This window comes from Streptomyces sp. NPDC002602, from assembly GCF_042889445.1.
Taxonomy (GTDB): Bacteria; Actinomycetota; Actinomycetes; order Streptomycetales; family Streptomycetaceae; genus Streptomyces.
This window is the reverse complement of sequence record NZ_JBIAQX010000002.1, coordinates 637,757-695,427: the sequence shown is the minus strand read 5'-3', so window position 1 is coordinate 695,427 and position 57,671 is coordinate 637,757. Positions and strand designations below refer to the sequence as shown.

Below are 57,671 nucleotides of genomic sequence, written 5' to 3'. Positions count from 1 at the left end.
GGCGGTTCCCCGCGCATCCGCGAGACACCCGCGATGACCGAGTTCGAACGCGACATCGAGTGCGGGATCGACCGGGACGTCGAGCGGGACATCGAGCGCGACATCGACCGGGACATCGAGATCGAGGCGGAGATCGACTCGGAGCCCGTCAACGCCAAGCGCCGGGTCGCCGGTGGGATCACCCCCGAACTCTGGCAGCGCCAGGACGACGCCAAGGCGGCGGCCGGACCCGCCGCGGGCACGGGCCTGCGGGCCCCCGGAGCCGGGCATTCCATGGCCGGCGCGGTCGCCGGGATGCCCGCGACCCCCGAGTTGCTCGCGCAGGTGGCCGCGCTGCCGCCCGCCGACGACCTGCCCGCCGTGGACGAGACCCGGGCCGCGTCCGCCGAGGAGAGCTACGGTCTGCGCCGACTGCTCCGCGGTTTCTGGGCGCCGCTCGCCATCAGCCTGGGCCTGGTCGCGCTCGACGCGGGCGCGGGCCTGCTGCTGCCGATCCTGATCCGGCACGGCATCGACCAGGGCGTCGAGCAGGCCGCCCTGGGCGCGGTGTGGGTGGCCTCCGGGCTGGCCCTCCTGGTGGTCATCGGGCAGTGGGCCGCGCAGTTCGCCGAGACCCGGATGACGGGGCGCACCGGCGAGCGCGTGCTGTACGCCCTGCGCGTCAAGATCTTCGCCCAGCTCCAGCGCCTCGGTCTCGACTACTACGAGCGCGAGCTGACCGGCAAGATCATGACGCGGATGACCACCGACGTCGACGCCCTGTCCACGTTCCTCCAGACCGGGCTCGTCACCGCCGTCGTGTCCGTCTTCACCTTCCTCGGCATCCTGGTGGCCCTCCTCGTCCTCGACGTCGAGCTGGCCCTGATCGTCTTCGCCACCCTGCCCGTGCTGGTCGTCGGCACGATCGTGTTCCGCCGCAAGTCGGTCGCCGCGTACGAGCTGGCCCGCGACCGGGTCAGCAGCGTCAACGCCGACCTCCAGGAGTCCGTGGCGGGGCTCCGCATCGTCCAGGCGTTCCGGCGCGAGCACGACGGCGCGGCCCGGTTCGCGGAGCGCAGCGACGCGTACCGCCAGGCCCGGGTGCGCGGCCAGTGGCTGATATCGGTCTACTTCCCGTTCGTGCAGTTGCTGTCCTCGGGTGCCGCCGCGGCCGTGCTGATCGCCGGCGCGGGCCGGGTGGAGGCGGCCACGCTCACCACCGGCGCGCTCGTCGCGTACCTGCTCTACATCGACCTGTTCTTCGCCCCCGTCCAGCAGCTCTCCCAGGTGTTCGACGGGTACCAGCAGGCCACCGTCTCCCTGGGCCGGATCCAGGACCTGCTGCGCGAGCCCACCACCACCCCGCGCCCGGCCGATCCGCGCGCGCTGCCCCGGCTGCGCGGCGAGGTCGCCTTCGAGGACGTCCACTTCGGCTACGGGACCGCCGAGGAGCGGGGCGCGAAGGGCGACGCGTTGGCCGGGATCACCCTGCGGATACCCGCCGGGCAGACCGTCGCCTTCGTCGGCGAGACCGGGGCGGGCAAGTCCACGCTGGTCAAGCTCGTGGCCCGGTTCTACGACCCGACCGGCGGCCGGGTCACCGCCGACGGCGTCGACCTGCGGGAACTCGATCTCACGGAGTACCGCCACCGGCTCGGGGTCGTCCCCCAGGAGTCGTACCTCTTCCCGGGGACGGTCCGCGACGCCATCGCCTACGGGCGGGCCGAGGCGAGCGACGCCGACGTGGAGGCGGCGGCCCGCGCGGTCGGCGCCCACGACATGATCGCCACCCTGGACGGCGGCTACCTGCACGCCGTCGCGGAACGGGGGCGCAACCTGTCGGCCGGTCAGCGCCAGTTGATCGCGCTGGCCCGCGCCGAACTCGTCGACCCGGACGTGCTGCTGCTCGACGAGGCCACCGCCGCCCTCGACCTGGCCACCGAGGCACAGGTCAACCTGGCGACGGAACGGCTCGCCGGCAAGCGCACCACGCTCGTCGTGGCGCACCGGTTGACCACCGCCGCCCGCGCCGACCGGGTCGTCGTCATGGACCGGGGCCGCGTCGTGGAGGACGGCACGCACGGTGAACTCCTCGCACGGGGCGGTCGGTACGCCGAACTCTGGCGGACCTTCGCGGGGGAGGACGAGCGGGCCGCGGCCTGACTTTCCGTCCGCTCCCCGACACCCCGCCCGCGTCCTGTCACGGCCGCCGACACCGGGCCCCCGCCGACGCCGGCGGGGGCCCGGTGTCGCCCCTGCAGCCGCCCCCGCACGCCGTGTTCGGGCAGGAACCTGCCCCTTCGGGATGCCCTTGTGGGGTGCAACCATCCGGGGGGTCCGCGCGTCGTACGTACGTGCGTGCGCACGACGTGCGCCGGATCGGGGGACCAGCGTGAGGCAGAGGCGAAGCAGGCGCGGCCGGACACGGACCGTGACCTTCGGGGTGTTCGGGGCGGCGCTGTGGCTGGGTGTCACAGGGGTCGTCGCGGCGCCCCCGGCGCAGGCGGCGACCGGGTGCGGGGGGCGGCTGGTCAAGACGCTGCCCTTCTCGACGGGCGAGGTGCGGGTTTACAAGAGCCGCACCCAGGCCTGCGCGATCACGGTCGCCTCGCGGCCGGGCGAACGCCGCGAGATGACGGTGAGCGTCCAGCCGCGCGGCGGGGTGCCGGTGCGCGACGCCGGCCGATACACCCGGTACGCGGGCCCGGTCACCGTCGGCGCGATCAACCGCTGCGTGTTCGTCAAGGGGAGCGTGGCCACCGGATCGACCTCTTCCGGCTGGATCCTGTGCTGACCGTGGCTTGATCGCGACATTGCGGCCGATCGATCCAACCGGGTCTGTTCAGCGGCGTGTTGACCCCGCTAGGTTCACGGCGACCGAAGTGAACGCAAGGGGAGGGTGAATGCGCAAGACGCTCGGATGGCTGCTGTCGCTCGTGGTGCTCATCGGCACCATGGGCGCGGCCGGTGTCACGGCCCAGGCGGCCACCGCCGCGGGGCCGACCGCCGCCACGGACATCAAGGACCGGATCCTCGGCATCCCGGGGATGAGTCTGATCGAGGAGAAGCCGTACCCCGGGTACCGCTTCTTCGTACTCAACTACGAGCAGCCGGTCGACCACCGGAACCCGTCGAAGGGCACCTTCAAGCAGCGCCTCACCCTGCTGCACAAGGACACGTCCCGGCCCACGGTCTTCTTCACCTCCGGCTACAACGTCAACACCAACCCGCGCCGGAGCGAGCCGACGACCATCGTCGACGGCAACCAGGTGTCCCTGGAGTATCGATTCTTCACGCCCTCCCGGCCCGAGCCGGCCAACTGGGGCAACCTGGACATCTGGCAGGCCGCCAGCGACCAGCACCGCGTCTTCACCGCCTTCAAGAAGATCTACGGCAAGAACTGGATCGCCACGGGCGGCAGCAAGGGCGGCATGACGGCGACGTACTACGAGCGCTTCTACCCGCGTGACATGGACGGAGTCGTCGCCTACGTCGCGCCGAACGACGTCAACAACAAGGAGGACTCGGCCTACGACCGGTTCTTCAACAAGGTCGGCACCAAGGAGTGCCGCGACAAGCTGAACAACGTGCAGCGCGAGGCGCTGATCCGCCGTGTTCCGCTGGAGGCCAAGTACGCCGCCGCCGCCACCGAGAACGGCTGGACCTTCACCACCGTCGGGAACCTCGACAAGGCCTACGAGGCCGTCGTGCTCGACTACGGCTGGGCGTTCTGGCAGTACAGCCTGCTGGCCGACTGCGCCGCGATCCCGACCGCCGCGACCGCCTCCGACCAGGAGATCTGGGACACGATCGACGCGATCTCGGGCTTCTCGGCCTACGCCGACCAGGGACTCGAGACGTACACGCCGTACTACTACCAGGCGGGTACCCAGCTCGGTTCCCCCGACATCAAGCAGTCCCACCTCAAGGGCCTGAGCCGCTACGGCTACCAGCCGCCGCGCAACTTCGTGCCCCGCGACATCCCGATGACCTTCCAGCCGGGGGCCATGACGGACGTGGACCGCTGGGTGCGCGACAACGCGAACCAGATGCTGTTCGTGTACGGGCAGAACGACCCGTGGGGCGCCGAGCCCTTCCACCTCGGGTACAAGGTCAAGGACAGCTACGTGATGATCGCGCCGGGCGCCAACCACGGGGCGAACGTCGCGCAGCTCCAGGAGGGCGAGAAGGCCCTCGCGACCGCGCGGATCCTGAAGTGGGCCGGGGTGGCCCCGGCCGCCGCGCTCACCGACTCGGCGAAGGCGAAGCCGCTGGCCTCGCCGGACGCGCGGCTCGACCAGCGGGACCTGGAGCGCGAGCCGCAGCTGCGGCCGTAACCCTCCCGCAGGGGTTCGGGGCCGCGGGCCGGCGCACGGGGACCTACCCGTACGTCAGCCCGTGGCCCAGCGGGTAGCGGCCGGGCACCGGGACCGGGAGACGGCCCTCGGGCCGCCGCCGGCCGGTGATCACCCGGGCCGCCGCCCGCATCTCCACGTCCGTCCAGCAGTACGTCGCCACCTCCGCCGCGCAGGTCGGCAGCCGGGCCGGGTCGTACGGGTCGCGGATCGCCACCACGACCACGGGGACCCCGGTCGCGAGCAGTTCCGTCACCAGGGCGCGCTGCGGGCTCTCGCCCTCCGGGACGTTGTACGTGCACACGAGCACCGCCGCGTTGCCGGGAGCCGCCGCGACCGCGCGGCCCGGGGGTACCGCCGCCGCCCGGCAGCCCAGGGCGGTCAGCTCCCGCGCCAGTACCTCCGTGGGAGGCCCGGTGGTACCCGAGGGGGACACCGGGTCCGTCCCCGTCACCAGCAGCCGCGGCGCGAGCGCCGGGTCCAGGGGCAGCAGCCGCACGGGATTGGCCAGCAGGGTCGTCGTACCGGCCGCGATCTCGTCGGCGGCGGCCAGGTGCGCGGGCGTGCCGACGGCGGCGTCCACCGCGCGGGCCGAGGTGTACGGGTCCTCGAACAACCCCCGGCGGGCCTTCAGCTCCAGGATCCGCAGGACCGATTCCTCGATCCGCGCCTCCGTCAACTCGCCCGACTCGACGGCCGCGAGCACGCCGCGGTGCGCGAGAGCGAGGTCCGGCGGGTTCAGCAGTTGGTCGCAGCCCGCCTTGAGAGCCAGTACCGGGACCCGGTCGTCCCCGTACTTCTGACGGACCCCGGCCATGTCGAGGGCGTCGGTGACCACCACCCCCCGGAAGCCCAGGCGTTCGCGCAGGATGCCGGTCACGATCGGCCGGGAGAGGGTCGCCGGATCCTGTGAAGGGTCGAGCGCGGGGAAGACGATGTGCGCCGTCATGACGACGTCCACTCCCGCCTCGACGGCGGCCCGGAACGGGGGTTCGTCCAACTCCTCCCAGGCGGCGCGGGTGTGCCGCATCACCGGGAGCCCGACGTGGCTGTCCGTCTCGGTGTCGCCGTGGCCGGGGAAGTGCTTCGCCGTGGCGGCCACCCCCGCCCCCTGGTATCCGCGGACCTGGGCGGCGACCAGGGCCGCCACCGCGCGCGGGTCGGAGCCGAAGGACCGTACGCCGATCACCGGGTTGGCCGGGTTGACGTTCACGTCGGCCACCGGCGCGTAGTCCTGCCGGATGCCCATCGCGGCCAGTTCCACGCCGGCGATCCGCGCGGCCCGGCGGGCCCGCGCGCTCGACCCTCCCGCGCCCAGCGCCATCGCCCCCGGCAGCAGGGTCGCGGGCTTGCCGATCCGGGTGACGGCGCCGTGCTCCTGGTCGGTGGAGAGCAGCAGCGGGACGCCCGCCCCGGTGCCCGAGGCCGCCCGCTGGAGACCGTTGGACAGGTCGGCGATCTGGTGCGGGGCACGGGTGTTGTGGGCCCAGGCGAAGTAGACGATTCCGCCCAGGTGGTAGCGGGCGACCAGTTCGGCCGCGGTGCGCACCCCGAAGAGCGTCAGGTTCTGCTCGGCGTCCGCCGGGTCCGGGTCGGTCGCCGAATGCCCGTACACCCGGGACACGAAGAGTTGGCCGACCTTCTCGGCCAGGCTCATCCCGGCCGTCAACCGGCGCAGCGCGGCCCGGTCGGGCCGATGCCCCCAGGGCCCGCCCGGAGCCTGCCCCGGGGCGCGCGGGTCGTCCGGGGCGCGGCGGGCCCCCGAGGCCGCGGAGGGGGCCCCGGCGGCCGTGACGGCGGCCAGGGCGGCCGCGGCGAGCAGGGACCGGCGGGAGGCGAGGTACGACACCCGCCGGACGCTACTGCCGGGGCGCGCCGGGGGAGTCCCGGACACTCGCGGAGTCCCCCGGACGGGGTGCGGCGACGGCCGCCCCCGCCGCACCCCGTCCGGGGGACTCCGCGAGTGGGGGCGGCCGTCGCCGCCCCGCGCGTCAGGTCCCGGACCCCGGCCCCGGGGCCGCCGCGACCCAGTGCTCCCGCAGCGTGCGCACCGTCTCGGTGATGGCCGGGCGCCGGGCGGCCCCGGTCCGCCACAGGGCGTACAGCCTGCGTACCGGCCCCGGTTCGAGCCGGACGGCCACCGCCCCCGGCGGCAGCGCGCCGGTGCCCAGGCGCGGTACGACGGCCACGCCCAGTCCGGCGGCGACCAGTGCCACGATGGTGTGGTTCTCCTCGGCGACGTGCGCGATGTCCGGCTCGAACCCGGCGGTGCGCAGCGTCCGGGTCAACCAGTCGTGACAGACCCGCCCCGGCGGCTGGCACACCCACCGCTGTCCGCCCAGGTCCGCCCGCCGGATCACGGTGCGCGCGGTGAACGGGTGCCCGGCCGGCACCACCAGCTCGCAGGGGTCGTCCCCGATGACGGCCTGCTCGACGCCCTCGGGGGCCGGCAGCGGGGCGATGTCCCAGTCGTGCGCCACCGCCAGGTCGGTGACCCCGCGGGCCACCAGGTCCACCGAGAGGTGGGGGTCCACCTCCGTGAGGCGCACGTCCAGGGCCGGATGCCGGGCGGCCAGGTCGGCCAGCACCGCCGGCAGCAGGCCGCGCGCCGCCGAGGCGAAAGCGGCGACCGTCAGCAGCCCGCTCGGCTGCCCGCGCCGCTCCTCCAGCGTGGTCTCGGCGCGTTCCACGATCGCCAGCAACTCCCGCGCGGTGTCCGCGAGGTGCCGGGCCTCCTCGGTGAGGGCGACCCCGCGGCCGCGTCGTTCCAGCAGCGTGGTGCGGGTCTCCCGTTCCAGCTTGGCGATCTGCTGGGAGACGGCCGAGGGGGTGTAGCCGAGTGCGGCCGCCGCGCCCGCGACCGAACCGTGGACGGAGACGGCGTGCAGGGCGCGCAGCCGGGCCAGATCGAGCATGGGCCCAGGGTAGCCCCGGGAGCCCGATCATTCGTAAGCGATGCTTCATCCATCCCGGAAGAGATCCGCGCTGGTGCTACATGGTTCGGGGGTCGATGCTCGGATCATGCGTCCCGTACACACCGCACTCGCCGTTCTCGTCGCCGCCGTCTGGGGCTTCAACTTCGTCGTCATCGAGATCGGACTCGGCCACTTCCCGCCCCTGCTGCTCTCCGCCCTGCGCTTCCTCGCCGCCGCGCTGCCCGCCGTGTTCCTCGTCGGCCGGCCCAAGGTCGCCTGGAAGTGGGTCATCGGCGTCGGAGTGGCCCTCGGCATCGCCAAGTTCGGCCTCCTGTTCACCGGCATGGCCGCCGGGATGCCGGCCGGCCTCTCCTCCCTGGTCCTCCAGGTCCAGGCCGTCTTCACCGCCGCCCTCGCCACCGTCGTGCTGCGCGAACGGCCCGGCCGGGTACGGCTGATCGGCATGGTCGTCGCGCTCGCCGGGATCGGCGTCGCCGCCGCCGACGGGGGCGCCTCCGGGCCGGTGCTCGGCTTCGTCCTGGTCGTGGCGGCCGCCGCCTGCTGGGGCGTGTCCAACGTGCTGACCCGCAAGGCCGCCCCGACCGACGCGCTGAACTTCATGGTCTGGGTGTGCACCGTCCCGGTGCTGCCGCTGCTCGCGCTCTCGCTGCTGCTGGAGGGACCCGAACGGGACCTGGCCGCGCTGCGCGCCCTGGACTGGTCCGGGGTGGCCGTCATCGGTTACGTCGCCTGGGTGTCGACGGTGTTCGGCTTCGGCGCCTGGGGCTACCTGCTGCGCCGCTACCCGGCCTCCTCGGTGGCGCCGTTCTCGCTGCTGGTGCCCGTGTTCGGGATGTCCTCGGCCGCGCTGGTCCTCGGGGAGTCCGTCTCCGGCCCACGCTGGTTGGCCGCCGCGCTCCTCGTCGGCGGGGTGGGCCTGACCTCCCTGGCGCCCGCGCGGGCGAAGCCCCGTACGGCCGCCGCCGCGCCCCTCAGCGCGGTGGGCGCTCCCGGAGCGGCAGCCGCCAGTCCTGCCCCGTGAGCGAGACCCCGTACGAGCGGTGGGGCCGTTCGGCGACCAGGGTGAAACCGGCCCGCTGGTAGAGGGAACGGGCGGACTCCAGGACGTCGTTCGTCCACAGCACCAGCTCGCGGTAGCCGACCGAGCGGGCGAAGGAGACGACGGTGTCGACGAGGAGGGCGCCGACGCCGTGACCGCGCGACTTCGGCTCGACCAGCAACAGCCGCAGTCGCGCGGCGCCGGGCTGCCCGTCCTCGCGCACGCACATCACCGAGCCGACCGGCTCGCCGTCCAGCTCGGCGATCCAGACGCGCTCCAGGTAGGGGTCGTGGTCCTCGGCGAAACGCGCGACGACCCCGGCCACCAGACCCTCGAACTCCTGGTTCCAGCCGTACTCGGCGGCGTACAGGGCGCCGTGCCGCGACACGATCCACCCCAACTCGCCGGGGACCGGCTCCCGTAGCCGAAGCCGCGCGGAAGGAAGGTCGGCAGGGGGCTCCATGGCGCCCGAGGATAGCGCGCGGAGCGGGCCGGGGGCACCGGGCCCGCCCCGCGAGGACGGCCCGGCACACCCGACGCGCGTTGCTCCGTACGGGTGTGCCGGCCTCCGGGCCTACTTCTTGCCGCCGCCCAGGATCTGCCCCAGTACGTCACCGAGGCCACCGCCCGGCGCCGGCCCGGAACCCGTTGCCTCGGAACCCGGCGCCGCGCCGGGGGTCGGGGTGCCGGCCGCCCCCGTGCCCTTGTCCGCCGCCCGCTTGGCGAACACCGCCAACAGCACCGGGATCAGCAGCTCGATGACCCGGGCGACGGTGGGCGCGGGGATGCCGGTCTTCTTCGAGACCGCGTTGGCCACCGGCTTGCTCACCTTGGCGAGGACGCCGGCCATCAGCCCGCCGCCGAGCAGCCCGCCGCCGAGCGTGGCCACGCCCCGCAGCGGCGGTTCGGCCACTTCCGCGACGGCCTGGCGGACCTCGTCGCCGTCGTGGTCGTCGGCCTCGACCTTCTGCTGGAGGTCACCGGTCATCGCACCGACCGTGGTCGCGATCGTGTCGCGCGCCCCGGCCGCGTCGGTGCCGAGGAGGCCCGCGATCTCGGTGAGCCTGTCGTCGTCGAGCTCATTGAGCACGTCGTCCTGGAAAGAGGGTTCGCTCATGCCTGAAACGCTACGTCTGAGGTGATTGGGTGGCATCTCGGATCGCACTCGCGTACGGCTCGGGTAATGGCCGGGTAAAGACGTGGATCGCCGTGCAACCCCCGGCCCGTGTGGTGGGTCGTATGGTGCGTCGGCACTTCCGGGAGGGGATCTGGGGGGATCGGGAAGTCCGACGAGGGAGGGGTAACCGTGAGGGGGTCCGGCCGAAAGGCCGGACCCCCTTCTGGTCGCCCGGCACCCGGTTGTCCACAGGCTCGCCGCGCCGTCGGTGGCGCCCGGTAGCTTCAGGGCATGACTACCACCAACGGAGCGGTGCAGCCGGCAGTGGTCGAGGGGGTGCTGGAACGCATCACCTACGCCAACGAGGAGAGCGGCTACACCATCGCCCGCGTCGACACCGGTCGCGGTTCCGGTGACCTCCTCACCGTCGTCGGAGCGCTCCTCGGGGCGCAGCCCGGCGAATCCCTGCGCATGGAGGGCCGCTGGGGCTCACACCCCCAGTACGGCAGGCAGTTCAGCGTCGAGAACTACTCCACCATCCTCCCCGCGACCATCCAGGGCATCCGGCGCTACCTCGGCTCCGGCCTCATCAAGGGCATCGGGCCGAAGATCGCCGACCGCATCGTGGAGCACTTCGGCCTCGACACCCTGGACGTCATCGAGGAAGCGCCCAAACGGCTGATCGAGGTTCCCGGGCTCGGCCCGAAGCGGACGAAGCTGATCGGCGCCGCCTGGGAGGAGCAGAAGGCCATCAAGGAGGTCATGGTCTTCCTCCAGGGAGTCGGGGTCTCCACCTCCATCGCGGTGCGCATCTACAAGAAGTACGGCGACGCCTCCATCTCCGTGGTGCGCAACCAGCCCTACCGGCTCGCCGCCGACGTCTGGGGCATCGGCTTCCTGACCGCCGACCGCATCGCCCAGGCCGTCGGGATCCCGCACGACAGCCCCGAGCGGGTCAAGGCCGGGCTCCAGTACGCCCTGTCCCAGTCCACCGACCAGGGCCACTGCTTCCTTCCCGAGGAACGGCTGATCGCCGACGGGGTCAAACTCCTCCAGGTGGACACCGGGCTGGTCATCGACTGCCTCGCCGAACTGGCCGCCGACCCCGAGGGGGTGGTCCGCGAGCCCGTGCCCGACCCCCAGGGCGGTCCGCCCCTCACCGCGGTCTACCTGGTCCCCTTCCACCGGGCCGAACTGTCGCTGGTCGGCCAGGTCCGCCGGCTCCTGCACGCCGAGGAGGACCGGATGCCGGGCTTCCGGGACGTGGACTGGGAGAAGGCCCTGGACTGGCTGGCGGGCCGCACCGGGGCCAAGCTCGCCCCCGAACAGCGCGAGGCGGTCCAACTGGCCCTCACCCGCCGGGTCGCCGTCCTCACCGGCGGCCCCGGCTGCGGGAAGTCCTTCACCGTCCGATCAATCGTGGAACTGGCCCGCGCGAAGAAGGCCAAGGTGCTGCTGGCCGCGCCCACCGGCCGCGCCGCGAAACGCCTCTCGGAACTCACCGGGGCCGAGGCCTCCACCGTGCACCGACTGCTGGAGCTGAAACCCGGCGGGGACGCGGCGTACGACCGGGAGCGCCCGCTGGACGCCGATCTCGTCGTGGTCGACGAGGCCTCGATGCTGGACCTGCTGCTCGCCAACAAACTGGTCAAGGCCGTCGCCCCCGGCGCGCACCTGCTGCTCGTCGGAGACGTGGACCAGCTCCCCTCGGTCGGCGCCGGGGAAGTGCTCCGGGACCTGCTCGCCGAGGGCGGGCCGGTGCCCGCCGTACGGCTGACCCGGATCTTCCGGCAGGCGCAGCAGTCGGGCGTCGTCACCAACGCGCACCGGATCAACACGGGCGTGCCGCCCCTCACCGACGGCCTGCCGGACTTCTTCCTCTTCCCGGAGGAGGACACCGAGGAGGCGGGCCGGCTCACCGTGGACGTCGCCGCACGTCGAATTCCGGCCAGATTCGGCCTCGACCCGCGCCGGGACATCCAGGTCCTCGCGCCCATGCACCGGGGCCCGGCCGGCGCCGGGAACCTCAACGCCCTGCTGCAACAGGCCATCACGCCGGCCCGCCCCGACCTGCCCGAGAAGAGGTTCGGCGGCCGGGTCTTCCGGGTGGGCGACAAGGTCACCCAGATCCGGAACAACTACGAGAAGGGCGCCAACGGTGTCTTCAACGGCACGGTGGGCGTGGTCACCGCCCTCGACCTGGACGAACAGAAACTGACGGTGCGCACGGAGGAGGACGAGGAGGTCGGCTACGAGTTCTCCGAACTGGACGAGCTGGCCCATGCGTACGCCGTCACCATCCACCGTTCCCAGGGGAGCGAATATCCGGCCGTCGTGATCCCCGTCACCACCGGGGCTTGGATGATGCTCCAGCGCAATCTGCTCTACACGGCGGTGACCAGGGCGAAGAAATTGGTCGTCCTGGTCGGGTCACGGAAGGCCCTCGGCCAGGCGGTGCGTACGGTTTCCGCAGGCAGGAGGTACACGGCGGTGGCGCCCAGGCTGTCCGGCCGGATACCGGTGGGAAACATCACCTAAATGATCGATCATTTGGGGTTCCCGCCGCAGTCCGGAGCGGGCAGGATGAGCAGGTTGGCGGCACTCAGTGCCGTCAAAGCCACCAAAGGCCGACCCCGAGTGCACTCTCCTGCGCCAAATGGGGGAAGGTAGAGGCAGTCAGGGCACCTCGAAGAAGAGGCACTACGTCGGTGAGGGATGACGTGAGCGACAACTCTGTAGTACTCCGGTACGCGGACGGTGAATACACCTACCCGGTGGTCGAGAGCACCGTCGGTGACCAGGGCTTCGACATCTCGAAGCTGCGGGCCCAGACCGGGCTCGTCACCTTGGACAGTGGCTACGGCAACACCGCCGCCTACAAGTCCGCGATTACCTACCTCGACGGCGAGCAGGGAATCCTGCGTTATCGCGGCTACCCGATCGAGCAGCTGGCCGAGCGTTCGACCTTCATCGAGGTCGCGTACCTGCTGATCAACGGGGAGCTGCCGACCGTCGACCAGCTCGCGTCGTTCCGCAACGAGATCACCCAGCACACGCTGCTGCACGAGGACGTCAAGCGGTTCTACGACGGCTTCCCGCGCGACGCGCACCCGATGGCGATGCTCTCCTCCGTGGTCAGCGCGCTGTCGACGTTCTACCAGGACAGCCACAACCCGTTCGACGAGAAGCAGCGCCACCTCTCGACGATCCGGCTGCTGGCCAAGCTCCCGACGATCGCCGCGTACGCGTACAAGAAGTCGGTCGGCCACCCCGTGGTCTACCCGCGCAACGACCTCGGCTACGTCGAGAACTTCCTGCGCATGACCTTCTCCGTGCCGGCCCAGGAATACGACCTGGACCCGGTCGTGGTGTCGGCGCTCGACAAGCTGCTGATCCTGCACGCGGACCACGAGCAGAACTGTTCGACCTCCACCGTGCGTCTGGTCGGCTCCTCGCAGGCGAACATGTTCGCCTCGATCTCCGCCGGCATCTCGGCCCTGTGGGGTCCGCTGCACGGTGGCGCCAACCAGTCCGTTCTGGAGATGCTGGAAGGCATCAAGAACGACGGCGGCGACGTCGACGCCTTCATCCGCAAGGTGAAGAACAAGGAAGACGGCGTCCGCCTCATGGGCTTCGGACACCGCGTCTACAAGAGCTTCGACCCCCGGGCGAAGATCATCAAGGCTGCGGCGCACGACGTCCTCTCGGCGCTCGGCAAGAGCGACGAGCTGCTCGACATCGCGCTCAAGCTGGAAGAGCACGCGCTGGCCGACGAGTACTTCGTCGAGCGCAACCTCTACCCGAACGTGGACTTCTACACCGGCCTGATCTACCGGGCCATGGGCTTCCCGACCGAGATGTTCACCGTGCTCTTCGCGATCGGCCGCCTTCCCGGCTGGATCGCCCAGTGGCACGAGATGATCAAGGAGCCCGGCTCCCGCATCGGCCGTCCGCGCCAGATCTACACCGGCGAGGTCCTGCGCGACTTCGTTCCGGTCGAGGCCCGCTGACCCGAGGTCAAGAGCCGCGCGAACGCGTACGAAAAGCGCCCCGCCGTCGATCCCCCCACGGGTCGACGGTCGGGGCGCTTTCCTTTCCCCGGTACGGATTCCCCCCACGGGACCCGAGCCGAGGTGTCGGCGAGGAGCACCGTGTCCGGGCACTCCAATGGGGCTTTTGCCGGGACCCGTACGGGTCGGGAGGGCCGCTCAAAGCTCCCCGTTGAGCACGCGTCCCGGCCGGCTGATGCCTCGGGACGTCCCCCAAGACCCCCGCGAACGTCCCCCAAGACGTTCCTGGCATCGCCCCATTAGACCCGTGCAACCGCCCGATGGTTACGTTCGAATCACTGTGATCTGCGTCTCCCGTGAAGGAGATGTGCGCACGGTGCGAAGGAGATCCCCTATCGGAACGACCGCAACCGGAGGCTGTTGGTCACCACGAACACCGAAGAGAAGGCCATCGCCGCTCCGGCGATCATGGGGTTGAGCAGGCCGGCAGCCGCCAGCGGCAGGGCCGCCACGTTGTACCCGAAGGCCCAGAACAGGTTGCCCTTGATGGTGGCCAGGGTCCTGCGCGACAGTCGGATCGCGTCCGCCGCCACCCGCAGATCGCCCCGTACGAGCGTCAGGTCGCTCGCCTCGATGGCCGCGTCGGTGCCGGTGCCCATCGCCAGACCCAGGTCGGCCCGGGCGAGCGCGGCCGCGTCGTTGACCCCGTCGCCCACCATGGCGACCGTACGGCCCTGCTCCTGAAGGCGCCGGACCACGTCCACCTTGTCCTGCGGGAGCACCTCGGCGATCACCTCGTCGATGCCCACCTCGGCCGCCACCGCCTCGGCCACCGCCTTGTTGTCGCCGGTCAGCAGGATCGGCGTGAGACCGAGCGCGCGCAGCCGGGCCACCGCCTCGGCGCTGGTGTCCTTCACGGCGTCGGCCACGGTCAACACCCCGCGCGCCGCCCCGTCCCAGGCGACCAGCACCGCCGTGGCGCCCGCCGCCTCGGCCGCGCCCCTGGCCCCCGCCAGAGACTCCGGCAGGGTGATCCCCCGGTCGGTCAGCAGCCGCTCCCGGCCCACCAGTACGGAGTGTCCGTCCACCACGCCCCGTACGCCGAGCCCCGCCAGGTTCTCGAAACCCTCCGGGACCGGCAGGGCTCCGACCCGCCGCTCCGCGCCGTCGGCCAGGGCGCGGGCGATCGGGTGCTCGGAGGCGTGCTCCAACGAACCGGCCAGGCGCAGCAGCTCCTCCTCGGTGGTGCCCTCGGCGGCATGCACCCCGGACAGGGTCATCCGGCCGGTGGTGACCGTTCCGGTCTTGTCGAGGACGACGGTGTCCACCCGGCGGGTGGACTCCAGCACCTCGGGACCCTTGATCAGGATGCCGAGCTGGGCTCCCCGCCCGGTGCCGACCATCAGGGCGGTCGGGGTGGCCAGGCCGAGCGCGCACGGGCAGGCGATGATCAGGACGGCCACGGCGGCGCCGAAGGCGGCCGTCGGGTCGTCGGTGACGAGCAGCCAGGTCACCCAGGTGCCGAGCGCGAGCAGCAGGACGATCGGCACGAAGATCCCGGAGACCCGGTCGGCCAGCCGTTGTACCTCGGCCTTGCCGTTCTGCGCGTCCTCGACCAGCCTCGCCATGCGGGCGAGCTGCGTGTCGGAGCCGATCCGGCCGGCCTCGACGACCAGGCGCCCGGAGGCGTTGACGGTGGCGCCGGTGACGGCGTCGCCGACGCCGACGTCCACGGGCACGGATTCCCCGGTCAGCATCGACGCGTCCACGGCGGACGCGCCCTCGACGACGGTCCCGTCGGTGGCGATCTTCTCGCCGGGTCGGACGACGAACCGGTCGCCCACCGCGAGCGCGCCGACCGGGATCCGCACCTCGGTGCCCCCGCGCAGCACGGCCACGTCCTTGGCGCCGAGTTCGAGCAGGGCCCGCAGGGCGGCCCCCGCCTTCCGCTTCGAGCGGGCTTCCAGGTAGCGGCCGAGCAGGATGAAGGAGACGACCCCGGCGGCGACCTCCAGGTAGATCGCGGAGGAGCCGTCCGTGCGCGAGATGGTGACGTCGAAGCCGTGGCGCATCCCCGGCATGCCGGCGTGCCCGAAGAACAGGGCCCACAGCGACCAGGCGAAGGCGGCCAGGGTGCCGACCGAGACCAGGGTGTCCATGGTGGCCGCGCCGTGCCGGGCGTTGGTCCAGGCGGCCTTGTGGAAGGGGAAGCCGCCCCAGACGACCACGGGGGCGGCCAGGGTGAGCGAGAGCCACTGCCAGTTGTCGAACTGGAGGGCGGGAACCATGGCGAGCAGCACCACGGGCAGGGACAGGGCGACGGACACCAGGAGTCGTTGGCGCAGGGCCGACAACTCGGGGTCGGGTGCGGCCCGCTCGGCGGATTCCGTCGCCGTCGGGGCGGCCGTCGGAGCCGGCTCCGGGGGCGGGGGCTCCTCGGCGGTGTACCCGGTCCTGACCACCGTCGCGATCAGGTCGGCCACCCGTACGTCACCCGTGTACGAGACCTTCGCCTTCTCGGTGGCGTAGTTCACCGTGGCGGTGACCCCTTCCATCCGGTTCAGCTTCTTCTCGATGCGGGCCGCGCAGGAGGCGCAGGTCATGCCGCCGATGGTCAGTTCGGTCTCGGTGGTGTCGGCCGCTGTCGCGGGTCCGTCGTGCACTGTGCTGCCGCTCATGTCCGGCTCCGGGGGGAGGGCCGGGTCGTAAGGGTCCGGTATGAGTCGGCCGGTACGACCCGGCGGGTGTTGCCGAGGGGGGTGTGGGGCTCAGGCCTGGCCGGCGAGCTCGTAGCCGGCCTCGTCCACGGCGGCGCGCACGGCGTCCTCGTCGAGGGGTGCGGTCGAGATCACCGTGACCTCGCCGGTGGCGGCGACGGCCTTGACCGAGGTCACGCCCGGCAGGGAGGTGAGCTCGCCGGTCACCGCGCCCTCACAGTGCCCGCAGGTCATGCCGGTCACCCGGTAGACGGTGGTGGTCTGGGTGTCCGTCTCGGCGCTCATGTCGTTCTCCTCTTCGGGGGCGTGTGCGGTCGCCGGAAGCGGCGGCGTGTACTCCACCGTGCTCCCGTCACCTCGAGACTATACCCCTAGGGGGTATTGACGCGAGCGTTCTCCGCCTCCGTCGACCGTTTCAATCCTCGCGCCGCCCCCGGTTCCCGGGGCGTCGGGCCACCCAGGCGCGGATGGTGTCGGCGTACCAATAGGGCTTGCCGCCCTCCACGTGGTCCGGTGCCGGGAGCAGTCCGTGCTTGCGGTAGGAGCGCACGGTGTCCGGCTGGACCCGGATGTGCGCGGCGATCTCCTTGTACGACCACAGCTGCCGGTCGCTCATCGACGACACCTCCTTGTCCACGCCGCGGGGCCGGCCGGGAGGCCGTCGGGGGAGCCGGCGCGTGGACAGTGACGATCACTCGGGTTGTGCCCGAAGAACGACGCCGAGTGAGCGCCGGGGAGGGGCTGTCACGCCCCTGTGACGGAAAACCCGCGAAATGCGGATATGCGTGACACGGAGGCGACCTCTGTGACAGATGCGGCACAGGGGTCGAGTCGGATGAAATGACCGGTCGGCGGTGCGGCGGTCGGCGACACACCCCGGTCCCGACAATCCGGTCGCCGATACATCGCTCGACAGCGCATCGCTCGGCGGTGCGGCGGTCAGCGGTGCATCGCTCGGCGGTGGCGGCGGTCAGCGGTACAGCGGGGGCCGCTCCACCAGCTCCACCGGCGTCCGTACCCCGCCGCGCGCCGCGGCGAGCCCCGCCTCGGACACCGCGGCGGCCGCGTAACCGTCCCACGCGTCGGGCCCGGCCACCCCGCCCCGCGCGGCCGCGGCCACCCATCGCCGCATCTGACGGTCGTACGCGTCGGCGAACCGGGTGGTGAAGTCCTGGGTGATCTCCCCGCCCCACCGGCCGGCCGACTCCACGACCATCGCGTGGCCGTCGCCGATCCGGGCACTGCCGGATTCGCCGACCGCCTCGCACCGGACCTGGTAGCCGAAACCACAGTTGACGAAGATCTCCACGTCCACGATGGCGCCGCCGGACGTCTCCAACAGCACGAAACGCGGGTCGCTCAGCCCGGGCGGGGCGGCCGCCGACGGGGTGGGCGACAGGACGGTCACCGCCGTGACCTCCTGCCCCAGCAGCCAGCGGGCCGCGTCCACCTCGTGCACCACGGAATCGCTGATCAGCATGTCGCTGGTGAAGAAGGACGGCGAGGCGGCGTTGCGGTGCCGGCAGTGCAGGAACAGGGGTCGCCCGATCCCGCCCGCGTCCAGCAGCTCCTTCAGACGCTCGTACTCGGCGTCGTGGCGCCGCATGAAACCGACCTGGACCAGCCTGCGGCCCAACCGCTGCTCCGCCTCCATGATCCGCAGCGCGCCCGCCGGATCGGGGGTCAGCGGCTTCTCGCACAGCACCGGCAACCCCCGCCGCAGGGCGTGCAGGATCGCCTCCTCGTGCGCCGGACCGGGGGAGGCGATCAGTACGGCGTCCACACCGGGCGCGGCGATGGCGGCCTCCGCGTCGGTGTGCGCGCTCGCGCCGACCAGGCCGCCCGCGATCTCCTTGGCGCGGTCGCCGTCCGGGTCCGCCACCGCCACCACGCGGGCCCCACCGACCGTCAGGCCGATGCGACGGACGTGGTCGGCGCCCATCCTCCCGGTGCCGATCACGGCGATGCCGAGCGAGTCGGTCATGTCACGTCCTCTCAAGGGGTCAGCCTCCCAAAGGGTCAGCGCGCGCCACAGGAGCGCAGGTGGGAACGGGTCCGGCGGGCGATCGGCAGCGGCCGGTCCGGCGAACACGGGTACATGTCCTGCTCGACGATCGCGAACAGGTCCACGCCGAGGGCCTGCGCCGCCGTCAACACCGGCTCCAGCGCGGGCACCCCCGAGGGCGGCTCGCACATCACCCCGCGGGCGACGGCCGGCCCGAAGGGCAGCCCCTGCGCCACGACCTCGGCGAGGACCGCCGGATCCACCTGCTTCAGGTGCAGGTAGCCGATCCGCTCCCCGAAGGTCTCGATGGCCCGGACGCTGTCCCCGCCGCAGTACGCGTAGTGCCCCGTGTCCAGGCAGAGGGAGACCAGCGCGGGATCCGTCGCGTCGAGGAACCGGGCGACGTTCTCCGGGGTGTCGATGTGGGTGTCGGCGTGCGGGTGGACGACGATCCGCAACCCGTGGCGGTCCTGCACCTCCCGCCCCAGCCGCTCCGTCTGGGCGGCCAGATCACGCCATTGACCGGGCGTCAGCGTGCGGTCCTCCAGCACCTCGCCGGTCTTGTCGTCGCGCCAGAACGAGGGGATGACCACGAGATGGTCCGCCCCCATGTCCCGGGTGAGCGCCGCGATCCGCGACACGTGCTCCCAGGTCTCCTCCCAGACGGCGGGGCCGTGATGGAGTCCGGTGAAGACGGTGCCCGCGGACACCCGCAGGCCGCGCCGGGCGGTCTCCTCCGCGAGCCGGACGGGATCGGTGGGCAGGTAGCCGTACGGGCCCAGTTCGATCCACTCGTACCCGGCGTCCGCGACCTCGTCGAGGAAGCGGTCCCAGGGCGTCTGCCGGGGATCCTCGGGGAACCAGACACCCCAGGAGTCCGGAGCCGAACCGACACGGATACGGGTCAACGTGGGCGGGGAGGACGTCATGTCGGCCACCTTAGGGTGCGAGGCTCGACGGGACGGGAAAGAAGAGGTTCGGGGGAAAGAGGAGACGTGACGTACGTGCCGGTGAACGCCGCGGAGGGGTCCGCGTTCGACCTGATCACGATGGGCCGGATCGGGGTGGATCTCTACCCGCTGAGAACGGGGGTGCCGCTCGCCGAGGTCGACGCCTTCGGCAAGTTCCTCGGCGGCTCCCCGAGCAACGTCGCCGTGGCGGCGGCCCGGTTGGGGCGGCGGGTGGCGGTGATCACCCGCACCGGCGCGGACCCCTTCGGGGCGTACCTGCGGGCCGAGCTGCGGGGGTTCGGCGTGGACGACCGCTGGGCGACCGAGGTCGCCGCGTACCCGACGCCCGTCACCTTCTGCGAGATCTTCCCGCCCGACCACTTCCCGCTGTACTTCTACCGGCTCCCCAAGGCCCCCGACCTGGAGATCGCACCCGACGAGGTGGACCTGGCGGCCGTACGCGCGGCCCGGGTGTTCTGGATGACGGGGACGGGCCTGAGCGCGGAGCCGAGCCGGAGCGCGACCCTGGCGGCGCTGGAGGCCCGCTCGAAGTCCGGGACCACCGTCTTCGACCTGGACTGGCGGCCGATGCTGTGGGAGGGGGAACCGGGGCCCTGGTACGAACGCGCCCTGGCGTCGGCGACGGTGGCCGTCGGGAACACCGCGGAGTGCGAGATCGCCACCGGCGAGAGCGAGCCGTACGCCGCCGCCCGGGCGCTGCTGGCGGCCGGCGTGGAACTGGCCGTCGTCAAGCGCGGCCCCGCCGGCGTCCTGGCCGTCCACCGGGACGGGACGGCCGTCGAACTGCCGCCGGTCGCCGTGGAGGTGGTGAACGGCCTCGGCGCGGGCGACGCGTTCGGCGGCGCGCTGTGCCACGGGCTGCTCGCCGGGTGGAAGCTGGAGCACGTGCTGCGGTACGCGAACGCGGCCGGGGCCATCGTGGCCTCGCGGCTGGCCTGCTCCACGGCCATGCCGTACGCCGAAGAGGTCGAGGAGGTGCTGGGATCGTGGCGGTGACCGTGTCGCACGACATGACGCTGACCGCGCTGCGGGTGGTGGAACTCGCCCCGGGCGAGACGCACGCGCACGCCAGCGGTGACCACGAGTGGATCGTCCTCCCGCTGGCGGGAGGGTGCCTGGTGCGGTGCGCCGAGCCCGCCGCCCCCGGCGCCGCGACGGAACGGCCCCCTGAACGGGTCTTCGAACTGCGCGGCCGCGCGGACGTGTTCCGCGCGGTCACCGACTTCGCGTACCTGCCCCGCGACGGCCACGCCGTGATCGAATCCGCCGCCGGGGGCCGCTTCGCCCTCGTCGGGGCGCGCTGCGAGAGGACGCTGCCCGCCCGGTACGGGCCCGCCCGCGAGGTCCCGGTCGAACTCCGGGGCGCCGGCACCTGCTCCCGCCAGGTCAACAACTTCGCCGCCGCCGACGTCTTCGACTGCGACCGGCTCATCGCCGTCGAGGTCCTCACCCCCGGCGGGAACTGGTCCTCGTACCCGCCCCACAAGCACGATGAGCACCGCCCCGGCCGGGAGTCCCGGCTGGAGGAGATCTACTACTTCGAGATCGCCCCGCACCGCGGCGTCCCCGGCCTGGGCTACCAGCGTGTCTCCCCCTCGCCGGCCGGGAAGACCGACATTCTCACCGAGGTGAGGACCGGAGACGCCGTGCTCATCCCCGACGGCTGGCACGGGCCCTCCATCGCGGCGCCCGGGCACGACATGTACTACCTGAACGTGATGGCCGGACCCGACCGGACCAGGGAGTGGCTGATCAGCGACCACCCCGATCACGGCTGGATCCGGGACACCTGGGCCGGCCAGGACATCGACCCCCGGCTGCCGCTCCACCGCGCGGAGGACGCCGTATGACCGGGCCCGCCCGCCACCGAGGGGAGGACGCCCCATGACCGTCAGGCTGACCGTCGCCCAGGCCCTGCTGCGGTTCCTGTCCGCCCAGTACACCGAGCGGGACGGCCGCCGCCGCCGGCTGATCGCCGCGACCTGGGGGATCTTCGGGCACGGGAACGTCGCCGGGATCGGGCAGGCACTGCTGGAGAGCGGACCGGAGCGGATGCCGTTCCTCCAGGGCCGCAACGAGCAGGCCATGGTGCACGCCGCCGTCGGCTACGCCCGCCAGAGCGGACGCCTGTCCACCCACGCCGTGACCACCTCCATCGGGCCCGGCGCCACCAACCTCGTCACCGGGGCGGCCCTGGCCACCGTCAACCGTCTCCCGGTGCTCCTCCTGCCCGGCGACACCTTCGCCACCCGGCCCGCCGACCCCGTGCTCCAGCAACTGGAGGTCCCCTGGGCCGGGGACGTCTCCGTCAACGACACCCTGCGGCCCGTGTCCCGCCACTTCGACCGGATCAGCCGCCCGGAGGCCCTGATCCCCGCCGCCCTCCAGGCCGTACGGGTGCTCACCGACCCCGTGCAGACCGGCGCCGTGACCCTCGCCCTGCCCCAGGACGTACAGGCCGAGGCCCACGACTGGCCCGAGGAGTTCTTCGCCGAACGGGTGTGGCGGGTGCGCCGGCCCCGGCCCGACCGGGACGAACTCGCCGAGGCCGCCGAGGCCGTACGCGGCGCCGCCCGCCCCCTGCTGGTGGCCGGCGGCGGGATCCGGCACAGCGCCGCCGGGGCGGCCCTCGCGGAGTTCGCCGAGGCCACCGGGATCCCCGTCGCCGTCACCCAGGCCGGCAAGGGCTCCCTCGCGCACGACCACCCCGCCGGCGTGGGCGCCATCGGGCACACCGGGACGGCCACCGCCGACGCCCTCGCCCGGGAAGCCGACCTGGTGATCGCCGCGGGAACCCGGCTGACCGACTTCACCACCGCCTCCGCGACCCTGTTCCGCGACCCCGGGGTCCGCTTCCTCGGGCTGAACCTCGACCCGTACGACGCCCACAAACTCGCCGCGAAGGCCCTGGTCTGCGACGCCCGGACCGGCCTGGAGGAACTCCGGGACGCGGTCGCCGGCCACCGCGTGGACCCCGCCTACGAGGCCGCGTACCAGGACGGCAACCGGCGGTGGGAACGGCTCGTCGACCGGGCGTGGCAGACCCCCGACGAGGACGCCGTCCCCACCCAGGCCCAGGCGCTGGGCCTGCTCGACTCCCTCGTCGACGCCTCCGACATCCTGATCAACGCCGCCGGCTCGCTCCCCGGCGACCTGCACCGCCTGTGGCGCCCCCGCTCCGCCGACCAGTACCACGTCGAGTACGGCTACTCCTGCATGGGCTACGAGATCCCCGCCGCGATCGGCGTGGCCCTCGCGGCGCCCGGCCGCCCGGTGTGGGCGCTCGTCGGCGACGGCACGTACCTGATGAACCCGACCGAACTCGTCACGGCGGTGCAGGAGGGAATCCCGATCAAGGTGGTGATCCTCGACAACCACGGCTACGCCTCGATCGGCGGACTGTCGCACGCGGTGGGCGGCGAGGGCTTCGGGACCGCCTACCGCTTCCGGGGGCCGGACGGCGCGTACGACGGCGAACCCCTGCCGGTGGACCTCGCGCTGAACGCGGCCTCCCTCGGGATGGTGGTGATCTCCGCCCGCACCATCGGTGACCTGCGAAAAGCTCTCGCGGAGGCACGGGCGAGCGACCGCCCCACATGTGTCTACGCGCAGACCCGAACACCCGACACTGTGTCGGGCCCACCCCCGGCACAGGCATGGTGGGATGTTCCCGTGGCCGAGACCGCGACCCGATCGTCGGCGGCCCTGGCCCGTGAAGAGTACGACCGGCAAGCCGCGCAGCGACGTCGCCATCTGTGAAGGAGCAAGGCATGAAGACCGTCAACCACTGGATCGGTGGCAAGACCGTCGAGGGCGCGTCGGGCAATTACGGCCCGGTCACCGACCCGGCCACCGGCGAGGTCACCACGCAGGTCGCGCTCGCGTCGAGCGCCGAGGTCGACGCGGCGGTCGCCGTCGCGAAGGAGGCCTTCCTGTCCTGGGGCCAGTCCTCGCTGGCCGCCCGTACCAAGGTGCTGTTCGCCTACCGCGCCCTCCTGGACGCCAACCGCGACGCCATCGCCGAACTGATCACCGCCGAGCACGGCAAGGTGCACTCGGACGCGCTCGGCGAGGTGGCCCGCGGCCTGGAGATCGTCGAGCTGGCCTGCGGAATCACCACGCAGCTCAAGGGCGAGCTGTCCACGTCGGTGTCCAACCGGGTGGACGTCTCCTCGATCCGCCAGCCGATCGGCGTGGTCGCCGGCATCACCCCGTTCAACTTCCCGGCGATGGTGCCGATGTGGATGTTCCCGTTGGCCGTGGCCTGCGGCAACACCTTCATCCTCAAGCCCAGCGAGAAGGACCCCTCGGCGTCCAACAAGCTGGCCGAGCTGGCCGGCGAGGCCGGCCTGCCGGCGGGCGTGCTGAACGTGGTCCACGGAGACAAGGTCGCCGTCGACGCGCTGCTCGCCCACCCCGACATCGCGGCCGTGTCCTTCGTCGGCTCCACGCCGATCGCCCGACACATCCACACCACCGCCTCCGCCAACGGCAAGCGCGTCCAGGCCCTCGGCGGCGCCAAGAACCACATGCTGGTCCTCCCCGACGCCGACCTGGACGCCGCCGCCGACGCGGCCGTCTCCGCCGCCTACGGCTCCGCCGGCGAGCGCTGCATGGCGATCTCCGCCGTCGTCGCCGTCGGCGCGATCGCCGACACGCTGGTGGAGAAGATCCGCGAGCGCGCCGAGAAGATCAAGATCGGCCCCGGCAACGACCCCACCTCCGAGATGGGCCCGCTGATCACCGCCGCCCACCGCGACAAGGTCGCCTCCTACGTCAAGGGCGCCGCCGCGCAGGGCGCCGACGTGGTCCTGGACGGCACCGGCTACACGGTCGAGGGCAACGAGAACGGCCACTGGATCGGCCTGTCGCTGCTCGACAACGTCAAGACCGACTCCGACGCCTACCGCGACGAGATCTTCGGCCCGGTGCTGTGCGTCCTGCGCACGGAGACCTACGAGGAGGGCGTCGCCCTCATCAACGCCTCGCCGTTCGGCAACGGCACCGCGATCTTCACCCGCGACGGCGGCGCCGCCCGCCGCTTCCAACTGGAGATCCAGGCGGGCATGGTCGGCGTGAACGTCCCGATCCCCGTGCCGGTGGGCTACCACTCGTTCGGCGGTTGGAAGGACTCCCTCTTCGGGGACCACCACATCTACGGCAACGACGGCATCCACTTCTACACCCGGGGCAAGGTCGTCACCACCCGCTGGCCGGACCCCTCCGACGCCCCGGCCGGCGTCGACCTGGGCTTCCCCCGCAACCACTGACCGCCCGGCGCGAGACGACGACCCCGGCCCACCCCTCACGGGCCGGGGTCGTCGGCGTGCGCCGCCGGAGGCCCGGGTGGCCGCGGCGCCCCGGTCAGGGTCTGAGCAGGGGCCAGACCTCGTTGGGGGCCGTGGGGCTCCAGACCACGTCGGCGTGGCCGAGGCCGGGGACGGTGGTGAAGGTGACACGGGTGTTGCCGCACGCGCGGATCAGGTCGGCGCCCCGGGACTCGTCACCGCGCCCCCACTCCGCGTTGACCCACACCACCTCGGCCCGGATGCGGTCCCAGGCGATCCGGTACGTGGCCTCGTCGCCCGCCCAGATCGCGGCGAGGTCCCGCATCAGAGCCGTCGGGACCAGCCCGCTGCCCAGGGCGGCCGTGGCCGCGTGCCAGGTGGCGAGCGGGGTGTGGGTGAGGGCGAACCGGTCCTCGGCGGGGGTCGCGCCGAAGACGTACTCGCCGGCGGCGTGGCCCCGCCGGTGGATCCAGTTCGCCTCGCCGGGCAGGTCGGCGGTGCGGATCAGGGCGAAGTGGGCCAGCCCGGCGTTGGTGAAGCGCAGCTCCGGATCCGGCGGCCAGGGGACGGGGGAGGGGGAGTGCGGGTCGGTGACCGCCCGCGCGACGAGCGCGGCCAGGCCGGGATCGCTCGCGTACGTGCCGTGCGCGACCAGGTCCGCGTACACGTCCCGGGTCCTCGCCGCCCGCGCCGCCGGGTCGCCGGCGTAGGGGCCGGTGGTATCCAGGACGAGGACACGGCGCAGCCGCGGCGAGGGGTCGTGCGAGGCGGCGTCGAGGGCCAGGGCGCCCCCGGCGGAGTGGCCGGCGTACTGGTAGGGCAGCCGCAGCACGGTGTCCAGCGCGGCGACGACGCCGGCGAGGTCGCGGCGGTGCGCCGCGAGCCCCCGGTCGGCGGTGACGTCGGCGGCGCCGCCGGCGGCGTCCTCGCGCGGGGTGACGCCCACCACCAACAGCCCCTGACGGCGCAGGTGGTGGGCGAGTCCGCCGCCGTCGTGGCCGTCGGGGGTGAAGTAGTCGGCGGTGAAGTTCAGGCCGCCGCCCGGCAGGAGGTACGCGATGCCGTGCGGCACCCGCGTGGTGTCCGCGAGCACCTCGACGGTGACCGGGGCGGGGCCGCCGTCGTGGAGCGGGAGGGTGAGGCGGATCCAACCGTCGCCGGGGAGGTAGACGGCGGTGCCCGTGCCCAGGGCGCGTTCGACGCGGGTCAGCAGACCGGCGCCCTTCACCGCGGCCCCGGCTTCGTGCGCCACGGCGGTGATGCGGGGGCCGGGCGTCGCCCGCACCGGTCCGGTCCGCACCTGACCCACCTGCGCGCGGCCGGCCCCCACCGGGTCGACGCGCACCCGGTCGGCCCGCGCCTGGTCCGCGTACGGCCCGTCGGGTCGGGGCTCGCTGTGCTCTCGTCCCATCGGAAGTGCCTCCCCCTTGCCGGCGGTGGCCGAATGCCGTCGCCGTCAACTGGGGACACCCTCGCCGGTCAGGGCGTCCGCGCCAAGTGCGGTACGGCTTCCACTTGTTGTGGCCCCCTGTTCCTCCTGCGGCGCAGCACCGCGAAGGTGATGCCGGCGGCCGTCAACAGCAGCGCGACGCCCGCGGCGAGCCACGGTACGGCGAGGAAGTCCGTCTCGGACTCCGAGGTCAGATCCGGGTAGGCGCTCGCCCCCGCCGCCACCTTGACCGTCACCCAGTCCAACTGCGGTGAGTCCGACCACGGTTCGGTCAGCTCGATCCGCTGCCCGGGCAGCAGCACGAGCCGCGGTGCGCGGGTCGGCCGGTCCAGGACGTTCCGCCCGAACAGCCCCTCGGCGGAGATCGTCACCTTCGGCTCCACGACCACGTTGCCCCGATTGACCAGCGCGTACGAGACGGTCGCACGGGCGTCCTTCGACCAGGGCAGCAGCGGCGCACCCCGGCTGACCCGCACGTCCTCCACGCTCAGGCCGGGTGTCAGCGGTCCCGGTACCCGGAAGTACAGGCGGGCGCCGACCGAGCGCTTCACCCCGACCCGCACCTTGCCGTCCGCCCGGACGCCCTCCACCGCCGTGTTCAGCGCGACGATCCCGCCGACGTGATCGCCCGGGGTCGCGTCCTCGGGGACCCGCACGGTGAACGGGACGTCCTCGCGGCCCTTCGGCGGGACGGTGACGGTAGCCGCGGCCCCGGTCGACAGCGCCGTCCAGGTGCCCACGTCCTTCGGCTTCGACTCGACGGGCAACAGTGCGAACGCGCCGCCCACCGGTGTGTTCACGGCGTCGGTCGCGAAAACCTGGAAGGTCAGCTCCCGGTCGGAGGAGTTCACGATCGTCACGCTGTCGCGGACGGTGCTCCCGGCGGCTCCCTGGTGGAAGAAGTACGCCCGGTCCGTCATCGCCGCACCGGCCGGCGGCGTCGGGAACACCCCCCACGCACCGTTGTCGGCGGCCGCGGCCGAGCCGGCGGGGAGGAGGCCCCCGACCGGCAGCAACAGACCGAGGAGCAGGCCGAGGTGCACGCCGTGGAGCAGGCCCAGGCGAAGGCGGAAGTGCCGACCGGGCCGCGGCCTGTGGGGCGTACCGGGCGGGGAGGTGCGGGTGCGCATGGGCGGGTCTCCAGAGGGGACGGTCGCGGTGGGCGGCCGGGACGACCGGCGGGCGGCGAACCGGGAAGAGCCCGGGGGAAACCGGGAAGGGCCGGGGGAAACCGGGAAGGTGGTGCGACGCCGGGGAGCGCCGCACCACCCTGGGCCGGTTCCGATCAGGAGGTCGAGAACCGGTCCCGATCAGGAGATCGAGAAGGTGACGACCGACTGGTAGGTGTCGGCGAACATGAACGACGGGAGCTGGATCATCCCGGCGCCACCGACCGCGAACTCGCCGCCGGTCAACTCGTCCCCGCCCGCGGCCTGGGAGGCCACCTGCATCGGGGTGTCCGTGATCGCGCCGGGCGTACCCGCGGTGCACGTGCTCGGGCTGTCCGGGTTGGTGACGGTGCAGGACGGCTGGATGCCGATCTGCGCCTTCGGCATGGAGTGCCCGGTCGTGGCGTTCAGGAACGGCGTACGGGTCGCCGTGACGTCCCAGCCGAGCGAGCCGCCGCGGAAGTCCTGGACGGTCGCGGCGTTGAACACGCCGACCACCGACTGGGGCTTGCCGTTGATGGTGACCGAACCGAAGTCGACGGCCGGCTGACCGTCCTTCGGGCCGAGGGCCAGCGGCCCGGGCAGCACCTCGACGTCCACCGGGTTCTTCACGCCCGCCTGGTCCTCCAGGAACACGAAGGACTTGTACGGGGTGATCGCGCCGTCGATCCTCAGGGCGTCGGCCTTCTTGGTGACCGTGACGCCGCAGGTGGCGGCGCCCGACGCGTCCGCCGAACCCGTACCGGTGTCTCCGGTCGCCACGCCCGCCAGCAGGGCGGAGCAGGTGACCGCGCCGGCCGGGAAGTTGGCGCCCGTGACCACGACGGCGGTGCCCGCCTTGCCGCTGTTGGGCGTCACCTTGGTGGTGATCGGGTCCTTCGGGAGGGCCTCGACCGCGACCGAACCGAGCGAGGCGCTCGGCCGGGGCGCCGGGGTACAGGTCGTGGTGAACACCGACCCGCTGAGGTCGGCGTCGGTCACGGCCAGGTCGAGCTTGACGTCGACCGAGGTGCCCTCGGTGCCGTCCGGAATCCTGATGGTTCCGGAGAACGCCTTCGGGTCCAGGGGCTGTCCCGCCACGACGCTGACGGTCTCCGGGGGGCTGGTGACCACCTGGGTGGTCGTGCCCACCTTGAGGGTGATCTTCGAGGTGTTCACCGTCGTGACGGAGAAGCCCGGGATCAGCGGACTCGCGCCCGGGTCGATGGTGATCGGGACGACGTCGCCGGCTTTTGCGCCGTCCGGCAGGGTGACCGTGAAGTTCTGGTTGCCGGAACCGTCGGGCTGCGGCGCCGGAGCGTCGCAGTTCTCGAACACCGCTGTGGTCTTGGTCGCGGCCTGCGCCGTCCCCGCCAGACCCACGACGCCACCCGTCAGGGCCAGGGACAGTGCGCCCGCCCCGGCCAGAACTCTTCGTCGGAACGTTGTACTCACTGGGTCGCGACTCCTTCGTCAGACGAACCCCTCCCCCCACCCGCTGTGTGGGGGAGGCCGAGCCGGTGCGGAGGTCGACATTGACGCGTCGCGGTGATGAGAAGTCAATGGCTTGCTTTCTCCCGAAGCACACACAAATTGATGTCCCATCAGAACGGGTCTGATGGGACATCGGGTACCGACCGGTCGGTGGCTCGGACGGGAGGTCGCGGGCGGGGCGGGGGCGTTCCTTCCCGCCGTCGGCCGTCAGTGGTCGATCGGGGTGTGCAGCAGCAGGTTCGCGGTCCCCGCCGGGAGGCCGGTGATCCGGTCCCTCCCGGCGTCCCGCAGCAGGGCCGAGGTGACCTGCTCGGGGGTCTTGGCCGTGCCGGCGGCCAGGAGCAACGCGGCGACCCCCGCCACGTGCGGGGCCGCCATGGAGGTGCCGGTGGCGCGCGCGAGGACGGTGGTGGAGCCCTTCCACGCGGACACCACGGACACGCCCGGCGCGAAGAGGTCCACGCACCGGCCGTGGCCGGAGAACGCGGCCCCGCGGTCGCCGGAGTCGGTGGCGCCCACCGTGAGGGCCTGCGGAACCCGGGAGGGAGATCTGCCGCAGGCGTCCTCGGCGGAGTTCCCGGCGGCCACCGTGAAGGTGACCCCGGACGCCACCGCTCGGACGATCGCCGCGTCCAGGGCGTAACTGCGGGCGCCACCCATGCTCATGTTGGCCACCGCGGGCGTCTTGCCGCGGACGGCGTCCCGCACCGTCCAGTCCAGGCCGCGCAGCATGTCCGACAGGCGGCCGTCGCCCCTGCAGTCGGCCACCTTCACGGCCACGAGGGACACCCCCTTCGCGACCCCGTGCGTGGCCCCGCCGATGATGCCCGCCACGTGCGAGCCGTGCCCGCTGCAGTCGGTCGCCGTCTCGGACCGCACCGCGTTGTGGCCGAGGCGGGCACGCCCGCCGAACTCCTGGTGCGCCGTGTTGATCCCGGTGTCCAGGACGTACGCCGTGACGCCCGCCGCCTTCGTCCCGTACGTGTACGAGGCGTCGAGCGGGAGATCGCGCTGGTCGATCCGGTCCAGGGACCAGGGAGCCTGCGGCTGTGTGTCGTCGACGTGGAACAGGGCGTCCGGTTCCACCGACGCCACCCGGGGGTCGGCGGCCAGGGCGGCGGCGCGGGAGGCGGTCGTGCGCAGGGCGAACCCGTTCAGGGCGGTGTCGTAGACGGCCCGCACCTCGTCACCGGACTGCGTCGCCTCGGCGGCGAGGGCGCGGGCGGCGGCGGGGGCGCGCGTGCTGTCCTTGAGGACCACGACGTAGGGGGCGAGGGGGGCTTCGGCGGCGGCCTCGCCGGCGGGCGCGGTCGACAGGGCGGCCGTCGCCAGCAGGGCGGCGGCCGGGAGCAGCGCGGTGAATGCGGTCATGCGGCCGATGCTCGGCGAGGCGCGGGCCGGGCGCGCGGAGGGTGCGCCGACTGGGCGCACGACACGCCGCCGCAAGGACGACGCGGACCCCGTGCGCGCCGGCCGTCGGCCCGCGCGCACGGGCGGGGATCAGAACACGGTGCCCGGAACGGGGTCGGCGGCGGTGTCGGCGGCGGTGTCGGCGGGCTCCGGAGCGAGGGGCCGCCCCCGCATCGTGAACACGCCCTCGTCGTGGGACCCGACGGACGCTTGGGTGGCCGGCGCGCGTCCCGCGGGACCGGTCAACGCCCGGACACGGCCAGGGCCGCGGCGTAACCCGCCGGGGCCGGCAGGTCGCGCAGGGTCCAGCCCGTCACCGGGGCGGGGGTGGGGCCCGAGCCGACGTACGGGTCGGTCAGCCCGAGGGCCAGGCCCGTACCGGTGGCCTTGAGGTAGGCCTCCTTGCGGGACCACAACCGGGCCATCGGCACGCGCCGTTCCGCTTCCGGGAGCGCGACGAGTTCGGCCGTCTCCGCCGGGTGCAGGGTCCGCAGGACGTCGGCCACCGCCTGTTCGCTCGGCACGCCCTCCACGTCGACCCCCACCGGCGCCCCGGCGAAGGCCAGGTACGCCAGGTCCCCGCTGTGGGACAAGGAGAAGTGCACCGCGCCCCCCGCCACCGCGGGCCGGCCGTGCGGCCCGCCGCAGCACGGGCAGTCCTCGCGGACCAGCGTGACCTTCTCCGGCGCCAGCCCCAGGTAGCCGCCGAGCAGCGCGCGCAGCCCCAGGTGCGAGGCGACGTAGCGGTGCCGGTCGCCGGGGCGCAGCAGCCGGCCCGCGCGGTCCTGTTCGCCGGCGTCGAGCACCGCCGACGCCCCGGCGACCGCGTGGCCGCCGACCACGTCGCGCGTGGTGTCCAGGGCCCACACGGCCACGGCCGCGCCCGCGGGGAGCGCGCCGAGTCGCGGCGCTTCACCGCCGAGTTGATTCACTTCCTCGGTCACCTGATCAGGGTAGACGAGCCGCCCACCGCCCCGGATGGCCTCGTCCTGGATTCGTCGTACCGCAAACCGGTGGGACACCCGGGGACGAGCGGTCCGGGGCGTGACCCTCTAAGGGTGCAGGGCATTGACGGCGTCTTCGACGGTGGGCTGGAAGGTGAAGAGCTGATCGAGGCCGACGATGCGGAAGACGTTCCTCAGTTCGGGGCTCAGCCCGACGATGAGCAGGGGGGCATCGACCTTGTGCGCACGGTGGTAGGCGCCGACGAGCACGGTGATGCCGGTGGAGTCGCAGTAGGTGAGCTCGGAGACGTCGATCAGTACGGGGACGTCGGGGCTGAACGGTGTCTCCCGGATGACCCGGGTGAGTTCCGGTGCGGTGTGGTGGTCGAGTTCGCCGACCACCGTGAGCACGGTGGCACCGCGGGAGTGGGTGTGGCGGGTGGCGGTCAGGGTGTGGTCGGTCACCTGTTCTCCTGAGCGGGTGGCGGTGTGCGGCGGGGCGGGACGGACAGGGCGAGGGAGCGCGGTGTCGTCGCTCACTCCGGTTCCCGGATCGGTGAAGAGCGCGTGCACCGTGGCCGGCGGATCGTCGGCTCCTCGCGTGGGGTGGGCGGACGGATGGCGGGTCAACCCCTCGTCGCCGAGCATGCTGTTGTCCTCGGTACGGGGAACCTCCCTGACGCCCTGGAGGCCGTGCACGGCCTTGAGCCGCGCCCGGTCGCCGTCCACGATCGCCACGGTGGCCACGGGGACGTCGAAGACGCGGGCCGCGAGGGAGGCGATCTTGTCGAAGGTCCTGTCGGACGGGGTGTCGAGGACCGAGTGGCGGGGTACCGCGGCGATCCGTCGCCGCTCGTCCGGGGCGGCGGCCCCCGCGTCCCGGTGGACGGCGTAATCGGTCTCGTTCATGTCGCCTCTCACACCGCCTCGTTGGCCGTGCCCCCTCGCGCGAGGCGCCGCTGTCCTATTCTACGGATCACGTCAACGAGTGCCTCCGGACGGGCCTGCGGCCAGGCGGGGGTCTCACGGTCCTGGTGGCCATGACGCGGAGGGGGAACAGGAGGTCGACGCCGGCGGGCCGCGCTCGGGCATCGGCCGCCGTGAACGAGGGGGGGACAGTGACGCGTTCAGAGCACGACGAGCCGGAGGCGACGGCGCCGGCCGGAACCGACGTGTTCGCCGCCGACGAGATGGTCGGCCGGGATCTGGCCCTGGTGGACTGGGCGGCGACCACCCCGCTCGGGGACCCGGAAGGCTGGCCGCAGAGCCTCAAGACGACCGTGAGCATCCTCCTGTCGTCGAAGTTCTCGATGTGGATGGCCTGGGGACCGGAACTCACGTTCTTCTGCAACGCCGCCTACCGGCGCGACACCCTGGGCCGGAAGTACCCGTGGGCCCTGGGACGGCCGGCGAACGAGGTCTGGGCGGAGATCTGGGACGACATCGGCCCCCGCATCGACACCGTGCTCACCACCGGGGAAGCGACCTGGGATCAGGCGCTGCTGCTGTTCGTGGAGCGCTCCGGATACCCGGAGGAGAGCTACCACACGTTCTCCTACAGCCCGCTGCGCGACGACGCCGGGCACGTGGTCGGCATGCTGTGCGTGGTCAGCGAGGAGACCGACCGGGTCATCGGCGAACGACGGATGGCCACCCTCCGCGACCTCGGCTCCGACCCCAGCGTGGTGCGCACCGAGCAGGAGATGCTCGACTTCGCCCGTCTGCAACTGAGCCGCAACCCGCACGACCTGCCGTTCACGCTGACGTACCTCTTCCACGAGGACGGCGGCGCCGCGCTGGCCGCGGCCACCGGCATACGCGAAGACCACCCGGCCGCGGTGGACCGCCTCCCGGCGGGCTCCGAGACGGTGTGGCCGACGGCCGCTCCCGCTCGGGGCGAGTCCGCACTGGTGCCGTTGGACGGCGCCGTGTTCGCGGACCTGCCGACGGGGGAGCGGCCCGAAGTGCCCCTCCAGGCAATGGTCGTGCCGTTGCGGCAGCAGGGCGGCGCCCCGTACGGATTCATGGTGGTCGGCCTGAACCGGTACCGGGACCTGGACGACGGATACCGCGGCTTCGTGGAACTCGTCGCCGGGCATGTCGCCACCGGGGTGGCCAGCGCCCGCAGTTACCAGGCGCAGCAGCGGAGGGCGGAGGAACTCGCCGAGCTGGACCGGGCGAAGACGGCCTTCTTCTCCAACATCAGCCACGAGTTCCGCACACCCCTGACGCTGATCATGGGCCCGGTGGAGGAACTCCGGGAGCGCCTCACGGACGCGGACGCGGGCGTGCGCGAGGAACTGGAGGTCGTCCACCGCAACGGGCTGCGGCTGGGCAAGCTGGTGAACACGCTGCTGGACTTCTCCCGCATCGAGGCGGGCCGGATGCAGGCGGGCTACGAGCCGGTCGATCTGGCCGTGGTCACCGGTGAACTCGCCAGCGTGTTCCGCTCCGCCGTCGACCGGGCCGGCCTGGACTTCCGGGTCGACTGTCCCCCGCTGCCCGAAGCGGTCTTCATCGACCGGAGCATGTGGGAGAAGGTCGTCCTCAACCTGCTCAGCAACGCGCTGAAGTTCACCTTCGACGGCTCGATCGGCATCGCCGTGGGAGCCGAGGACGGTGCGGCGGTGGTGACCGTCGTCGACACCGGCATCGGTGTCGCCGCGCAGGAGATGCCCCGGTTGTTCGAACGGTTCCACCGCATCGAGAACGCCCGTTCCCGCTCCAACGAGGGCAGCGGCATCGGACTGGCCCTGGTGAGGGAACTGGTCGGCTTGCACGGTGGCGAGATCAGCGCCACATCGACCGAGGGCCACGGCACCCGGTTCACCATCCGGTTGCCCTTCGGCTCCGCGCACCTGCCCGCCGACGCCGTCCTCCCCGAGGCGGACACCGGCGCGGCCCCCTTCGCGACCGACCCCTTCGTGCAGGAGGCCCTGCGCTGGCTGCCCGGCGAGCGGACCGCGGCGACGCCCGCCGCGGTCACGGACATCGAGGAGGGCATCGACGGACCGACTCGGGAACCGGCGCTCCCCGTCCACGTCCTGGTCGCCGACGACAACGCCGACATGCGCGAGTACCTCAGCCGCCTGTTGCTCGGCGCCGGCTACCAGGTCAGCGCGGTCAACGACGGCCGGCAGGCGCTGGAGGCCCTCCGCGCGAAGGCCTTCGACCTGGTGGTCAGCGATGTCATGATGCCCCACTTGGACGGCCTCGCCCTGGTCACGGCGCTGCGGGCCGACCCGCGCACCGCCTCGGTCCCCGTGCTGCTGCTGTCCGCCCGAGCCGGACAGGAGGCGTCCATCGAAGGCTTGCAGGCCGGAGCGGACGACTACCTCGTCAAACCGTTCGCCGCCGCCGAACTCCTCGCCCGGGTCAGGGCCAACATCGAACTGGCGCGGCTGCGCAACCACCACGCCCGCTGGCGCACCGCACTGGTGGACTCCCTCCAGGAGGCCTTCTTCGTCTGCGACGAGGACGGCGCCGTCATCGAGATCAACGCGGCCTTCACCGACATCCTCGGCTACGGCCCCGAAGGCCTGCCCTACCGGCCGACCCACCCCTGGTGGCCCGACGCCCGCACCGACTCCGAGGCGCACCGGCAGGTCGGCGAGGCCTTCGCCCTGCTGCTGGGCAGCACCAAGGGCTCGTACACCATTCCGATCACCCACCGCGACGGACACCGGCTGTGGGCGACGGCCACCTTCAACCAGGTCGACGATCCCGACACCGGGCGCCGCGTGACCGTCGGCACCTTCCGCGACGTCACCGCCGAGCACTACGCCATCCAGCGCGAGAGCGCCCTGGCGGCCCTGGGCACCTGCCTGTCCCGGGCGACCAGCGTGCCCGAGGCACTGGCCGGCGCGCTGGACGAACTCAAGAAGCTGTGGCGTGCCCGGTCGGTCCTGGCAGCCGTCTTCGACCACGGCGACGTACCCACACTGACCTCCACCGACGCCTCGCCCGCCTGGCAGGAGCTGCCCGCCGCACGACGCGGGACCCTCGAAGACCTGCGTCAGGGACCGATCCTGACCCCGGTCGCCGACCACACCGGTGCCGGCATCCTCCTGGAGTTCCCCGAAGGCCCGCTCGTCCTGTGGATGGACCTGGGCGAGAACCGGCCCTTCACCGGTGAGGACCAACTGCTGCTGTCCCTCCTCGCCGGCCACCTCGCCCAGGGGCTGAACCGCGCGCACCAGTTCGACCAGCAGCGCGAGACCGCCATCGCCCTGCAGCGCGCCATCCTCGGCCCCTCCCGACTGCCCGACGGTTTCGCCGTCCGCTACGAACCCGCGACCCAGCCCCTGGAGGTCGGCGGCGACTGGTACGACACCGTCACCCTGCCCGACGGCCGCATCGGCATCGTCGTCGGCGACTGCGTCGGCCGGGGCCTCGAAGCCGCCAGCGTCATGGGCCAACTGCGCAGCGCCTGCCGCGCCCTGCTGCTCCAGGACGCCAGCCCCGCCCAGACGCTGATGGCCCTCGACCAGTTCGCCGCCGGTGTGCCGGGCGCGATCTGCACCACCGTCTTCTGCGGCGTCCTCAACTCCGAGACCGGGCAGTTGACGTACTCCAGCGCCGGCCATCCGCCCGGGATCCTCGTCCGGCCCGACGGCGTCACCCGGCTCCTTGAGGACGGTCGCTCCCTGCCGCTGGCCGTCCGGCCCGGCAACCAACGCCCCGAAGGCTCCTGCACCATCCCGGCCCGGTCCACCCTGCTGCTGTACACCGACGGGCTCGTCGAACGCCGCCGCCGCCCGCTGAGCGTGGGCATCGACCAGGCCAGTGAAGCGCTCCAGGACGGCCGGGACACCTCGGTCGACGACCTCGCCACCCACGTCATGTCCCGGTTGGCGCCCGTCGACGGCTACGACGACGACGTCGCCCTGCTGCTCTACCGGCACCCGGCCCCGCTGGAGATGTCCTTCCCCGCCGAATCGTCCCAGCTCGCCCCCGTCCGCAAGACGCTGCGCGGCTGGCTCGCCCAGTGCGACCTGCCCCCCACCACGGTGCAGAACGTCCTGGTCGCCGCGGGCGAGGCATGCGCCAACGCCATCGAGCACGGCCACCGAGACGCCCCCGGTGACACCATCTACTTCCGGGCCGAGGCGTACGTCGACAATCTGCACCTGACCATCGCCGACACCGGCCGCTGGAAAGCCCCGCAGCCGGAACTCGACATCCACCGCGGTCGCGGGATGGGCCTGATGCGCGCACTGATGCAGCAGGTCACCATCACCCCCGGCCCGTCCGGCACCACCGTCGACATGCATACGAGGATCGCCTGATGACCACTCCCCTGACCCTCACCCCCGGACGACGGCCCGACGGTACCGCGCTGCTGACCGCTGTCGGCGAGATCGACATGAGCAACACCGGGGAACTGGCCGCCGCCCTCGCGGGCACGGACGGCCCCCTGGTCCTCGACCTCACCGGTGTCGAATACCTCGACAGCGCCGGTATCAGCGTGCTCTTCCCCCACGCCGACCGCATCGAGCTCGTCGCCAACCCCCTCCTGGAACCCGTCCTGACGATCTCCGGCCTCACCGAGCTCACCACCGTCCACGGCACCTGACGGCACCTGACGGCGGAGACGGCAGAGACGGCGGAGACGGCAGGCGGCGGAGACGGCAGGCGGCGGGGCCGCAGACGGCAGAGACGGCAAGCGGCGGGCCGCAGACGGCAGACGGCAGGGCGGCGCACCGTGGACGCTCCTCGCGCCGCCAGCCGCCAGCCGCCAGCCGTCAGCCGCCTGCCCGCACCGCGTGGACGGTTGCCGGGGCACCATCCCGAGACTCGACACCGGGTGACCTGGTCCCGTCGGTCCAGGCGTAGACCTTCTTGCCGCGCACCGCGACCTGGTACTGGTGCACGCCCCGGCACTCGGCGCGCTCGTCCTTGCGGGTGTCGCCCGGCCACCACCGGGCACCCAGATGGGGGCTGCGCACCGCCTTGGGGGCTCCCGTGGTGCACTGCGGGCCGTCCAGCGGGGTCTTCCCCAGCGTGAACCGGATCAGCCGGGCCTCGCCGGTGGTGCGCGCCTGTATGCGTATGTCGGTGGCGTCCTTCGGTATCCAGCCGGGCAGCGAGAACGTCCGCTCGTCATGGCTCGGTGCGTCCGCCGCGGTCGCGAAACGCTTGCTCTTCTCCTTGAACACGCGGTCGTTGAGGGTGTCGGTGACCGGGTTGGGCGGGAGGTTCGGCAGCGCGAAGGCGGCAGTGGCGAGGGCTCCCACGGTGGCGACGGCGATGACGAGAGGGCGGCGTTTCATGGTCACAAGTGTTCCGGTCGGGAGGCGTCGCGCGCGTCCCTCCCCAGGACGAACCAGGAGTCTGCCGGAAGTCTGACAAGGCCTCATACCTGAGAGCGGCTCGACCCACCTCACCAGGCACGACGTCCACTGCCCCTCCACACTCCGCACGGGCCGGCCTAGGCTGGACGGCAGGAGCAGTTCGTCGTACAGGGATCTCGCGCGGGCGAGGGTCCTCGTGCCCGAGGAGGAACCGTGACCGAACGCAAGCCGACGGGCGTCAGCATCGAGTCCTGGGTCGACCGGCAGATCCGGGAGTCTGCCGAGCGGGGCGAATTCGAGAACCTGCCGGGTTACGGCAAGCCGCTGGCCTCGCTCGACGCCCCGTACGACGAACTCTGGTGGATCAAGGGCAAGCTGCACCGCGAGGGCTTCTCCCCGCTGCCGCCCTCGCTCGCGCTGCGCAAGGAGGCCGAGGACGCGAAGGAAGCGGTCCGGGCGGCGCGGTCCGAACGACAGGTGCGGGAGATCCTCACGGTGATCAACGAGAAGATCGGCAAGGCCCTGCGCATGCCCCCGCCCGGGCCGCCCCTCAACCTGGGCACCTTCGACGTGGAGGCCGAGGTCGCGACGTGGCGCGCGGACCGCGAGGCCGCCGAGAACCGCCCGAATCCCTCGGCAGACCGGAACCCCGAGACCCCTCGGAGTCCCGGCGCCTGAACCCCCGGGTGGACGCGCCTGAGCCTGACGCAGGCGACGCGGGCGACGCGCCCGCGACCCCTACACCACACGGGGTGGTTCCTCCACCGTTCCGGGCCTTCAGACGGCGCCGCGCAGGCCTACTGCGACGGGGCGAGGGAGGTGCGGACCGGTGGCGGCGGCTACGCCAACTCCTCCAACGACTACGCCAACTCCTTCAACGACATCCGGATCAATTACAGCGCCCCCACCGACAGCGGCTGAATGCTCCGCGGCAAGAACCTTGCCGGCGCCCCCCCAACAGCCGCCAGGCCGGCGTCCTGTGCGCGCCCCCGTAGGGGCCCGGCACCACAACTGCCGCCCCTGACCGGCCGGTCGAGCACCATGTCGACGCCAACCACCTGAGGCCGGTGGCCGGAGACGGCAAACCAGACCCGGCCCACCAAGGCCGTCACCCCGCCCATTTGGGAGGCAACGCGATCCTCGCCGCGTGACGCAACTGCCGGCTGGTCAAGGCCACCAACCCCACCATCGGTCTTCCGGCGCGTCTGGAGCAAGGCCCGCGAGGCCGTCCCGTACGCACACGAGTACGCCTCGCCCGTCGGTAGGCGCGTGTACGACCTGCGGCACACCTGCCTGACGGCCTGGCTGAATGACGGAGTCCCGCCGGCCCGGGCGGCTGCACGGGCGGGTGAATCCCCGTTACGGCACCCGCGCTGACGTTCCGCTGACCTGCACGAAAGCCCTCCCGTGGGGGAGGGCTTCGAGGGGTGGAGATGTGGTGCCCCCGGCAGGACTCGAACCTGCGGCCAAGTGCTTAGAAGGCACCTGCTCTATCCACTGAGCTACGGGGGCCGGAAGGTGGCCGTGGTGGCCTTGAGCCCCGAGGTGGGGGTGAGACCGTGGGCCGTGCCGGGTCAAGGATAGGGCTCCAGTCACCCTGTCCCGGTTGCTTCACCCGCGTGCCACGATGTGGAGGTTCGGTGAAGCGGTCCCGATAATCGCAGGCAGGTGCGATTTTCGCACCGCTTTTGCGCCGCGACGCCCCGGGTGTTGTGTACTCGTTATGCCTGAGTCCTGCTCGTCCGTCGTGTCCTGGGATGTCTCGCCGGGGTGGCGGTCGGCGCGCAGAGGACGTATAAGCTTCAAAAATGGTCCTAAATTGGGCATTCTTCGCATGTGGTGACCTTGGATGTTCGGCCTCAGCTGCTCGATGCCCTGTCCGCCCTGCGCGACCGGGTCGCGTCCGTGCGTCTGCCGCTGCCCTTGCCCGGCGCTCCGCGCGCCCGTCAGACCAGAGCCGAGCTGCTCGCGCAGCTCGACGACTACCTCGTTCCCCGGCTGAAGGCGCCCGAGGCGCCGCTGCTCGCCGTCGTCGGCGGGTCCACCGGGGCCGGCAAGTCCACCCTCGTCAACTCCCTCGTGGGGAGGCAGGTCAGCGAAGCCGGGGTGTTGCGTCCCACGACACGAACCCCGGTGCTTGTCTGCCATCCGGATGATCATCACTGGTTCGCCGGGATGCGCGTCCTGCCCGACCTGATGCGGGTCTGGGTGCCCCACGAGGAGGACGAGTCCCCTCCCGCGACCAGGAAGCCCCCGCGCGGGAACACCCACGCCACCCGCGAACTGCGGATCGAGACCGTCTCGACCCTGCCGCGCGGGCTCGCCATCCTCGACGCCCCCGACATCGACTCCCTCGTCGTCGAGAACCGCACCCTCGCCTCCGACCTCATCTGCGCCGCGGACGTCTGGGTGATGGTCACCACCGCCTCGCGGTACGCCGACGCCGTCCCCTGGCACCTGCTGCGCACCGCCAAGCAGTACAAGGCCACCCTGGTCACGGTGCTGGACCGGGTACCGCACCAGGTGCTCGCCGACGTCTCCCGGCAGTACGGGGCCCTGCTCACCCGGGCCGGGCTCGGCGACGTGCCCCGGTTCACGGTGCCCGAGCTGCCCGAGTCCACCGGCGGGGGCGGGTTGCTGCCGGCCAGCGCCGTCGCGCCGCTCTTCGCGTGGCTCAGCCACCACGCCCAGGACCCCGCGGCCCGGCAGTACGCCGTCGGGCGGACAGCGCTGGGCGCGCTGGACTCCCTCGGCCGCCGGATGCCGGAGCTCGCCTCCGCGGTGGCCGCCCAGCACGCCGCCGCCGTACGGCTGACATCGGCCGTCACGGACGCGTACCGCCGCGAGGGCAAGCGGGTGCGCAACCGGCTCGACAAGGGCGCGGTCCTGGCCGGCGACGCGCTGACCAGGTGGCGCGGTTACCCCCTCGACACCAGCGCCGACGAGCTCCTCGACTCCCTCGCCGAATCCCTCGCCGCGCTGCTCCAGTGCGCCGTGGCCGCCGCCGACGAGCGCATCGCGGAGGCCTGGCGGCGCGAACCGGCGGCTGCCGCGGTCTCGCTGCCGGCGCCCGACCGCGAGGCGGCGGAACGCATCGGCATGGCCGTACGGCGCTGGCGGCGCGTCCTGGAGGAACTCGCCGAGGAGGAGGTCGCACGGCTCGACAAGCAGCCCGCGCCCGACCCCGACGGCGTCGCGGCCCTGCTGGTCGCCGCCCTCCTCGGCGGCAAGCGGGCCCGCCCGGCGGGCGAGAAGCTCGCCGAGCGGATCGGCGTACAGGCCGCCGTACGGCTGCGGGACCGCGGCGGCGATCTGGTCGGCGAACACCTGGACCAGGTGCTGCGCGCCGAACGCGACCGCCGCCTCGCCCCCCTGGAAGCCCTCGAAGTGACCCCGGAACCACAGGCCGAGCTGATCGCCGCGTTGTCCGTACTGCAGAAGGAGAGGTGACACGGTGACCGCCTTGACCGACCGCACCGACGACCGCTGGGACGACGGACTCATCGCGCGCTCGCGCCCCCGGGTCGCCGACGACGACTGGCCCGCGACCGACAACGAGGAGGGCGACGACGCGCTCGTGCGGGCCGTCTCCGGCGCCGGCAGCGACGGCGGCAAGGTGACCGCGCCCCCGCTCAGCCCCGAGGCGCAGGCCCTGCGCACCCGCCTCGACGCACTGCGCCAGCTCATCGGGCTCTCCAGGACCCGGATCCTCGACGGCAAGTCCCTGGCCGAAGCCGGACGGATCCTCGACGAGGCGGCGGCGCGGCGCGGGCTCTCGGCCCAGCACACGGTCGTCGCGATCGCCGGCGCCACCGGAAGCGGCAAGTCCACCCTCTTCAATTCACTCGCCGGGGTACAGATCTCCGAGACGGGTCTGCGCCGGCCGACCACGGCCGCGCCGATCGCCTGCAGTTGGTCGGACGGCGCGGCGGGCCTGCTGGACCGGCTGGAGATCCCCGGCCGGCTGCGGCGCCGGCCGCGTGAGACCGCGGAGGCCGAGGCGCTGCGGGGAATGGTCCTCGTGGACCTGCCGGACCTGGACTCGGCCGTCGGCGCCCACCGGGACCACGTGGACCGGGTGCTGGCGCTGGTCGACGCGGTGGTGTGGGTGGTGGACCCGGAGAAGTACGCGGACGCCGTCCTCCACGAGAAGTACCTGCGCCCGCTGGCCGGGCACGCCGAGGTGACGTTCGTCGTGCTGAACCAGGTGGACCGGCTGCCCGGCGAGTCGGCCGACCTCGTCCTGGACGACCTGCGGCGACTGCTGGACGACGACGGGATCGCCCTCGGGGAACACGGCGAACCCGGGGCGACCGTCCTCGGAGTCTCCGCCCTGACGGGTGAGGGCGTCGGGGAACTGCGCGAACTCCTCGGACAGTTCACCCAGGAGAAGGGCGCGGCCACCCGGCGGATCTCCGCCGACGTCGACCGGGCCGCGCTGCGCCTCAGGCCGCTGTACGTCGCCGACGGGCACCCGGGGCCCGAGATCGGGGAGGGGGCGCGCGCCGAGTTCGAGGACCGACTCGCCGAGGCCGTCGGGGCGTACGCGGCCGGTCTCGCCGCCGAACGGGCCTGGCGGCGCAACGCCGGCAAGGCCTGCGGGACGCCGTGGCTGCGGCTGTGGCGCTGGTACGAGAGCCGGCGCGCCCCGCGCTCCCTGGCCGGTCTGGCCGCCCTCGCCGCGATCGGACGGAACCCGACGGCGACCGAGTTCCCCGTCGAGGAGGAGGTCACCGCCCGGCAGCGGGTGGAGCAGGCCGTACGGACGGTCGCGGACGAGGCGGTCATCGGGCTGCCCGAGCCCTGGGCCCAAGCGGTCCGCGAAACCGCGGTGCGCGGCGCCGACCGGCTCCCGGAGGCACTGGACGAGATCGCGGTGACCGTGGGCACGGCGGTCACCGTGCCCCACGTCAAACCGCCGCGACCCGGCTGGTGGCCCGCCGCGGTGCTGGTTCAGGCCGCGATGACCCTGCTCCAGATCTACGGCGGCCTGTGGCTGGTCGGGCAGATCGCCGGGGTCCTGCCACCGCACCTGATGCCGCCGGTGCTGCTGATGGTGGCGGGCATCGTCGGCGGCCCGCTGGTCGAATGGGCCTGCTCGATCGCCGCCCGGGGCCCGGCCCGAAGGTACGGGCAGGACGCGGAACGCCGGTTGCGGCAGGCGGCTGCCGGGTGCGGGCGGGCCCGGGTGTTGGAGCCCGTCGCGGCCGAGCTGCTGCGCTACCGGGAGGTGCGCGAGCAGTACGCGACGGTGGCGAAGTTTTCCACAACCCGTCAGTAGTCCACAGGCCGGAGCGGGATCCGGGTCGCAGGGTCAGCATGGTCGTACCTCGTGCGGACGGTCCGCACGGGTGTGACATGCGGGGGAGGGCGACCGGGATGAACGACACCCTGGTGACGCTGGTGGGACACGTGGCGACGCGGATCGACTTCAAGGAGACGCCGACCGGCCCGTCGGCGAGGTTCCGATTCGCCGTGACGCCGAGGTACTTCGACCGGCGGACGGACACCTGGTCCGACGCCTCGACCAGCTTCTTCACCGTCTGGGCGCGACGAACCCTCGCGTTGAACCTGGCGAGTTCCGTGTCCGTCGGCGAACCCCTCGTGGTGCACGGAAGGCTGCGGGTGCGCGACGATCCGCCCGACGGGGACGGGGCGCGACGGTTCTCCGCGGACATCGAGGCCGTCACCGTCGGACACGACCTCAATCGGGGGACGGCGGCCTTCCGGCGCGTCGTCAAAACGGACACCCCATTGATGGCGCCTCAGAAGGCGGCGGTGGTCTGAGTGTTCGAGGCGGTTAGGATTCCCCGGTACTCACGGGCATCTGGGTCCTCGGCACCCGGGTCCTCGGCCCGAAGGGGAAGACTGTGTCGATCGCTGTTCCCGCATCCTCCGTTCCCGATCCCGCCATCGCCGGACCCGTCACCCCACCCGTCACCGGCCCCGCAGCCGTTCCCGGACGGGGCTCCACACGCCGGAAGCTGGCGGCGGTGGCACTGTTGGCCGCGGCCCTGGCCGCCACGCCCGGCGCCGCGGTCGCGGCGGACTCCGAGCCCACACCGGGCCGGGCCCCGGAGGGTGCGAGCGCCGTGCTGGACGGGCTGAAGACCTACGGGCAGGCCGTCCTGCGCACCGGCGACGGAGCCGTACGGCAGGTCCCGGCCGGACTGCACGAGATGCGCGTGGACGGCGGCGGCATGCTCCAGACCTACGGGGTCGGCGTCGCGGGCTACGCACAGCCCGAGGCCCGGTACACCGAGAGCGGCTGGAACGGCAGCCCCCTCGAGGGCAAGGACGGCGCGGGCCGGATCCGCTGGGTGCTGGAGCACTCCTACCCACAGCTCAACGACCTGGCGGAGCTCGCCAAGGCGGCCGGCGCCGCCCCCCTCAGCGCGGAGAGCGCCGCCGCCGGCACACAGGTGGCGATCTGGCGGCTGGCGGACGGGGCTCAGGTGGAAGCCTCCGACCCGGCGGCGGAACAACTCGCCGACTACCTCCAGCGGGAGGCGGGCCGGATGGCGGAACCGCCGCCCTCGCTGGCACTGGACCCCGGCGAGGTGTCGGGTCCGGTGACGGGGGCCGTCGGCAGCCGGCTCGGCCCGGTCACGGTGCGCACCGGCGCCCAGAGCGTGACGGTCACCCCCGACGCGGCGGCCCTTGCCATGGGCGTGCGGGTGGTCGACGAGCAGGGGCGGCCGTTGACCGCCGCCGCCGACGGCACCCGGCTGTACTTCGAGGTGCCGCCGGGCACGGCCGACGGGCTCGCCTCGGTCGTCGTGCAGGGCTCCACCAAGGTTCCCGTCGGACGGCTCTTCGCCAACGGCGTCCCGAACCAGGCACAGATCGTGGCGGGCTCCAGCGAATCCGCGACCACCGCCACCGCGACGGCGCTCTGGCCCGCGCCCGAACCGGTGCCGATGGGCGCCGTGTCCGGTACGGCCGTACCGTCGGCCGGATCCGAGCCCACGACCGGGACCGAGACCGAGGATTCCCCGGCCGGCGAACGCCTCGCGACCAGTGGCAGCTCGGCGGCCACCCCGGTGATCGCCTCCCTCGCGGTGGGCCTGGTGGTGCTGGGCGGCATGGTCGTCCTGCTGCTGCGCAAGCGGCCGCTGGAGGGCGAGCAGGACGAGGTCTAGGTCGTCTCTTTCGGGTCTTGTCGGTCAGGGCCGCGGTGTCCGGTGCCGTGCCCGGCAAGGCGGAGGGCGCTTGTGTGTCGGACGTGCTCGGGTGCCCCGACAACGCCGCCGGGCGCGGTGCCGGGCGACGCGGCCCCGGCAAGAGCCGAAAGAGCCGGCCCAGGGCGCCCCGGGCGGGTCGTCTCCCTCGACTCGTCGCGGGCGAGCGGGGGCCGGGTCTCGTGAGCCCGGCGCGGTCCGGGAGGGGCGCCCGTGCCCGGTGGCCCGGGTGGCGGGTGGGGTTGGTTCCGGATCCGCGGCGCGGGGTAGGCGCTGAAAATGGCTGAACAGGAATTGACCTGGCAGGGGTCGGTCGCGCGATGGGACCGGCAGTTGTTCGACGCGGTGGCCCACCGGCACTGGCCCGGGGCCGACCGGGTGCTGCCCAGGTTGGGTCGGGCCGCGAACCACGGTGTCCTGTGGGGCGGGACCGCCGCCGCGCTCGCCGCCTTCGGCTCGGCCCGGACACGCAAGGCCGCCGTGCGGGGAGTCACCTCCCTCGCGCTGGCCTCGGCGACGATCAACACCGTCGGCAAGTGGTCCGTACGCCGGCGTCGGCCCGTGCTGGAAGGGGTGCCGGCCACCCGGCAGCTACGGACCCAGCCGCAGACCACCTCGTTCCCCTCCGGGCACGCGGCCTCGGCGTTCGCCTTCACCGCCGGGCTGGCGCTGGAGGCGCCCGGATGGGGCCTCGCGCTGGCCCCGGTCGCCGCGTCGGTCGCGTTCTCCCGCGTCTACACCGGGGTGCACTACCCGTCCGACGTGGTGGCGGGCGCGGCGCTCGGGGTGGCCGCCGGGTTCCTCGTACGACGGCTCGCGCGTGACGTCCAGGAGGCCCGGGTCGTACCGGGCGACGAACGGCCGGACGCCGGGGCCCCCGCGCTGCCGGACGGGGAAGGCCTGACGGTCGTGATCAACTCCGGGTCGGGTACGGCCGCCTTCGCCGGGCTCGACGTCCTCGAGCGCCGGCTTCCGAAGGCGGAGCTGGTCCAGTGCGAGAGCACCGAGCTGGAGTCGGAACTGGCCGCCGCGGCCTCCCGGGCCCAGGTGCTCGGCGTCTGCGGCGGCGACGGCACCATCAACGCGGCCGCCACCGCCGCGCTGCGCGCCGGGGTGCCGCTCGCGGTGTTCCCCGGCGGCACCCTGAACCACTTCGCCCTCGACCTCGGGCTCGCCGGAATCGAGGACACCTGTCGGGCGGTGGCCGACGGGCACGCGGTCCGCGTCGGCGTCGGACGCTTCACCCCCGGCCCGCGGCGACACTCCGACCCCGCCGAGGAGGCGGAGGCCGCCCCCGAGTCCGGTGCCCGGCCCGGGCACGAGGAGTCGGGGTACTTCCTGAACAACTTCAGCATCGGCGCCTACCCCGAGCTGCTGCGACACCGGCTGCGGTGGGCGCCCCGGATCGGGAGCGGCCCCGCCGCGCTGCTGGCGGCGTGGCGGGTGCTGCGGGCCGAGCGGCCCGTGCGGCTGAGCCTCGCCGGGCGACCGCGCAGCGTCTGGCTGCTGTTCGCGGGCAACGGGACGTACCACGGCAGCGGCCCCACGCCCAGGCGCCGCGACAACCTCGGCGAGGGGCTCCTCGACGTACGGCTCGTCTTCGGCGGCGGTCGTCCCGGCCCGCGACTGTTGGCCGCGGCCTTCACCGGACCCCTCAGCCGTTCCCCGGTCCACACCGCCACCCGCCTGCGGAGCCTGCGGATCTCGGACGTGCCGCCCGGCACCCCCCTCGCCTACGACGGCGAGTACGCCAAGGCCCCCACCGCCTTCGTGCTCGACGAGCTGCCGGAAGCCCTCACCGTCTACCGCCCGCGCTGACGCCCCCGGAGCGACGACCACACCCCCGGCCAGCCCGCCCCAGCCCGCCCGCCCCGGCCAGCCCGCCCCAGCCCGCCCGCCCCGGCGCCACCCGCCCGCCCCGGCGCCACCCGCCCGCCCCGGCGCCACCCGCGCGCCGGGGCGCGGCCGTGCCCCGGCCCATCGGCCCATCGCCCATCGGCCCGCGAGCCGCCAAGGGATCGCGGGGAAGCGCTCCCGGCGCCGGGACCCCGAGCGGGGACCGCCTCACCCCGGCTGGGCCGCCCGGAGGCCGTCGGCGGTGGCGCCGGCGACGGCGGGAGAATCAGGGGCCGTCGTCGAGATGGCTGCCGGTCGTGAGTCCACTCCCAGGTCGGCCCGCATCTCACCACGCATGATCACCCACTGCGCGTTGGCCCGCAGCAGGTCGGTCCGGATCTTCTCGAACGAGTCGTCGGGTGCCGCGTCGCCCTCCTCCAGGCGCATGATCCGGTCGTAGAGGTGGGCAAGGGTCTGTGCCAGGGCGTCCAGCTCCGCGAGGACGGAATCGGAGGCGACCATCTGGGCCTCGGCGAACGAAGCGTGCATCGCGTGACGTGCGTCCTCCAAGGCCGTCCGCTCCTCCGCGGTGTCGCCCCGCTTGTGCACGAGCCAGAGGTACTTCATGAGTTCTATGCGGTGGCGGCGGTACCCGGAATTCGCGTTCACGTAACAGTCGCGCCGCTTGTCCAGCGCGACGACTCGCTGCTCGCGGACCCACTGGGCGTCGGCCGCCCGCTCCTGGCGTTCGTGGCGATCGGATTCGGCGTGTGCGAGCAGCCGCTGCGACACGATGGGGGCGACGAGAGTGCCCGCCACGGCGATGGTCGTGCCGGCGAGCGCCAGCCAGGCGTTGTCCACGTTTCCTCCGAGGGATCGGCCCAGAACCTGGCGTCATCCTGCCGGGTGATCGCACGGCGCGGCGCACATCCGCGCCGCCCTGGCGGGCTCCGACGATCGGCGGCGGCACCCGCGACCCGGGCCGGTCCGAGGCGGCCGAGGTCAGCGGGGCCTGACCTGCCCATTCGCCCGTAGCCATGGACGCAGGCAAGATGGGTTGTTTCTGGCGAACCTGGGAAGCAAAACGGGCCCCTGACCTGCGGTGGAACCGTCTATGAGGGGCCGTTGTGGGGCCGTGGGCCGTCTGTGGGCCGTCAGGCAGCCTCCGAGGCCACCAAAGCGCGGCCACACACGGCCGCCACGGCCTCCCGCGTCCGCTGCTCGGCATCAGGTCGCGGGGGCCGTCGGACCGCGAGGGCCAGGCCGTCCCTTTCGGATCCTGCCGGGCCCGCGACGCCTGGCACCGCGCCCGGCCCGCACTCCGGGCAACCGAGTACGTCCAGTACGCGCGCGCCCCGGCAGCACGGTTCCTGCACGGCACCAGACGCCGTGGGCTCGGCCGCCCGGCCTACCGCCTGGGCATACCTCCGTGCGGGCTGTTGACCACCAACGACACGGACCCTTCCGCGAGGTAGCCGTACTCGGCGTAGTACTCGATGTGGAGGTGGCCTCCGTCCTCGGCGGCGGCCATGCCGCGCAGCGCGTCCGCGAGCAGCGCCCTTGCTTCGGCATCGCCGTCGATCACGAGGACCTGCCGCTCGTGATCGAGTTGGATGAGGACCCCGGGGCCGGAACCCGTCCGGACCTCGACCCCTGCCAGGGCCTCGCCGTCCGGCACGGGAGCGCAGCGGAGGCTCCCCTCTCCCCGGGCCACCACGTACGCCAGGCGGTCCAGCTCTTCGGCCGAACCCTGGACGTCCACCACGTCGCAAACTGGGTCACACTCGAGTATCACCGTCAGCCCTCCTTCAGCACCCGACCCCATGATGCCTCCCGCCCGCTCGGCAGCAGGCGGGGGCCTGCGGCCTGTCCGGCGGGACCTGAAGCGATTCCTCTGTCGGGCCCTGAGCCTCGCGATTTCCCTGCCCGGAACGAGCGGACCATGTGCCGTCACCTGCGAGAAAGGTCCCCGGAGGGGACGGCCTCCGGGCCGTCCCTGGGCCGTCGGAGGTGGGCCGGGGACGGCCGACGACGACCAATGACGGCCACGACCGTCAGGCCCCTCCGGCCGCCGCGCAGGTCAGGGCGCCGGGACCATACGGGTTTCCCCCGAGGGATGGACGTCAGGCAAGATGGGGTGTATCTGCCCACCCATCGATCTGCCGGACGGTTTCTCTTGGCTGAGTTCATCTACACCATGCGCAAGACGCGCAAGGCGCACGGCGACAAGGTGATTCTTGATGACGTCACCCTGAACTTCCTGCCCGGCGCGAAGATCGGTGTGGTCGGCCCGAACGGCGCCGGTAAGTCCACCGTTCTGAAGATCATGGCTGGCCTGGAGCAGCCGTCCAACGGCGAGGCGTACCTCTCGCCCGGCTTCACCGTCGGCATCCTGATGCAGGAGCCCAAGCTCGACGAGTCGAAGACCGTCCTGGAGAACGTCCAGGACGGCGCCGCCGACACCATGAAGAAGCTGCACCGCTTCAACGAGGTCGCCGAGCTGATGGCGACCGACTACACGGACGCGCTCCTCGACGAGATGGGCAAGCTCCAGGAAGACCTGGACCACTCCAACGCCTGGGACCTCGACGCCCAGTTGGAGCAGGCCATGGACGCCCTGGGCTGCCCGCCCGGAGACTGGCCCGTCACCAACCTCTCCGGTGGCGAGAAGCGCCGCGTGGCGCTGTGCAAGCTGCTGATCGAGGCCCCGGACCTGCTCCTCCTCGACGAGCCCACCAACCACCTCGACGCCGAGTCGGTGAACTGGCTGGAGCAGCACCTTTCGCAGTACAAGGGTTGCGTCATCGCCGTGACCCACGACCGGTACTTCCTGAACAACGTCGCCGAGTGGATCCTGGAACTCGACCGCGGCCGCGCCATCGCCTACGAGGGCAACTACTCCACCTACCTGGAGAAGAAGGCCACCCGCCTCAAGGTCGAAGGCCGCAAGGACGAGAAGCGCCAGAAGCGCCTCAAGGAAGAGCTGGAGTGGGTCCGCTCCAACGCAAAGGGCCGTCAGACCAAGTCCAAGGCCCGCCTCGCCCGCTACGAGGAGATGGCGGCCGAAGCGGACAAGATGCGCAAGCTGGACTTCGAGGAGATCCAGATCCCGCCGGGCCCGCGTCTGGGCTCGATCGTGGTCGAGGTCAACAACCTCTCCAAGGCCTTCGGTGACAAGGTCCTCATCGACGACCTGTCGTTCACGCTGCCCCGCAACGGCATCGTCGGCATCATCGGCCCCAACGGCGCCGGCAAGACCACGCTGTTCAAGATGATCCAGGGCCTGGAAACGCCGGACTCCGGCGCCATCAAGGTCGGCGACACCGTCAAGATCAGCTACGTCGACCAGAGCCGCGCCAACATCGACCCGAAGAAGACCCTCTGGGCGGTCGTGTCGGACGAGCTGGACTACATCAACGTGGGCCAGGTCGAGATGCCGTCCCGCGCGTACGTCAGCGCCTTCGGCTTCAAGGGCCCGGACCAGCAGAAGCCCGCGGGCGTCCTGTCCGGTGGTGAGCGCAACCGCCTCAACCTGGCGCTGACGCTCAAGGAGGGCGGCAACCTGCTGCTCCTCGACGAGCCCACCAACGACCTCGACGTCGAGACCCTGTCCTCGCTGGAGAACGCGCTCCTCGAATTCCCGGGCGCGGCCGTGGTCATCTCCCACGACCGCTGGTTCCTGGACCGGGTCGCGACCCACATCCTCGCCTACGAGGGTGACTCCAAGTGGTACTGGTTCGAGGGCAACTTCGAGTCGTACGAGAAGAACAAGGTCGAGCGTCTCGGCGTGGACGCGACCCGTCCGCACCGCGCCACCTACAAGAAGCTGACCCGAGGCTGAGGTCGAGGACCATGGCCAGACACCACTACAGGTGCCCCCTCCGCTGGGCGGACATGGATGCCTTCGGGCACGTCAACAACGTCGTCTTCCTCCGCTATCTGGAGGAGGCGCGCATCGACTTCATGTTCCGCCTGGCGCCCGGGGAGGGCAGTGAGTCCTTCACGGGCGGTTCCGTCGTGGCCCGTCACGAGATCGACTACAAGCTGCCCCTCGTGCACCGGCACGAGCCGGTGCTGATCGAGTCCTGGGTGACCCGGATAGGCGCCGCGTCCCTGACCATCCGCTACGAGGTCAAGGACGAGGCGACCGAGTCCACGCCCGAGACGGTCTACGTGCGCGCCGAGACCGTGGTCGTGCCGTACGACCTCGCCGCGGGGCGGCCCCGCCGCATCACGGCCGAGGAGCGCAGCTTCCTGGAGGAGTACCTGGACGAGCCCCTGGACGCCAAGCGCGCCAAGGGCTCGGAAGGGCGCATCGCGGCATGAACGACCGGTTGCACTGCGCCGACTCCGGGGAGGCGGCGGACCTCGCCGCCTTCCTGGGCCGGCTGGTGCACTACGACCGCGCCGCCGCCGTCCGCCTTCAGGCGCGGGCGGGTGGCGGCGCGCTCGCCGTTTTCGGGCGGCCGCCGTCCTTCGAGGTACTGGCCGTCCGCACGGTGCGGCTCGCCGCGCCCGCCGGGACGCCCCTGGACCTGACGGTGTCCGCCGGTGAGCTGCTGGAATCGGTGGACGAGGGCGCCGCGAGCGTCGTCGTGCCCGGTCCGGTCACCGGGCCGCCCTGGGCGGGCGTACTGCCTCCGCGCGGCGGCTGGGAGCCGGTGGCGGGCCTGCCCGGCGCCGAGGCGATGCGGGCCGCCGTGGCGGGCGCCGTCGCCGAGTTCCGGGCCCGGGACGAGGCCCTGCCTCCACAGCACCGGACCCGGTCCGAGCGCGACCGCATCGGCCGCGAGATCTGGTCCCGCACGGTGGGCGACACCGAACTTCCACTGCGCGCCGTGCACGCCGCGCAGTCCCTGGGCTTCCTGCGGCCGGTACGGGCCTCCGTGTCCGCCGGCCCCGGCGGACCGCCCGCGGCCCCCGCACCGGTGGCGCTGCTGGCGTCCGGCGGGTGGCTGCGACTGCGCACCCCGTACGGGTCCGTCGCCATGCGTCGTCCCGGCGGGACCGGGGGCCTCGGCGCCCTGCAGGTCCGGCCCGTCTGACGAAGCCGGCCCGGCCCGTCCGACGACGCCGCGCGGGTTCCGTACGGCCTTCCGCCTCACGGTCGCGCGTCGCGCCGCCGTACCGTCCCCGGCCGGCCTCCGGCGTCGTTGCGCCGCCGTACCGTCCCCGCCGTCGGCCGGCGGGGTGCGTTCCGTCGGCCGCCTCAGCCCGCCGTGTTGATCATCGATGCGGCCGCGTACGTCAGGTACCGCCACAGCCGCGCCTCGTGCTCCGGCGCCAGGCCCAGCTCGTCCACCGCGACCCGCATGTGACCCAGCCACGCGTCGTGCGCGGCCGCGTCCACCTGGAACGGCGCGTGCCGCATCCGCAGGCGCGGGTGCCCGCGGTTCTCGCTGTAGGTGCCCGGGCCGCCCCAGTACTGCATGAGGAACAGCGCGAACCGTTCCTCGGCCGGCCCCAGGTCCTCCTCCGGGTACATCGGGCGCAGCAGCGGGTCCTCCGCGACGCCCTGGTAGAACCGGTGGACCAGGCGGCGGAAGGTGGCCTCGCCGCCCACCAGCTCGTAGAAGGTCTGCTCCTGGACCGTGCCCTGCGGATCGTCATTCACCTGACCATCGTCTCAGACGCCCGGACCGAGGACCGGGGTCCTAGGACCCCGCCCGCAAGCCCGGCACCCCGCTCGCCACGCCGCGACGCGCGGGAACACGCCCGATCACCGTTGGCCTTCGCCCCCGCCGGGCAGCACAGTGGAGAGATGGGCGCAGATGCAGAAGTACGCGACCTGCGCGAGACCGCGCACGCGGCCCAGGTCAAGGAGTTGATCGCGGCCGGGGCCCTGGACGACCCCGACTGGCGGGCGGCCTTCGCGGCGGTGCCCCGGCACGTCTTCGTCCCGTACTTCTGGACCGGTCGCGGAGCCGGACACGAGCGGCTCTGGGCCGAGGATCCGGACCCCGGGCGGCGGGCCCGCTGGCTGCGCGGGGTGTACACGGACACCCCGCTCGCCACCCGGCTGCGCGACGGCGAGCTGGTGTCCTCCAGCAGCCAGCCCTCCTTGATGGCGAGGATGCTGGAGGCGCTGGAGGTCCGTGACGGGAACAACGTGCTGGAGATCGGTGCGGGCACCGGCTACAACGCGGCCCTGCTCTGCCACCGGCTCGGCGAGGAACGGGTCACCACGGTGGACCTGGACGAGGAGATCACCGAGTCGGCGCGGACGCACCTGGCGCAGCTCGGCCTGCACCCGACCGTCGTCACCGGCGACGGGGCGCGGGGTTGCCCCTCCCGCGCCCCCTTCGACCGGATCCTGGTCACCTGCACACTGCCGCTGATCCCGCACGCCTGGCCGGCCCAGTGTCGGCCCGGGGCACGCATCCTGGCGCCCCTGTCGACCGGGCTGATCGCGCTCACCGTGCGGGACGCGGACTTCGCGGAGGGCCGGTTCCTGCACACCTCGGCGTACTTCGTGCCGCTGCGCGGGGCGGGCGCGGCCCCGCACGCCCCCTCGCTGCCCCGGCACGGGCTCCCGTACGAGCTGGTGGACAACGAGCGGTTCCAGTTCCTGCTGATCCTGACCGAGGGCGTCCTGCACCCCCGGGAGGCCCTTGACCTGTGGCGCCGCGAGGGCCGCCCGGCGCGCGAGCGGTTCGGGGTCACGCTCACCCCGGAAGGCCAGTGGTCGTGGCTCGACGACCCCCAGGGCCCGTACGTGTGGCCGCTGGGGGAGGTCGGGACGACCGCCTAACCCCGACGGACGGTGATCGTGGTCCAGGCGCCGACGTGGACCTGGTCGCCGTCGCCGAGGGGGATCGGGACGTAGGGCTGGATCGGTTCCTCACCGCCGTTGATGGTGGTGCCGTTGGTGGAGTTCTGGTCCACCACCGCCCAGCTCCCGTCGGGCTGCTGGACGAGCACCGCGTGCTGGTGGGAGACGCCCGGGTCCTCGGGGGGCACCGAGAGGTCGATGTCCGGGGACTCGCCCGAGGAGGCGCGCCGCCGGCCGATGGTGATCTGACCGCCGGAGAGCGCGAGATGCTGCTCGGGGGAGTACGCGGGCATGTTCAACCCGGCCGCCTCGGGACCGCTGCGCTGCATCATCGCCAGGAAGTACGAGCGGTCGGGGCCGATCGTCGCGCTCCAGGCACCGTTGCCGAGGGACGGGGCCTGGCCCTGGTGGCCCTGGGGCGAGTAGTGCTGTTGCTGGTGATGCTGCTGAGCCTGATGCTGCGGGACCTGCTGTTGCTGGTGCTGTGAGTGCTGCTGGTACTCCTGCTGCGACTGCTGCCCCTGCAACGGCTGCGACTGCTGCTGTGATTGCGGAGACTGCTGGTACTCCTGCTGCGGCGGAGGCTGTTGCTGATAGTGCGGCTGCTGGTACTCCTGCTGGAGGGGCTGCTGCACGGGCTGCTGTCGGTGCGACTGCTGCTGGTGCGAGGGCTGTTGGTGTGACTGCTGCCCGTGTCCCTGCTGCCCGTGTCCCTGCTGTTCGTGCGAGGGGGGCGGCAGCAGCCAGTCGTCCTCGCGCTGGAGCGGCTCGGCCGGTCGGTTGACCCGGGACGGCCGCGAGCCCTGGTAGTCGAAGTGATCCTGCGAGAAGTTCGGCGGGGCCTGCGGCGGCGGGGGCGGCGGGGTGCCCACGCTCCCGGTGCCCGCGGCCGGGCCCGTCTCCTGCGCGAGCGGCGTGTACGAAGTCGCCGAACGCGTCAGGAAGTTGTACCGGCACTCCTCGCAGAACGGGGCCATGGCCTCGCGCGGGGTCCGACACTGCGGGCACAACTCCGCCTGCGCGGTCGGCTCACCGGCCGTGGGAGGGTAGCCGTAGCCGTAGGAAGGCGCCGCGGGGGCGCTCGTGGTGGCAGCCATGCGGTGGCCGCAGACCTCGCACCAGTCCTCGGAGGCGGACTGGTGCCCGTTCGGGCAGGTCGGCATGGCTACGCTTCCCCCTTCTCCCTGCGTCATCGCGGCAGGTCTCTTCTCAGGTCTTCTTCACTCGGACGGTCTGCGTCGAACGCGTTTCAAGGGTCATCTCGTCGGCATCGGCGACCTTCGCTTTCAGCCGCACAGTACCTGCCGCCGCGTCCACGACATCCACCACCTTCGCCAGCAGTTTGGCAGTGTCGGCGTTGCCGGACGCGCTCGCCAGTTGTACCGCGCGTCCGAGTTTGGCCGTCGCACCATCGACATCGCCCAGTTTGCGTGCTTCCAAACCTTGTTGGATGGCCTGGGCCAGCTCCGCCTGCCCGGTGTAGTGCGCCACCTGCGGACTGATCGCCGTGGAGGCGACGAGGTCGTCGGTCCACACCGCCCGCACCAGACCCTGGGCGAGGACGGTCGGCGCACCGCCCGCCGCGTCCGGCACGATCAGCGTCGCGCGGGCCGCCAGCATCTCCTGCCCGACGGCCGCCCCCGGGACCCGGACGCACACGTGGTACTCGCGGGACTCGTCGCCCCACGAACCCGTCGGGTAGTCGCCGGCCCGCGGGCCGGCCTCGGTACGGCGGTCGGTCAGGTCATGGACGGTCGGCGCGACCTGTTTCACGTACTGGATCTCCACGCCGACCGGGGTCCACAGGCGCAGCGCGACGTCCGCGACCTCCTTGCCCATGGCGTTCTCCATCATGCGCGTGAAGTCCTCGGTGAGGTGCGCGGGATCGGCCACGATGTCGGCGCTGCCGAGCAGCGCGCTCGCGATGCCGGTCACCTCCTTCACCTCCCAGTCGGTGCCCACACCGCGCGCGTCGCAGGTGAAGCGACCCGCGCAGGCTTCGAGGGTGGCGCGCAACACGGCCGGTTCCTCGTGCTCGTTGCGCCCGTCGGTGAGCAGGATCCCGTGCCGGATCGTGGCCCGGGACTGCCGCAGCAGCCCGTCGGCCAGCCGCAGCCAGGTACCGATGGCGGTGCCGCCGCCCGAACCGAGGCCGCGCAGGGACTCCTTGGCCTGCGCGCGGGTCACCGCGTCGGCCGTGGCCAGCCGGCCCTGACCGGGATAGACCTCCCTGGCCACGTGCGTGCCCGCGATCACCGCGAAGCTCGTGCCGTCGCGCAGGGTGTCGATCGCGGCAGCCGTGGCCTCGCGGGCACCGCGCATCTTGTCCGGCGGGTACTCCATGGACCCGGAACAGTCCACCATGATCACGACCGCGGCTCCGCCGGGAGCGGGGACGGCGGCGCGGGTGGCGGTGGCCCCGCCGCTGGAGGTGACCGTGACGATGGCGTGGACGTCGCGGCCGCCCTCGGGAAGGAACTCGTTCTGGTACACCTCCACGCTGAAGCGCGGGGCGCTCGGCTTGGCGAAGTTCGCCATCGATGGGACTCCCTCGGAGGATCGGTCGAAGATCAGGCCTGGGCGCGCGGATCCGCTTCCGCTTGCGGTTCCGGTTGTGCCGCCGACGTCGCGTCCGGCAGGGCCGCGAACGGCACGACGGCGACGGTGACGTTGTCGTGGCCGCCCCCGTCGAGGGCGTGCCCGACCAGCACCTGCGCGCTGTGCAGCGGCCGGACCGCCGCGTCCCGCGGCAGGATCCTGGCCAGATCCCTGGCGGACTCGGCGTAGTTCCACAGGCCGTCGGTGCAGACCACGACCACGCCCGGGTGGTCGGGCTTGAAGCTGGCGGTGTGCGGTTCGAGGTCGTACGCGTCGGCGCCGAGCCAGCCGGTGATGGCGTGGGCCCGGGCGTCGGCGTACGCCTCGGCCTCGCCCATCAGGCCGGCCGCGACCATCTGCGCCGCCCAGGAGTCGTCCTCGGTGAGCCGCCGGGGGAGCGCGGCCCGGTCGTCGGGGACCCAGTACGCGCGGCTGTCGCCGACCCAGCCGATGGTGAGCAGGCCACCGCTGACCACGGCGCCGACCAGGGTGCAGGCGGGGGCGTTCTGGGCGCCGGGCACCTCCGGGGCCAGTGCGTTCACCGCGGCGGCAGCCGCCAGGATCGCCTCGTGCATGGCCTCCACGGGGTGCGCGCCCCGGGGGAGAGCCTCCAACAGCGCCTCGTTGGCGGCGCCTGCGGCGGCGGCCGAGGCCTCGTCGGGACGGCTGGCGGAGGAGACGCCGTCACAGACGATCGCCACGGTGGCCGCGGAACCGTCGGGAAGGGCCGTCGCGGCCACCGCGAAGGAGTCCTCGTTGCGGTGGTGGCGCAGCCCGCGGTCGCTGACCGCGGCGACGCTGCCGAGCTCCTCCTCCAGATGGTCGCGCTCGCGGGGCTGGGCGTGGCCGCAGTGCTCGCAGTACCCGTCGGTGTCCACCCGGCCGGCGCGGCAGGCCACGCAGGTCTTGCCGGCGTCGCCACCGGCGGGGCTCGCGGGAGCGCCCGCGCCGACGGGAGCGGCGGGCGCCGGGACGGGCGGGTCGTACCGCTCGCCCGCGTCGCCGAAGCCGTGCGGGGCGGGACCGGCCGGTGCCTCGTGGCCCGGGTCGGATCCCCCGGCCGGGGGCTCGGGGTGCCCGGACGGCGGTTCGGCGGCCCCCCAGGGAGCGCCCTCGGGGGGCGCGGCGGCGGCGCCGTACGACGCGCCGCGGCCGTCCGACGGGCGCTGCGCGGCGGCGTGACCCGGCTGCTGCTCCGGGGACGAGCCGTACGACGCCCCACCCGGGCCCCACGGGGTGCCGGGAGTCGACTGGGCCGGTTCCCCGGTCCAGCCGGCCGGATCCCCGACGAGGGTCGGGGCGGCGCCCGCGACACTGCCCCAGCCCGGCGCGGGCGCGCCGGCCGGATACCCGGAGGTGCCGCGACCCGCACCGGCGTCGCCCGGCGGAGCGGGCGCGGGCGCGGTGATCGGGAGGGTCGGATCGGGATCCGCAGACCCGGTTGGGGAAGAGAGGGCGTATCCGCACACGCCGCAGAAACGGTCCCCCTCTTCCAGGGGCTCAGCGCAGCTGGGGCAGCCCGACGGCCGATGCATCGACATCAATCACACCCACGTCCGGGGACGGAAACGGTTTGCCCGCTCCACCAGTTCGATCCTCTCCTCGCCCCGCTGCGCCAGCCGAGCGAGGACGCGGTACGAGCGCTCCAAGCCGAAGCGCAGCCCCCGCTCGTCCAGTTGACTGCCGAGCAACGAGGTCCGACCGGGGTCTGCACCCCGGCCACCCGACAGTACCCAGTCCAGCGCCGACCCCAGAACCTCGGTCGACAGCCGTTCGTGCCGTTCGGCGTCGAGCCCGAACCGCGCCAACGCCTCGACCTGCGCGGCAGCCGCCTTCAGGTCGGGCAGCAGCGCCTCCTCAGGGGAGCGGTCGCGCAGGCGTGCCCGTACGGCCGCCACCCGGGCGGCGGTGTGGTGGATCGACGCCTCCGGCACCGATTCGAGGGTGCGTACGGCCCCCGCCCGGTCGCCGGCGGCCAACTGGACCCGCGCCAGCCCGAAGGCCGCGCTGACGAAACCGGGATCGGTGATCCACACCAGCCGGTAGTACTCGGCGGCGTTGTCCAACTGGCCCAGGACCTCCGCGCACAGGCCCAGGGCCAGCTTCGGCGCCGGCTCCCCCGGAAAGG

45 protein-coding genes and 1 tRNA gene (2 of these 46 running past the window's edge) are annotated in these 57,671 nt (G+C 72.8%); 22 read left to right on the top strand and 24 right to left on the bottom strand.

All coding sequences use genetic code 11. From position 1 onward, the window contains the following. The 3 genes from ACFYW3_RS08460 to ACFYW3_RS08450 all read left to right on the top strand — a co-directional run. Positions 1-2,142, top strand: partial view of an ABC transporter ATP-binding protein gene (locus ACFYW3_RS08460; protein WP_389385888.1) — the 3' portion only. Its footprint begins 1,746 nt before the window's first position; 2,142 of the gene's 3,888 nt are visible here — the last part of the coding sequence; its start codon lies beyond the left edge, outside the window; it ends in the stop codon at positions 2,140-2,142. A 268-nt stretch (positions 2,143-2,410) separates the two neighbouring features. Further along, positions 2,411-2,773, top strand: coding sequence for a hypothetical protein (locus tag ACFYW3_RS08455; RefSeq protein ID WP_389385887.1), 363 nt, complete (start codon positions 2,411-2,413; stop codon positions 2,771-2,773). Positions 2,774-2,882: 109 nt separating this feature from the next. Next, complete coding sequence (locus tag ACFYW3_RS08450) at positions 2,883-4,316, top strand: S28 family serine protease (RefSeq protein ID WP_351755520.1); 1,434 nt, start codon at positions 2,883-2,885, stop codon at positions 4,314-4,316. Positions 4,317-4,359: 43 nt separating this feature from the next. Here ACFYW3_RS08450 and ACFYW3_RS08445 read toward each other — a convergent pair whose 3' ends face one another. Together ACFYW3_RS08445 and ACFYW3_RS08440 are read right to left on the bottom strand one after the other, a co-directional pair. Further along, positions 4,360-6,183, bottom strand: a complete 1,824-nt coding sequence (locus tag ACFYW3_RS08445; RefSeq protein WP_389385886.1) for a glycoside hydrolase family 3 protein — start codon at positions 6,181-6,183, stop codon at positions 4,360-4,362. A gap of 142 nt (positions 6,184-6,325) precedes the next feature. Next, entirely contained in the window at positions 6,326-7,249 is a 924-nt protein-coding gene (locus tag ACFYW3_RS08440; RefSeq protein ID WP_351757859.1) for a LysR substrate-binding domain-containing protein, read from the bottom strand. A 106-nt stretch (positions 7,250-7,355) separates the two neighbouring features. On the opposite strand from ACFYW3_RS08440, the gene ACFYW3_RS08435 reads away from it, so the two are divergent. Continuing rightward, positions 7,356-8,291: an EamA family transporter gene (locus ACFYW3_RS08435; RefSeq protein WP_389385885.1), complete on the top strand. Its 936-nt coding sequence runs from the start codon at positions 7,356-7,358 to the stop codon at positions 8,289-8,291. Here the strand turns inward: ACFYW3_RS08435 and ACFYW3_RS08430 are convergent. Then, entirely contained in the window at positions 8,242-8,772 is a 531-nt protein-coding gene (locus ACFYW3_RS08430) for a GNAT family N-acetyltransferase (protein ID WP_389385884.1), read from the bottom strand. The two genes, ACFYW3_RS08435 and ACFYW3_RS08430, sit on opposite strands and share 50 nt — an antisense overlap. A 111-nt stretch (positions 8,773-8,883) precedes the next feature. Next, positions 8,884-9,426, bottom strand: coding sequence for a DUF937 domain-containing protein (locus ACFYW3_RS08425; protein ID WP_351757854.1), 543 nt, complete (start codon positions 9,424-9,426; stop codon positions 8,884-8,886). A 291-nt stretch (positions 9,427-9,717) separates the two neighbouring features. Between ACFYW3_RS08425 and ACFYW3_RS08420 the strand changes: the two genes are divergently transcribed. Both ACFYW3_RS08420 and ACFYW3_RS08415 read left to right on the top strand, forming a co-directional pair. Continuing rightward, the gene (locus ACFYW3_RS08420; RefSeq protein WP_351757851.1) at positions 9,718-11,964 is read left to right on the top strand and encodes an ATP-dependent RecD-like DNA helicase; all 2,247 of its coding nucleotides are present in this window, start codon (positions 9,718-9,720) and stop codon (positions 11,962-11,964) included. Positions 11,965-12,146: 182 nt separating this feature from the next. After that, entirely contained in the window at positions 12,147-13,436 is a 1,290-nt protein-coding gene (locus ACFYW3_RS08415) for a citrate synthase (RefSeq protein ID WP_031149943.1), read from the top strand. 392 nt (positions 13,437-13,828) lie between these two features. Here the strand turns inward: ACFYW3_RS08415 and ACFYW3_RS08410 are convergent, their stop codons facing one another. From ACFYW3_RS08410 to ACFYW3_RS08390, 5 genes are all read right to left on the bottom strand, one after another. Then, a complete protein-coding gene (locus ACFYW3_RS08410; protein ID WP_351757848.1) occupies positions 13,829-16,114 on the bottom strand; it encodes a heavy metal translocating P-type ATPase in 2,286 nt (761 codons plus the stop codon). A 90-nt stretch (positions 16,115-16,204) separates the two neighbouring features. Next, positions 16,205-16,438 carry a heavy-metal-associated domain-containing protein gene (locus ACFYW3_RS08405; RefSeq protein ID WP_351757846.1) on the bottom strand — a complete coding sequence of 78 codons (234 nt, stop codon included), beginning with the start codon at positions 16,436-16,438 and terminating at the stop codon, positions 16,205-16,207. 130 nt (positions 16,439-16,568) lie between these two features. Continuing rightward, positions 16,569-16,769: an AlpA family transcriptional regulator gene (locus ACFYW3_RS08400; protein WP_053674774.1), complete on the bottom strand. Its 201-nt coding sequence runs from the start codon at positions 16,767-16,769 to the stop codon at positions 16,569-16,571. Positions 16,770-17,123: 354 nt separating this feature from the next. Next, positions 17,124-18,137, bottom strand: a complete 1,014-nt coding sequence (locus ACFYW3_RS08395; protein ID WP_389385883.1) for a Gfo/Idh/MocA family protein — start codon at positions 18,135-18,137, stop codon at positions 17,124-17,126. Positions 18,138-18,172: 35 nt separating this feature from the next. Then, positions 18,173-19,087, bottom strand: a complete 915-nt coding sequence (locus tag ACFYW3_RS08390) for a sugar phosphate isomerase/epimerase family protein (RefSeq protein WP_389385881.1) — start codon at positions 19,085-19,087, stop codon at positions 18,173-18,175. A 120-nt stretch (positions 19,088-19,207) separates the two neighbouring features. Here ACFYW3_RS08390 and iolC point away from each other — a divergent pair, with 120 nt between their 5' ends. Genes iolC through mmsA form a run of 4 tightly spaced genes read left to right on the top strand, consistent with a single transcriptional unit; the run spans position 19,208 to position 24,399 of the window. Next, a complete protein-coding gene (iolC, locus tag ACFYW3_RS08385; protein WP_351757876.1) occupies positions 19,208-20,125 on the top strand; it encodes a 5-dehydro-2-deoxygluconokinase in 918 nt (305 codons plus the stop codon). Positions 20,126-20,139: 14 nt separating this feature from the next. Next, on the top strand, positions 20,140-20,979 hold the full coding sequence (gene iolB / locus ACFYW3_RS08380) for a 5-deoxy-glucuronate isomerase (protein WP_389385980.1): 840 nt from the start codon (positions 20,140-20,142) through the stop codon (positions 20,977-20,979). A gap of 34 nt (positions 20,980-21,013) precedes the next feature. Next, positions 21,014-22,888 (top strand): 3D-(3,5/4)-trihydroxycyclohexane-1,2-dione acylhydrolase (decyclizing), encoded by a 1,875-nt coding sequence (gene iolD / locus ACFYW3_RS08375; RefSeq protein ID WP_389385880.1) that lies wholly within the window; start codon positions 21,014-21,016, stop codon positions 22,886-22,888. Positions 22,889-22,899: 11 nt separating this feature from the next. Continuing rightward, positions 22,900-24,399: a CoA-acylating methylmalonate-semialdehyde dehydrogenase gene (gene mmsA / locus ACFYW3_RS08370; protein WP_351757835.1), complete on the top strand. Its 1,500-nt coding sequence runs from the start codon at positions 22,900-22,902 to the stop codon at positions 24,397-24,399. Between the two features lie 94 nt (positions 24,400-24,493). Here mmsA and ACFYW3_RS08365 read toward each other — a convergent pair whose 3' ends face one another. The 6 genes from ACFYW3_RS08365 to ACFYW3_RS08340 form a co-directional block, all read right to left on the bottom strand. Beyond that, positions 24,494-25,828 (bottom strand): hypothetical protein, encoded by a 1,335-nt coding sequence (locus ACFYW3_RS08365; protein ID WP_389385879.1) that lies wholly within the window; start codon positions 25,826-25,828, stop codon positions 24,494-24,496. A gap of 68 nt (positions 25,829-25,896) precedes the next feature. Beyond that, a complete protein-coding gene (locus ACFYW3_RS08360; protein WP_389385878.1) occupies positions 25,897-26,997 on the bottom strand; it encodes a WxL protein peptidoglycan domain-containing protein in 1,101 nt (366 codons plus the stop codon). 180 nt (positions 26,998-27,177) lie between these two features. Continuing rightward, on the bottom strand, positions 27,178-28,470 hold the full coding sequence (locus ACFYW3_RS08355; RefSeq protein WP_351757819.1) for a hypothetical protein: 1,293 nt from the start codon (positions 28,468-28,470) through the stop codon (positions 27,178-27,180). A 246-nt stretch (positions 28,471-28,716) separates the two neighbouring features. Beyond that, entirely contained in the window at positions 28,717-29,880 is a 1,164-nt protein-coding gene (locus tag ACFYW3_RS08350) for a S8 family peptidase (protein WP_389385877.1), read from the bottom strand. A 281-nt stretch (positions 29,881-30,161) separates the two neighbouring features. Further along, positions 30,162-30,863 (bottom strand): 4'-phosphopantetheinyl transferase superfamily protein, encoded by a 702-nt coding sequence (locus tag ACFYW3_RS08345; protein ID WP_351757813.1) that lies wholly within the window; start codon positions 30,861-30,863, stop codon positions 30,162-30,164. Positions 30,864-30,971: 108 nt separating this feature from the next. Next, positions 30,972-31,772: an STAS domain-containing protein gene (locus ACFYW3_RS08340; RefSeq protein ID WP_389385876.1), complete on the bottom strand. Its 801-nt coding sequence runs from the start codon at positions 31,770-31,772 to the stop codon at positions 30,972-30,974. Positions 31,773-31,981: 209 nt separating this feature from the next. Between ACFYW3_RS08340 and ACFYW3_RS08335 the strand changes: the two genes are divergently transcribed. Both ACFYW3_RS08335 and ACFYW3_RS08330 read left to right on the top strand, forming a co-directional pair. Further along, the gene (locus tag ACFYW3_RS08335) at positions 31,982-36,151 is read left to right on the top strand and encodes a SpoIIE family protein phosphatase (protein ID WP_389385875.1); all 4,170 of its coding nucleotides are present in this window, start codon (positions 31,982-31,984) and stop codon (positions 36,149-36,151) included. Then, positions 36,151-36,438 (top strand): STAS domain-containing protein, encoded by a 288-nt coding sequence (locus ACFYW3_RS08330; protein ID WP_389385874.1) that lies wholly within the window; start codon positions 36,151-36,153, stop codon positions 36,436-36,438. Before ACFYW3_RS08335 ends, ACFYW3_RS08330 begins: the two co-directional genes overlap by 1 nt. A gap of 169 nt (positions 36,439-36,607) precedes the next feature. Here the strand turns inward: ACFYW3_RS08330 and ACFYW3_RS08325 are convergent, their stop codons facing one another. After that, positions 36,608-37,135 (bottom strand): hypothetical protein, encoded by a 528-nt coding sequence (locus ACFYW3_RS08325; RefSeq protein ID WP_389385873.1) that lies wholly within the window; start codon positions 37,133-37,135, stop codon positions 36,608-36,610. A gap of 234 nt (positions 37,136-37,369) precedes the next feature. Between ACFYW3_RS08325 and ACFYW3_RS08320 the strand changes: the two genes are divergently transcribed. Continuing rightward, positions 37,370-37,834, top strand: coding sequence for a DUF1992 domain-containing protein (locus ACFYW3_RS08320; protein WP_351757799.1), 465 nt, complete (start codon positions 37,370-37,372; stop codon positions 37,832-37,834). 758 nt (positions 37,835-38,592) lie between these two features. Here the strand turns inward: ACFYW3_RS08320 and ACFYW3_RS08315 are convergent. Beyond that, positions 38,593-38,668 (bottom strand) — tRNA-Arg (locus ACFYW3_RS08315). A gap of 333 nt (positions 38,669-39,001) precedes the next feature. Between ACFYW3_RS08315 and ACFYW3_RS08310 the strand changes: the two genes are divergently transcribed. The 5 genes from ACFYW3_RS08310 (at position 39,002) to ACFYW3_RS08290 (ending at position 46,155) form a co-directional block, all read left to right on the top strand. Beyond that, the gene (locus ACFYW3_RS08310; protein ID WP_351757868.1) at positions 39,002-40,606 is read left to right on the top strand and encodes a dynamin family protein; all 1,605 of its coding nucleotides are present in this window, start codon (positions 39,002-39,004) and stop codon (positions 40,604-40,606) included. Between the two features lie 4 nt (positions 40,607-40,610). After that, positions 40,611-42,437, top strand: coding sequence for a GTPase (locus ACFYW3_RS08305; protein ID WP_351757796.1), 1,827 nt, complete (start codon positions 40,611-40,613; stop codon positions 42,435-42,437). A 98-nt stretch (positions 42,438-42,535) separates the two neighbouring features. Beyond that, entirely contained in the window at positions 42,536-42,943 is a 408-nt protein-coding gene (locus ACFYW3_RS08300; protein WP_351757793.1) for a single-stranded DNA-binding protein, read from the top strand. A gap of 125 nt (positions 42,944-43,068) precedes the next feature. Beyond that, the gene (locus ACFYW3_RS08295; RefSeq protein ID WP_389385979.1) at positions 43,069-44,298 is read left to right on the top strand and encodes a TQXA domain-containing protein; all 1,230 of its coding nucleotides are present in this window, start codon (positions 43,069-43,071) and stop codon (positions 44,296-44,298) included. Positions 44,299-44,616: 318 nt separating this feature from the next. Continuing rightward, positions 44,617-46,155: a bifunctional phosphatase PAP2/diacylglycerol kinase family protein gene (locus ACFYW3_RS08290; protein ID WP_389385872.1), complete on the top strand. Its 1,539-nt coding sequence runs from the start codon at positions 44,617-44,619 to the stop codon at positions 46,153-46,155. Positions 46,156-46,401: 246 nt separating this feature from the next. Here ACFYW3_RS08290 and ACFYW3_RS08285 read toward each other — a convergent pair whose 3' ends face one another. Together ACFYW3_RS08285 and ACFYW3_RS08280 are read right to left on the bottom strand one after the other, a co-directional pair. Next, positions 46,402-47,034, bottom strand: a complete 633-nt coding sequence (locus ACFYW3_RS08285) for a hypothetical protein (RefSeq protein WP_389385871.1) — start codon at positions 47,032-47,034, stop codon at positions 46,402-46,404. A gap of 547 nt (positions 47,035-47,581) precedes the next feature. After that, positions 47,582-47,938 (bottom strand): hypothetical protein, encoded by a 357-nt coding sequence (locus tag ACFYW3_RS08280; protein ID WP_389385870.1) that lies wholly within the window; start codon positions 47,936-47,938, stop codon positions 47,582-47,584. A gap of 411 nt (positions 47,939-48,349) precedes the next feature. Here ACFYW3_RS08280 and ettA point away from each other — a divergent pair, with 411 nt between their 5' ends. Genes ettA through ACFYW3_RS08265 form a run of 3 tightly spaced genes read left to right on the top strand, consistent with a single transcriptional unit; the run spans position 48,350 to position 51,218 of the window. Further along, a complete protein-coding gene (gene ettA, locus ACFYW3_RS08275) occupies positions 48,350-50,014 on the top strand; it encodes an energy-dependent translational throttle protein EttA (protein WP_078998307.1) in 1,665 nt (554 codons plus the stop codon). A gap of 11 nt (positions 50,015-50,025) precedes the next feature. Beyond that, positions 50,026-50,499 (top strand): thioesterase family protein, encoded by a 474-nt coding sequence (locus ACFYW3_RS08270; protein WP_351375685.1) that lies wholly within the window; start codon positions 50,026-50,028, stop codon positions 50,497-50,499. Continuing rightward, on the top strand, positions 50,496-51,218 hold the full coding sequence (locus ACFYW3_RS08265) for a hypothetical protein (RefSeq protein ID WP_351757780.1): 723 nt from the start codon (positions 50,496-50,498) through the stop codon (positions 51,216-51,218). The genes ACFYW3_RS08270 and ACFYW3_RS08265 overlap by 4 nt, the downstream gene beginning before the upstream one ends. Positions 51,219-51,382: 164 nt before the next feature. On the opposite strand, the gene ACFYW3_RS08260 is transcribed toward ACFYW3_RS08265, so the two are convergent. Next, a complete protein-coding gene (locus ACFYW3_RS08260) occupies positions 51,383-51,787 on the bottom strand; it encodes a globin (protein WP_351757777.1) in 405 nt (134 codons plus the stop codon). Between the two features lie 147 nt (positions 51,788-51,934). Here ACFYW3_RS08260 and ACFYW3_RS08255 point away from each other — a divergent pair, with 147 nt between their 5' ends. Beyond that, positions 51,935-52,924 (top strand): methyltransferase domain-containing protein, encoded by a 990-nt coding sequence (locus ACFYW3_RS08255; protein WP_351757774.1) that lies wholly within the window; start codon positions 51,935-51,937, stop codon positions 52,922-52,924. Here the strand turns inward: ACFYW3_RS08255 and ACFYW3_RS08250 are convergent. The 4 genes in view from ACFYW3_RS08250 to ACFYW3_RS08235 are tightly spaced (at most 46 nt apart) and all read right to left on the bottom strand, a layout consistent with a single transcriptional unit that may run on beyond the window. Beyond that, positions 52,921-54,108: an FHA domain-containing protein gene (locus tag ACFYW3_RS08250; RefSeq protein ID WP_351757771.1), complete on the bottom strand. Its 1,188-nt coding sequence runs from the start codon at positions 54,106-54,108 to the stop codon at positions 52,921-52,923. The genes ACFYW3_RS08255 and ACFYW3_RS08250 overlap by 4 nt on opposite strands. Before the next feature lie 46 nt (positions 54,109-54,154). Next, positions 54,155-55,483, bottom strand: a complete 1,329-nt coding sequence (locus ACFYW3_RS08245) for a VWA domain-containing protein (protein WP_351757768.1) — start codon at positions 55,481-55,483, stop codon at positions 54,155-54,157. A gap of 32 nt (positions 55,484-55,515) precedes the next feature. Continuing rightward, positions 55,516-57,084 (bottom strand): protein phosphatase 2C domain-containing protein, encoded by a 1,569-nt coding sequence (locus ACFYW3_RS08240; RefSeq protein WP_389385869.1) that lies wholly within the window; start codon positions 57,082-57,084, stop codon positions 55,516-55,518. A gap of 3 nt (positions 57,085-57,087) precedes the next feature. After that, positions 57,088-57,671 carry the 3' portion of a tetratricopeptide repeat protein gene (locus ACFYW3_RS08235; RefSeq protein ID WP_389385868.1) on the bottom strand. 2,215 nt of this gene lie beyond the right edge of the window, so the window shows 584 of its 2,799 coding nt (coding positions 2,216-2,799); its start codon lies beyond the right edge, outside the window; its stop codon occupies positions 57,088-57,090.

Coding starts and splice junctions, on each gene's coding strand:
- ACFYW3_RS08350 (WP_389385877.1), bottom strand. CDS start 29,880: ATGACCGCATTCACCGCGCTGCTCCCGGCCGCCGCCCTGCTGGCGACG.
- ACFYW3_RS08340 (WP_389385876.1), bottom strand. CDS start 31,772: ATGAACGAGACCGATTACGCCGTCCACCGGGACGCGGGGGCCGCCGCC.
- mmsA (WP_351757835.1), top strand. CDS start 22,900: ATGAAGACCGTCAACCACTGGATCGGTGGCAAGACCGTCGAGGGCGCG.
- ACFYW3_RS08330 (WP_389385874.1), top strand. CDS start 36,151: ATGACCACTCCCCTGACCCTCACCCCCGGACGACGGCCCGACGGTACC.
- ACFYW3_RS08360 (WP_389385878.1), bottom strand. CDS start 26,997: ATGCGCACCCGCACCTCCCCGCCCGGTACGCCCCACAGGCCGCGGCCC.
- ACFYW3_RS08240 (WP_389385869.1), bottom strand. CDS start 57,084: ATGTCGATGCATCGGCCGTCGGGCTGCCCCAGCTGCGCTGAGCCCCTG.
- iolB (WP_389385980.1), top strand. CDS start 20,140: ATGACGCTGACCGCGCTGCGGGTGGTGGAACTCGCCCCGGGCGAGACG.
- ACFYW3_RS08255 (WP_351757774.1), top strand. CDS start 51,935: ATGGGCGCAGATGCAGAAGTACGCGACCTGCGCGAGACCGCGCACGCG.
- ACFYW3_RS08270 (WP_351375685.1), top strand. CDS start 50,026: ATGGCCAGACACCACTACAGGTGCCCCCTCCGCTGGGCGGACATGGAT.
- ACFYW3_RS08300 (WP_351757793.1), top strand. CDS start 42,536: ATGAACGACACCCTGGTGACGCTGGTGGGACACGTGGCGACGCGGATC.
- iolC (WP_351757876.1), top strand. CDS start 19,208: ATGGGCCGGATCGGGGTGGATCTCTACCCGCTGAGAACGGGGGTGCCG.
- ACFYW3_RS08265 (WP_351757780.1), top strand. CDS start 50,496: ATGAACGACCGGTTGCACTGCGCCGACTCCGGGGAGGCGGCGGACCTC.
- ACFYW3_RS08400 (WP_053674774.1), bottom strand. CDS start 16,769: ATGAGCGACCGGCAGCTGTGGTCGTACAAGGAGATCGCCGCGCACATC.
- ACFYW3_RS08325 (WP_389385873.1), bottom strand. CDS start 37,135: ATGAAACGCCGCCCTCTCGTCATCGCCGTCGCCACCGTGGGAGCCCTC.
- ACFYW3_RS08245 (WP_351757768.1), bottom strand. CDS start 55,483: ATGGCGAACTTCGCCAAGCCGAGCGCCCCGCGCTTCAGCGTGGAGGTG.
- ACFYW3_RS08290 (WP_389385872.1), top strand. CDS start 44,617: ATGGCTGAACAGGAATTGACCTGGCAGGGGTCGGTCGCGCGATGGGAC.
- ACFYW3_RS08250 (WP_351757771.1), bottom strand. CDS start 54,108: ATGCCGACCTGCCCGAACGGGCACCAGTCCGCCTCCGAGGACTGGTGC.
- ACFYW3_RS08365 (WP_389385879.1), bottom strand. CDS start 25,828: ATGGGACGAGAGCACAGCGAGCCCCGACCCGACGGGCCGTACGCGGAC.
- ACFYW3_RS08410 (WP_351757848.1), bottom strand. CDS start 16,114: ATGAGCGGCAGCACAGTGCACGACGGACCCGCGACAGCGGCCGACACC.
- ACFYW3_RS08450 (WP_351755520.1), top strand. CDS start 2,883: ATGCGCAAGACGCTCGGATGGCTGCTGTCGCTCGTGGTGCTCATCGGC.
- ACFYW3_RS08405 (WP_351757846.1), bottom strand. CDS start 16,438: ATGAGCGCCGAGACGGACACCCAGACCACCACCGTCTACCGGGTGACC.
- iolD (WP_389385880.1), top strand. CDS start 21,014: ATGACCGTCAGGCTGACCGTCGCCCAGGCCCTGCTGCGGTTCCTGTCC.
- ACFYW3_RS08395 (WP_389385883.1), bottom strand. CDS start 18,137: ATGACCGACTCGCTCGGCATCGCCGTGATCGGCACCGGGAGGATGGGC.
- ACFYW3_RS08420 (WP_351757851.1), top strand. CDS start 9,718: ATGACTACCACCAACGGAGCGGTGCAGCCGGCAGTGGTCGAGGGGGTG.
- ACFYW3_RS08430 (WP_389385884.1), bottom strand. CDS start 8,772: ATGGAGCCCCCTGCCGACCTTCCTTCCGCGCGGCTTCGGCTACGGGAG.
- ACFYW3_RS08440 (WP_351757859.1), bottom strand. CDS start 7,249: ATGCTCGATCTGGCCCGGCTGCGCGCCCTGCACGCCGTCTCCGTCCAC.
- ACFYW3_RS08435 (WP_389385885.1), top strand. CDS start 7,356: ATGCGTCCCGTACACACCGCACTCGCCGTTCTCGTCGCCGCCGTCTGG.
- ACFYW3_RS08425 (WP_351757854.1), bottom strand. CDS start 9,426: ATGAGCGAACCCTCTTTCCAGGACGACGTGCTCAATGAGCTCGACGAC.
- ACFYW3_RS08390 (WP_389385881.1), bottom strand. CDS start 19,087: ATGACGTCCTCCCCGCCCACGTTGACCCGTATCCGTGTCGGTTCGGCT.